Below are 54341 nucleotides of genomic sequence, written 5' to 3'. Positions count from 1 at the left end.
AAATGGCAGTGACAGACCACACCCCGCCGCAGGTTTCCAGGATGTCGGGCGCCCGGGCGCTCGGCGCCATCGCCGCCGCGTCGCCGCTCCGCTTGCGGTTCGAGGCGAACTGGAAGCTCCGGGTGGTGGTGCTGCGGCTCCTGGGGGCCGCGATGATCCTCAGCGCCACCGGCCTGTGGCTGGTGCAGGGCGCCGGCGCCGATGCGGAGATGAACCTGATCCGGTTCGGCATCTCGGTCGCCTTCCTTTTGACCGGCCTGGTGCTGATGACCGCGCATGAGCCCGAAGGCCAGCCCGAGGCCTGCTTTGATCCGGTGCGCCGCGAGCTGCGGGTGCTGAAGCGAGACGCCCAGGGCCGCCCGCGCACCGTCCTGCGCCGCAGCTACGACACGCTGGGCGGTGCCCGGCTGAGCGCGGCCACCGTGCAACTGTTCGAAGGCGACGGCAGCCTGCTGATCGAGCTGCCGCTGGGCTCCGCCGCCATCCGCAGCCAGCTGCGCGACCAGCTCAGCGGTGCGGTGCGGATCCTGACATAACACGCCATCACATTCGCGCGAGTCTCCGCCCGGCTGCCTGCAGCCGGGTTTTGTGTTCAGGCGCTCACAGATACTGTTGGTTTTTGCGGTCTTCCATTCGGGACCCGAACCGCCACATCCTTTGCCACATGAATTCTTCAGACGGAGCCTTTGAAATGAAAAAGACCCTGCTTGCCGCCGCCCTGGCTGCCGCCGCTGCAACCGGCGCTGCTGCCGCACCGGAGAAATACGTTCTGGATCCCGGCCACAGCCAGATCCTGTTCGACTACAACCACCTCGGCTATTCGACCACCTACGGGCTGTTCTCCGGCTTCGAAGGCGAAATCATGTTCGACCAGGAAAACCCGGCGAACTCCTCGGTCTCCGTGACCATGCCGCTCAGCATGATGTTCACCGGCTGGCAAGCCCGCTTCGACCACTTCATGACCAAGGATTTCTTCGACGCCACCGAGGATGAGACCGTCAGCTTCACCTCCACCGGCATCGAAGTGACCGGCGACAATACCGCCAAGATCACCGGCGACCTGACCCTGAACGGGGTGACCAAACCGGTGGTGCTGGACGCCAAGCTGAACCAGGCGGGCGAGCATCCGATGGCCAAGAAACCCTGGGCCGGCTTTGACGCCACCACCCAGATCCTGCGCACCGATTACAATCTGGGCCAATTCGCGCCTTTCGTCAGCGATGAAGTCAACATCAAGATTTCCATCGAAGCGATGAAAGCCGACAGCTGATCCTTCAGCGTCCCAAGCCGCCTTTCAGCCGCCGGCCCCTGACGGGCCGGCGGTTTTCCTTTGCGCCGCCGGCGCAGGCCTCCCCAAGCGGATCTGGGCCGGCAGGCCTCCCCAAACTGTGACCGGGGTGCACTGGCCTTTCCGGCGCTACCGGCGCAGACTGAAGGCGGCCCCTCCGGCCACTTCGGAAAGGAGGCTTCATGTTCCGCTTCGGCTTTTTGACCTCAGCCGCCGCGGCCCTGGCCCTTGCAGCAAACCTGGCCGCCGCGCCGCCTGCTGCCGCCCATGGTTCTGACGCAGATGCAGCCCGTGCCCTTGCAGGCATCGTCGCGCTCGGCATCATCCTCAAGAGCCTGGATAACGACCGGGACCGCCACCGCGGCCGCGTCTACTACCACCAGCCCAGACAGTATTATGGCAACCACGGCGCCCGCCGCCACCACCACGCGGGCCGCGACCGGCACCATTTCCGCCGCCACGGCGGCCACCGGCACCGGTCGCGCCATGGCGGGTACTACTATCACCGGCACTGAGCGGCCGCGGGCCCCGGCCGGGCACTGAAACGAAAAGCGCCGCGCGTCAGCGCGGCGCCAGGCCCAGGGCTGTCAGGATAAGCCGGCGGTGCCGGCGTATCCGCAGGCGCGGGAGGGCTCGCCTTCCGCTGCCTGGGATCACTCCGTCCGCACCGCTTCCAGCTCCACCGCGACATCCACGGCGAACCCCAAGGAGCTTTCGTCCGGAAGGCTCTTGCCGATGCCGAAATCCAGCCGGTTCAGTGTCAGGCCGCCGGTCATCCTCGCGGTATTCCCCTCCAGCTCCAGATCGAAGGGCAGGGTAACCGGCACTGTCTGGTCCTTGATGGTCAGCATGCCTACGGCCTCATAGCCCTCCGCCAGCTTCTCGATTTCCGCCTGGAACAGCGCGGTGGGGAAGTTCGCGCTGTCGAAGTAATCCGCGCCCATCGCCTGGCTGGCGACCGAACCCAGTTCCAGCGAGGGGATCGCGATGGTCACTTCGACCGCGCCTGCCGGGCCGGGCGCCTCGGGCTCTTCAAAAGTGATGACCGCGGCCCACTCGCCGAAGCTGCCGGACACCGCACTGCCCATCTGGGTGACGGTAAGGCCCAGCGTGCCCGACTGAACCGCCCAGCCGCCGGGCGCGGCGGCGGCGGAGGGCGCGGCGGCAACAACAGGGGCCGCCGTGCCGGTCCCGGCGGCCTGCTTGCCGCCGACCAGGCCCAGCGCCGCGCCGCCGCCGAGGATGCCGCCCCAGACCAGCAGTGCTGCCAGCAGCGGCAGCAGGCTGTGCGCCTGGGCCGGCGGCCTGGGCAGGGTGCCGCTGCCCGGCAGCATCCGGCGCAGGGTGGCGTCGCGGTCGACCGCATGGTGCTTCAGGGCGCCGGCAATATGCAGGCCCAGCGCTGCCGCCAGGGTCCAGACCAGCAGCCAGTGCAGGCTGCCGAAGATCCCCGCCACCGCGTCGGATTTCGGCACAAACGGCAGGCTTTGCCCGAACGGCCACCAGATCGGCGCGAAGCCGGTGGTCGCCGCATGGTGGATCCAGCCAGTGAGCGGCACCGCCACCAGCGAGCCGTACAGCAGCCAATGCACCACTTCCGCCGCCAGCGCCTCCGCCTTGCGGTCCGGGTGCAGCAGGCCCGGTTTCGGCTGGCTCAGCGCCCACAGGATCCGCAGCAGCGCGGTGAAGAACACCGCCACCCCGATGGTCTTGTGCAGGGAAAACAGCAGCGTCGCGCGTTCGATCACCGCCGGGCTGCCGTCAAATCCGGCGCTTTGGATGTCATGCGCCATCTCATTGGCGAAATAGCCCAGCGGAAAGGCCGTGAAGATCAGCAGCGCGGTCAGCCAGTGAAAGCTCTTGGCGATGCTGCCATAGGAGGAAAACGTGTTGGTGCGGGACATGGGGCGCAGTTCCTGGTCGGCGTCGGGTTGACCTTAACCTAGCCATGGCTACCCCGGATGCAACGCACGGGGCTGTCCGCCCATGCACAGGTTTCGTGCGTCAGGTGCGGCTTTGCTTGTACGCGGGGGAAAGGGCGGGTACATCAGGCAAAACGCTGAAACAGACGAGGTCATCAATGACGATCGCATTTGTGTTCCCCGGGCAGGGCGCCCAGACCATCGGCATGGGCAAGGCGCTGGCCGAGGCATACCCCGCCGCCAAGGCCATCTTTGACGAGGTGGATGATGCGCTGGGGGAAAGCCTGAGCCGGCTGATCTGGGAGGGAGAGATCGAAACCCTGACCCTGACCCAGAACGCCCAGCCCGCGCTGATGGCCACCTCTATGGCCGCCATGCGCGCGCTGGAGGCCGAAGGCGTCACCATCGGCAAGGCCGCCTTCGTGGCCGGCCACTCTTTGGGCGAATACTCCGCGCTGGCCGCGGCCGGCGCCATCTCGGTGGCCGACACCGCCCGCCTGCTGCGCACCCGCGGCCTCGCGATGCAAAGCGCGGTGCCGGTGGGCGAGGGCGCCATGGCCGCGATCCTGGGCCTCGATCTGGATGCCGTGCGCGCGGTGGCCGAGGAAGCTGCCCAGGGCGAGGTCTGCCAGGCCGCCAACGACAACGACCCCACCCAGGTGGTGGTCTCCGGCGCCAAGGCGGCGGTCGAACGCGCCGCAGAAATCGCCAAGGAGAAGGGCGCCAAGCGCGCGGTGATGCTGCCGGTGTCCGCCCCCTTCCACTGCGCCCTGATGCAGCCCGCCGCTGACGCCATGGCCGAGGCGCTGCGTGGCGTCGATATCAAATCGCCGGCAGTGCCGCTGATCGCCAACGTGCGCGCCGACGCTGTCACCAGCCCGGACGAAATCCGCCAGCTGCTGGTCGAGCAGGTGACCGGCTCCGTGCGCTGGCGCGAAAGCGTGCAGGCGATGGCGGCCAAGGGCGTCACCGAGTTCTGGGAAATCGGCGCGGGCAAGGCGCTGTCGGGCATGATCCGCAAGATCGACCGCAGCCTGGCCTGCCGCCAGGTCGGCACCCCAGAGGACGCCGCGGCCGCCGCCGGGGCCTGATCCATGCAGCGCCGCCTCGCGTTCCTGGGTTTCAGCCTTGCCATTGCCGCAGCCGTGGCCGGCGGGCTGATGCTCAAACAGGCGCAGGCGGCCAGCTTCGAACTCCGCGGGCAGGACATTCTGGTCAACGGAACCGTCAACGGCAAATCGCTGCGCCGGTTCCGGGACTTCATGGCAAAGCACCCGGACGCGCAGCGGCTGGTGCTGATGGACATGCCCGGATCCGACGATGATGAGACCAACCTGAAAATCGGCCATCTGGTGCGCGATCTGGGTCTCGACACCCATGTCACCGCCCGCAGTGAAATCTTCTCCGGCGCCGTGGAGCTGTTCCTGGCCGGCTCCGAGCGCACCATGGAGGCAGGGGCGGTTCTGGGCGTGCACGCCTGGGAGGGCGACAGAGCCGCCGACGAATACCCGCGCTGGCATCCGGAGCACGCCCCCTATGTGGCCTATACAACCCGGATGCTGGGCAGTGCGCAATTCTACTGGTTCACCGTCCATGCCGCACCTGCCGACGGAATGCATATAATGACCGAGGCGGAGATAGAACGCTACGGTCTTCTGACACAACCGGTCCTGCGGGACTAAGAAGCCAAGAGGGCAAGAAAACATGTTTGATCTTACAGGAAAGAACGCGCTGATCACCGGCGCTTCGGGCGGCATCGGCGGCGACATCGCCCGCGCCCTGCACGCCGCAGGCGCCACCGTGGCGCTGTCGGGCACCCGCGAGGAACCGCTCAAGGCGCTGGCCGAAGAACTGGGCGAGCGCGCCCATGTGCTGCCCTGCAACCTCTCCGACGCCGAGGCCGTCGAGGCGCTGCCGAAACAGGCCGCCGAGGCAATGGGCTCGGTTGATATCCTGGTGAACAACGCGGGCATCACCCGCGACAACCTGTTCATGCGGATGAAGGACGAGGAATGGCAGAGCGTGCTGGACGTGAACCTCACCTCCACCATGCGGCTGTGCCGCGGCGTTCTGCGCGGCATGATGAAGGCGCGCTGGGGCCGCATCATCAACATCTCTTCCGTTGTCGGCGCCACCGGCAACCCGGGCCAGGGCAATTATGCCGCCTCCAAGGCCGGCATGGTCGGCATGTCCAAGTCGCTGGCCTATGAGGTCGCCAACCGCGGCATCACCGTCAACGCGGTGGCGCCGGGCTTCATCGCCACCGCCATGACCGACAAGCTGAACGACAATCAGAAAGACGCGATCCTGACCCAGATCCCGGCCGGCCGGATGGGAGATTCGAAGGAAATCGCCTCTGCGGTGCTGTATCTGGCCAGCCAGGAAGCGGGCTATGTCACCGGCACCACCCTGCATGTGAACGGCGGCATGGCAATGATCTGAACGCCCCGCCGCGCTGCATGTTCCGAAAGCCCCGCAGCCAGCCTGCGGGGCTTTTTCCCGCCCGCCCGCCGGAACCGGGGCCGCAGTCCGGGCCAGCTTCCGCCGCCAACTGGTTGAAATCCGGTGAAAAAGCAAAAAAGATGCAGCACAGGTCTTGCAACCACTTGATTACAAGGCCATCTGCACGCTTCATAGCGGCCACAGGCAAGCCGCGCTGCCGCTTCGTGACCGCGCGAAACCGTTTGCCTTGGCTGCGGTCTATGCTATAGGCGGCCCATATCCGCCGGTATTTCCTAACGGAAACGCCGCACTGTCCCCGTACCTCGGGGATCACACCGCCCGCTCCGGGCAAAAACCACGCCGCCCGACCGGGCAGGGCAGAACCGGGCAGAGTGCCCTGTAAAACGAGGAAGAGACATGAGCGACGTCGCAGATCGCGTTAAAAAGATCGTTGTTGAGCACCTGGGTGTTGAAGAGGACAAGGTCACCGAAAACGCCTCCTTCATCGACGATCTGGGCGCAGACAGCCTGGACACCGTTGAGCTGGTGATGGCGTTTGAAGAAGAGTTCGGCATCGAGATCCCGGACGACGCAGCCGAGACCATCCAGACCTTCGGCGACGCGGTCAAGTTCATCTCCGAAGCGTCCTGATCCACGCTTCCGGATGACCGGAATTAAGCGGCGTCCTCCCCAGCGGAGGGCGCCGTTTTCATTTGCCGGGGGGCTGCGCGATTCCGGTTCCGCGGCGATCCGTGCGCTGCGGTGTTTGCGCTACCGCCCGGGGCCGGAGCCGGCGCCGCAATTGATCGCTAAATCGCTGCGATACGGCGTATCGCCGGGCGGAATCCGTGCTACTCTGAGCGCATGAGGCATAACAGAGGAGACTGGCACTATGATGATCTACCCGACGATGGAAATTCAGAACGGCCGCTGCGTGACCCTCGAAAAAGGCCGCCTGGATGAGCCGCAGATCTGGCATGTGGATCCGGTCGAAACCGCCAAGGGATTTGCCGCGGCAGGGGCGGAATGGATGCACCTGACCGACTTCAACGCGCTGGAAGGCGATAACAGCAACGAGGAGCTGGTCACCAGAATCATCCGCGGCGCCGGTATCCCGGTGCAGCTGGGCGGCGGCATGCGCTCGCGCGAGCAGGTCGAGCACTGGATCGACAAGGGAGCGGGGCGCATTGTGATCGGCACCCTGGCCGCCCGCGATCCGCATCTGGTGCGCGAACTGGCGGAACACCACCCGGACCAGATCGTGCTGGCGGTGGATATCTGGCAGGACCAGGTGATGACGGACGGCTGGCGCAAATCCGGCGCCTTTTCCCCGGAAGCCTATCTGGAGGCTTTCAAGGACACGCCGTTTGCCGGCATCATCATCACCGACATCGACGCGGATGTTGCCGATACAGAAGCGCAGATGGGGCTAATCTCGCATCTGGCCACGCTGGTGAAACAGCCGGTGATCGCCAGCGGCGTGGTGCGCAATGCCGACGACATCTCGCGGCTGAAGTACATCCACAACATTGCCGGCACCTTGGTCGGCCGGGCACTGTTCCGCAAGACCCTCTCGGTCGAGGAGGCGCTGGCGGTGGCCCGCCCCGAACCGGAGCCGGTCGCCGAGTTCCAGTAAAAGACAGCGTCAGGGCGCCTGCGTGCGGGCGCCCTTTCTCCGGCTGCCGCCGGGGCCGGCCGAACGGGCGGCAGGCCGCAGCGGCGGGCGGACCGGGCTCCACGGCCCGCACCGCGGTCAGGCGGGGTTGGCTTCTGCCGCTGGCGCCCCGGTCTCGGTGCGTTTCGACCAGCTGCGCAGGGTCCGCAGATTCTCTCCCGTTATCTGCCTGCTGAACTTCAGTCCGACGTAATCGGCGCTTTGCCAGGTCACCTGGGCGCGGATGTCCCCCAGTTCGGGGAACGTGACCGTGACCTCGCATTTGCTGGCCGGCAACGGGGTTCCGGGCAAGTGCCAGACCCTTATCTTTGCCCCCATCCGGCTGATGTCGACCAACTTCGCCCGCAGCAGAAGGCTCCCCGATTTCAGGCTGCAGGGCAGCGAGCAGGGAAAGCGCCGCCGCCGCCGCCGGTGGCGGCGGGCCAGCCGCTCGGCCAGAAGCAGGCCGCCGCTGGCAAGAAGCAGCGCCGAAAGCGAGCTGACGACGGCGGTTTCCTGCGAAATTCCCCGGACCGGACCCATGCCGCTGGCACTGTCTGCGGTCTGCGCCCGCTCCGGCGAGAAATCGCAGGGCAGCGGAATGATCCTGGCGGCGAACTCCTCCAAGAGCGCCGCGGTCCCCAGCCGCTTCGCGCTGGTCTCCGCCTTGGCCTGGCCCTGCCGCCGGTACACCTCCAATAGACCTTTCTGCTGGGTGATCAGCCGCGTCGCAAGCGGTTCGTACATCTCCATCCCGGCCCGCCGCATGCTCATGCGCAGCGACACCACCGGATGATCCTCCAGCCAATGCTGCAGCTGCCGGGCCTTGCCGGGGTCATTGCCGGTTCGCAGGTGCTCAAGGAACCCGCGCGCCTCATGCTGGAACATCACGAGATCGGATTGCAGCATGCAGGTGGCCCGGGATGCCGCAGCGGCGCCTGCATCGGTCAGCAGTGCAGCAGGTGCAGCAAGTAAAGCCAGAAGGATGGGCCAGTGCTTCATGTTCGGCTCGCTCTGAAGGTCAGCTCGCGTTTGCGGGCGGTTGTCTTCCCTTCAATCTACCAAAGGTGGCATCAGCAGTTGTTAACGCTGACTTTTGCGGGCGTTAATTCCCCGCAAAAGCGGGGCCCGGCCGCGGGCCTGGAAACGGCAGGAAGCCGTCCTGCCGCAAAAGCGCAGGAAGCGTCGCAAAATGACAGGGGGGAAGCCGGGGGCGGGCCGCGGTCAAACAAGCCTGAGGAAAGCGGCCGCGCTGCGCGCAGCGCCTGAGACCCATTGGGCCGGGTTACAGGCCCAGCCTGACTTCCTCGCGCAGGCCGCCTTCCTGCATCGGGAATTCTTCCAGCAGCCGGTGAAGCTGCATGAAGTTGAATTCCTTGGTGAACTGCACGCCGATGTAATCCGCGGTCTTCCAGCGCACCTGCGCGTCCACCGTGTAGCCGCCAAAGGTCAGCCGCACCCGGCCGGATGCGTCGAACTGTGCGTCCGGATGAACCTTGGCGCCGGCCCGGCTCAGGTCGACGAGATGGGCGCGCACGGTTCTGCCCCCGGCCTGCAGCACGCAAGGGACCGCGCAGGGATAGCGTTTGGTGCGGCGGATCTTGCGGATGCCGATCCGGTCCAGGAAATACAGAACGCTGCCGCCCAGCACCAGAAACGAAATCCAGGCAATCGCGGCGTTGATGATCTGCTGGCGCTGCCGCGCATCATTGGCGTTGATCGCCACCAGCTTGCTGCCAAAGCCGTCTTCCTTGATCTGATCGCAGGGCAGGGCCTCGACCAGAGCGCCGTATTCCGCCCGCAGCTCGTACAGCCCCATGTGCCGGGCGCTTTCCAGCGCGGCCGGACGGCCCTGGCTGTACAGCATTTTCAGCAGCACCGAGGACTGCTGGATCAGCCTGACGGCGCCCGGTTCAACCTGCTGGATGCCGACGGCCCGCATCCGCTGCCGCAGCGGGGCAGGCGGGTTGGTGCTGATCCAGCTGTTCAGCTGCTGGACGTAGAACGATCCTTGGCCGGTCTCCAGGTAGGACAGAAACCCGGCCGATGCCCGGTTCAGGTCGGAGAGATCCTGGTGCACAGGGCACGAGGCGGCGGCGCGCCCGGCCATCAGGGACAGGGTCAGCAGAACAGCAGCTGTCGGAAGCCATTTGCGCATGGCGGGGTATTCCTCACGTATCTCCGGAGGAGATGCTGACTCAGAGATGCGAATTTGAGGTTAACGCGGCCCGGCTGCGGCGGGAAAATTCGCGCGGCCCGGGACAAAGCCGGGCCGCACGCAAAAAGGCGGGCTGGAGACAAATTGGCCCAGAGCTCCAGCCCGCATTGGCAATCCACGAGGACGGATGCCGAGTTTCGCTACTTGATAATCTCATCCTAAAGGAGAGTGGTTAACCAAACGTTCCCGTCTTTTGCAAATGGCAGCGCGGCGCATTTTCCGTCACGTCACACCGGCGGCCAGCCCGCTCTTGCACCCGGTTGCCATTCCAAGCTATTTGAACGGACGGATTGCCGAGGCATAGGAGAGCAAGGAATGCGCCGAGTAGTAGTCACCGGACTGGGCCTGGTCACCCCGCTGGCCAGCGGAGTCGAAGAAACCTGGTCCCGGTTGCTGGATGGACAGTCGGGTGCCGGCCCCATCACCCTGTTTGATGCCGAGGCAAGCGGCGTCGCCACGACCTATGCCTGCGAAGTTCCGCGCGGCGACGGCTCCGAGGGCACGTTCAACCCGGATGACTGGGTCATCAAGAAAGAGCAGAAGAAGATCGACGACTTCATCCTCTACGGCATCGCAGCCGCCGACATGGCCGTGCGCGACTCCGGCTGGACGCCCGAGGATGAGGAAAGCCGCCTGCGCACCGGCGTGATGATCGGCTCCGGCATCGGCGGCCTCAGCTCGATCGCCGACACCGCGGTGATGATCAAGGAAAAAGGCCCCCGCCGGGTGTCGCCCTTCTTTATCCCCGGTGCGCTGATCAACCTGATCTCCGGCCAGGTCTCGATCCGCTTCGGCTTCAAGGGTCCGAACCATTCTGTCGTGACCGCCTGCTCGACCGGCGCCCACGCCATCGGCGACGCGGCCCGGCTGATCAAATCCGGCGACGCCGACGTGATGATCGCGGGCGGTGCCGAGGCGGCGATCTGCGAGATCGGCATCGCCGGCTTCAACGCCTGCAAGGCGCTGTCCACCAAACGCGCCGACGACCCCAAGGCGGCCTCGCGCCCCTATGACGCCGACCGTGACGGCTTTGTCATGGGCGAGGGCGCCGGCATCGTGGTGCTGGAGGATTACGAGCACGCCAAGGCCCGCGGCGCCAAGATCTATGCCGAGGTGCTGGGCTACGGCCTGTCCGGCGACGCCTACCACATCACCGCCCCGTCTGAAGACGGCGAAGGCGGAGAGCGCTCGATGAAGGCGGCCCTGGCAAACGCGGGCCTGGAGCCTTCGGCCATCGACTACATCAACGCCCACGGCACCTCGACCATGGCCGACACCATCGAACTGGGCGCGGTGGAACGGCTGCTGGGCAACCACGCCGCCAATGTCACCATGTCCTCGACCAAATCCGCAACCGGCCACCTGCTGGGCGCGGCCGGCGCGATCGAGGCGATCTTCTCGATCCTGGCGATCCGCGACCAGGTGGCGCCGCCGACCATCAACCTCGACAACCCGGCGGTCGAAACCCCGGTTGACCTGGCGCCCAACGCCAAGCGCGAGCGCAAGATCGACGTGGCGCTGTCGAACTCCTTCGGCTTCGGCGGCACCAACGCTTCGGTGATCTTCGGGAAACCCAAGTGATGTGGCGCAGCCTCGCCTCCAATATGCTGACAATCCTGATCGCCGCCCTGTTCCTGCTGGGCGGCCTCATCCTGTGGGGCAAATCGGAGTACACCTCCGAGGGGCCGCTGGACACCGCCATCTGCCTCAGGGTGGAACGCGGCTCCAACATGGCGCGCGTCAGCCGCGATCTGCAGGCGCAAGGCGCGGTGTCCTCCGGCACCATCTTCCGCCTCGGCGCCAGATACAGCGAGAAGACCGGCCAGCTGAAGGCCGGCAGCTTCCTGGTGGAACCGGGCGCCTCGATGGAGCGCATCGTTGACGAGATCACCCATTCCGGCGCCTCCACCTGCGGCACCGAGATCGTCTACCGCGTCGGCGTGACCCGCACCCAGACCCTGGTGCGCGAACTGGATCCGTCGACCAACAAATTCGAGGAAATCGCCGACTTCACCCTCGGCGAGGACGAGGTTCCGGCGGAGTACACCGAGACCCGCCAGGACGCCGACACCCGCTACCGCATTGCGCTGGCCGAAGGCGTGACCAGCTGGCAGGTGGTCGAGGCGCTCAAGGCGATCGACGTGCTGGACGGCGACCCGGGCGCGCGCCCGGCCGAGGGCCTTCTGGCGCCCGACAGCTACGAGGTCACCCCCGGCACCGAACGTGCCGCCGTCCTTGCGGAAATGCAGGAGCGCCAGCAGCTGCGCATCAACGCCGCCTGGGAAGGCCGCTCCGAAGATGCTGCCGTCAACAGCCCCGAGGAAATGCTGATCCTCGCCTCGATCATCGAGAAGGAAACCGGCGTCGCCGAGGAGCGCGGCCTGGTCGCCTCGGTCTTCACCAACCGCCTCAACCGCGGCATGCGGCTGCAGACCGACCCGACGGTGATCTACGGCGTCACCAAGGGCGAAGGCGTGCTGGGCCGGGGCCTGCGCCAGAGCGAGCTGCGCAGGGCAACCCCCTGGAACACCTATGTGATCGAAGGCCTGCCGCCAACGCCCATCGCCAACCCAGGCATGGCGAGCCTCGAGGCTGCGGTGAACCCGGAGAGCACCGATTACGTGTTCTTCGTCGCCGACGGCACCGGCGGCCATGCGTTTGCCGAGACGCTGGACGAGCACAACCGGAACGTCGCCAAATGGCGCGAGATCGAAGCCGAGCAGCAGCAGAGCAACTGAGGCTGCAAAGGCAGGGCAGAAACAGGGAAGGGCGCCGGCTGGCGCCCTGTCCTTTTTAAGGGGGCGCAACAAGGCCTGCAGATCATGCGCCGTTCCGTTCCAGAATTCCCTCCACGGCTTCCAGCACGTCCGCTGCCAGGGCGGTCGGTGCCGGGTTATATCGGGTCTCATCCCCGTCGCGGTACTTTCCGGTCCGCACCAGATAGCCCGCCGCCAGCCCGGCTGCCAAGGCGCCTGCAACATCGCTTTCCGCATCGTCGCCGATCATTGCCGCCTGCTGCGGCGGGCAGCCGGCGCTAGCCGCAGCGGCGCGGAAAAACTCCGGGTCCGGCTTGCCGCACAGCCTGGGCTCGGCGCCGCTGGCAAACGTCAGCGCCTTGACGAAGGACCCGGCATCAAGGCTCAGCTCCCCGTCGTCATTCAGGAAAATGCGGTTGTTTGCCAGGGCCAGCAGCGGCGCGCCGCCGTTCAGCAGCCGGAAAGCGCGGTTCATGTTTTCATAGGTGAAGGCCTGTCCTGCATCCCCGACCACAACCGCGGGCGGACCGCCTGTCTTGCAGTCCCGGAACTCTTCCTCAAGCGCCGGGTGGACCAGCAGATGCGGGCTGTGGCCGGTGCGGTCCAGCCAGGCCAGCGCGGCAGCAACGGGGGTGAACACTTCCTCCGGCCGGAGGCTGAACCCCATATCCTGAAGCTTGCCCACGATACGCCGCTTCGGCTGCCTGGTTGAGTTGGTGACGCAGCGCACCTGCCATCCCGCAGAACGGAGCTTCGACAGGGCGTCTATGGCCCCGGGGATGACCGTGCTGCCCTGGTACAGGACGCCGGACACATCAAGCAGAACGGTTTGTGCCATAATTGAACTCTGCCTGAGGGGCAGCAGCGCGTCAAACCGGACCGCGCCGGCAGATGCCGCGCAAAGCAGGGGCATGGCCCGCGCCGGCCACACCGGCACTGGCATCTGAAGCTGCCCCGTTGCGCACCCACCGTACGCAGCCCTCTCCATAACCCTTGACTTTCACGCTTAACTCACGTATAGGTTGTGATGCAGCTGGAAGAAACATGGGCGGCCCCGGACCCCTCCACCGGTGGCCGTCGTGTCTTTCTCTCGTGCGGACAAAAACGCATGAGGCAGAGCAATCCATGACAGATCAGACACCAGACCAGGACGGTGCCGCCGTCCTGCAGCGGCAGGTGCATCTCACCGCCGATCTCCTGCGCTCGCTGCAGGAAAGCATGCACCGCCTGCGCAACGCGGCGGAGGAGCTCCGGGAGCAGCTTGAAACCACCGGCGGCGGCGAGGCCACCGGCGCCAAGGCCCAAATCGGCAGGCTCGAAGGCCTGATCCGGGATTGCCAGAAAGTGGAGAAAGTCATTGCAGAACAAAGCACCGAATTCGCCCGCATGCTCAAATCCGGGCACGAGCTCGATCTCCACGCGGCGCGCGCAGCTGTCGAGCGCGGGCTTTCTCGCCTGCGTGCCGCCCTCGCTCCTGAGCTTCTTCTTGGATGAGCTGGACCGCAAAACCCTCTGCGCGCTGCCGCATCTCTTTGACATCTGGGCGCTGGACCACCAGCGCCCGCCGGATGGGGACTGGCGCGCCTGGGTGATCCTGGGCGGCAGGGGGGCCGGCAAGACGCGGGCAGGGGCCGAATGGGTCCGCTCGCTGGCCGAGGGGCCGCGCCCGCAGGATCCCGGCACCGCCCGCCGCATTGCGCTGGTGGCCGAAACCTATGACCAGGTGCGCGACGTGATGATCCACGGCGACAGCGGCATCCTGGCCTGCTCGCCGCCCGACCGGCGGCCCAAGTGGAAAGCGTCGGAGCGCAAGCTGATCTGGCCCAACGGCGCCGAGGCGCAGGCCTTCTCCGCCCACGACCCCGAGGCCCTGCGCGGCCCCCAGTTCGATACCGCCTGGGCGGATGAACTGGCCAAGTGGAAGAAGGGGCAGGAGAGCTGGGACATGCTGCAGTTTGCGCTCAGGCTTGGGCAGGCCCCCCGTGCCTGCGTCACCACCACTCCGCGCAATGCGCCCGTGCTGAAGCGTCTGCTGGCCGCGCCCAGCACCGTCACCACCCACGCCGCGACAGAGGCCAACCGCGCCAACCTCGCCGCCTCCTTCCTGGCAGAGGTGCGGGCGCGCTATGCCGGCACCCGGCTGGGCCGCCAGGAGCTGGACGGGGTGATGCTGTCGGACATTCAGGGCGCGCTCTGGACCACCGCGGCTCTGGTCGAGGCGCAGGTTGCAGAGGCGCCGCCGCTGGACCGGGTGGTGGTGGCCGTCGACCCGGCGGTCAGTGCAGGCAAGAACTCTGATGCCTGCGGCATCGTGGTGGCGGGCGCCGTCACCCACGGCCCGCCGCAGGACTGGCAGGCCTATGTGCTGGCGGATTGCACCGTGCAAGGCGCTGGCCCGCTCGCCTGGGCACAGGCGGTGATCGCCGCCCGCGACCGCTTTGGCGCCGAACGCGTGGTGGCAGAGGTCAACCAGGGCGGCGCGCTGGTCGAAAGCGTGCTTCGCCAGGCCGACCCGCTGGTGCCGTTCCGCGCGCTCCATGCAAGGAAGGGCAAATCCGCCCGCGCCGAGCCGGTGGCCGCCCTCTACGAACAGGGCCGGGTGCGCCACCTTGCGGGGCTGGGAGAGCTGGAGGACCAGATGTGCCAGATGACCCCGCAGGGCTACCGCGGCAGCGGCTCGCCCGACCGGGTGGATGCGCTGGTCTGGGCCTTGCATGAGCTGATCATCCAGCCGGCTGCAAACCTGCGCCGGCCGCAGGTGCGGGTGCTGTAACCCGCCAGCAAACACCCCCCGGCGGCACGCCGGGCAGCGCCCGTCCCGCCCTCCGTCATGCCGGAGGCGTGCTTTCAGCACGATGGGGCGGGCGCTTCGCTTTCACCCCGCCGGGACCGGCGCTGCCCTTAGCATGATGCAACACGCCTCGGATGCGTCATAAATCAAGTTGTTTCAGTGTCTTATGGGAAGGTGTTGCGCACCCTGCGCACGCACCGCTTGCCAAATCTTCAGGCCTTTCTGTCCCTAATGATCCTCAGCAAAGGCGCACCAGCCCCACGGGCCGCCAGCGCCGGACACAAGCAATTGAGGAGCGGACCATGGTCTTTGACCTGCTGCGGCGCAAATCGCCCGATCCCCGGAAACCGGGCCTGGAACAGAAGGCCAGGCAGACCGCCCGCGTGGTCTCCTGGCAGGGTGCAGGCCGCATCGCCTGGAGCCCGCGCGACACCGTCTCCCTGACCCGCAGCGGCTTTGCCGGCAATCCGGTCACCCACCGGGTGATCCGCCTGATCGCCGAGGCTGCCGCCGCGGTGCCGCTGGTGCTGCAGGACAGCCGCCAGCGCTACGGCGCCCACCCCTGGCTGGCGCTGCTGGCGCGGCCCAACCCGGCCCAGACCCAGGCCGAACTGCTGGAGGCGCTCTACGGCCACCTGCTCCTCTCCGGCAACGCCTATGTCGAGATGGTCGCGGCGGAGGACGGCACCCCGGCGGAACTGCATGTGCTGCGCTCGGACCGGATGAACGTCATTCCCGGCCCGGACGGCTGGCCCGCCGGCTTCGACTATGCGGTCGGCGGGCGCAAGCACCGCTTCGCCGCCGAACCGGTCAGATCCCCGGTCTGCCATATCAAAAGCTTCCACCCGCAGGACGACCACTATGGTCTCTCAGCCCTGCAGTCGGCGGCAATGGCGATCGACGTGCACAACGCCGCCTCCCGCTGGTCCAAGGCGCTCCTGGACAATGCCGCCCGGCCCTCCGGCGCGCTGGTCTGGACCGGCTCCGACGGCCAGGGCCAGATGTCTGACGATCAGTTCCGCCACCTAAGTGAAGAGATTCAAACAAATTTCCAGGGTGCGCAGAACGCCGGCCGCCCGATGGTGCTGGAGGGCGGGCTGGACTGGAAGCCGATGGGCTTCTCGCCCTCCGACATGGAGTTCCAGAAGACCAAGGACACCGCCGCCCGCGAAATCGCGCTGGCCTTCGGGGTGCCGCCGATGCTGCTCGGCATCCCGGGCGATGCGACCTATGCCAACTATCAGGAGGCCCACCGCGCCTTCTACCGGCTGACCGTGCTGCCGCTGGTCTCAAAAGTCACCGCCGCGCTGGGGGACTGGCTGGCAGGCTGGACCGGCGAAGAACTGTGCCTGAAGCCCGATCTCGACCAGCTGCCCGCCCTGGCGGCGGAGCGCGAGGCGCAGTGGCGGCGGATCGCCTCGGCGGATTTCCTCACCACCGCGGAAAAGCGGCAGATGCTGGGCTTGCCCGAACAGGCCCCGGCCGCGACCCGGGCGGAGGGCGGACAGGATGACTGAGCACCCGATGCACGCCTTCGACTGTTCACCGGGATTGCGCCTGTCCGCGCACGAGCGGGTGGCCCAGATCCAGCACGAGGCCGTGAACCGCCGCCTCGACCGGATCGAGCAGATGATGGAACGGCTGGAAAAACGCCTTTGGCTCACTGTTTACGGCGTCGCCGCGGTGATCCTGGCGCAGGCCTTCCAATCCTTCCTGGCGGTGCAATTGCCGTAACACCGATGATTTGCGAGGCAAAGACGATGCAGGGAACACCCCGTCTGGAACATAAATTCGCACGCTTCGGCGAGGATCTCTCGCTGAAGGACGCAACAGAGATCAAGGGCTACGCCAGCCTCTTCGGCCAGACTGATCAGGGCGGCGACGTGGTCGAGCGCGGCGCCTATGCCGCCTCGCTCAAGGCGCTGAAGGATCAGGGCCGCACGGTCAAGATGCTGTGGCAGCACGACCCGGCGCAGCCGATCGGCGTCTGGGATGAGGTGCGCGAGGACAAGCGCGGTCTGTACGTCCAGGGCCGCATCCTCACCGCCACGCCGAAGGGCGCCGAAGCCGCGGCGCTGATCGGGGCCGGCGCCATTGACGGCCTCTCGATCGGCTACCGCACTTTGAAGGCCACCCGCGCCCCGGACGGCACCCGCCATCTCACGCAGGTGGAGCTGTGGGAGGTGTCGCTGGTCACCTTCCCGATGCTGCCCGCGGCGCGGGTGGCGGCCAAATCCTCCGGCGCTGAGGCAGGCGCCGGGGCGCTGCGCGCATTGGCCGCCGGCCTGCGCCAGATCACCCGCGATCTCAAAACAGGACACCGATCATGAGCAATCAAGACCTCCCGGCCGGAACCGGGGACGCAGCGCCCCTGGCGCATGAAGTGAAACAGGCCATCACAGGCTTTATTCATGAATTCAAGGGGTTTCAGGACGACGTGCAATCAAGGCTGAAACAGGCAGAAGAGCGAGTGACCATGCTGGACCGTAAGACAATCTCTCAGAACCGCCCCCATCTGGCCGCCAGCCAGGACGCCGGCGCGCCGCACCAGAAGGCGTTCAACGCCTACCTGCGCAGCGGCGACGACGACGGCCTGCGCGGCCTCGAACTGGAAGGCAAGGCGATGTCCTCCGCCGTGGGCAGCGACGGCGGCTACCTGGTCGACCCGCAGACCTCGGAAACCGTCAAGGCGGTGCTGAACGCCTCCGCTTCGATCCGCGCCGTGGCCTCCGTGGTGCATGTGGAGGCCGCGTCCTATGACGTGCTGATCGACCACAGCGAAATGGGCGCCGGCTGGGCCAATGAAACCGGTCCGTCGACGGAAACCTCCACCGGCTCCATCGACCGCATTTCGATCCCGCTGCACGAGCTGAGCGCGCTGCCCAAGGCGTCGCAGCGGCTGCTGGATGACAGCGCCTTTGATATCGAGGGCTGGCTGGCCGCCCGCATCGCTGACAAGTTCGCGCGCTCCGAAGCCGATGCCTTCATCAACGGCGATGGCGCCGACAAGCCACGCGGCTTCCTCGACTACACCGTGGCCGAGAACGGCAGCTGGACCTGGGGCAACCTCGGTTACATCGCCTCCGGCACCGATGCCGAGGTCGGCAACGGCGACGCCATCATCGACCTGGTCTATGCGCTGGGGGCGGAATACCGCGCCAACGCCACATTCATCCTGAACTCCAAAACCGCGGGAATGCTGCGGAAACTGAAGGACGCCGACGGCCGCTTCCTGTGGACCGACGGGCTGGCCGCGGGCGAACCCGCCCGGCTGATGGGCTACCGGGTGCTGATCGCCGAGGACATGCCGGACCCGGCCTCCAACAGCTTTTCCATCGCCTTCGGCGATTTCCGGGCCGGCTACACCATTGCCGAACGCCCCGACCTGCGGGTGCTGCGCGATCCCTTCAGCGCCAAGCCGCATGTGCTGTTCTACGCGACCAAGCGGGTCGGCGGCGACGTCAGCGACTTTGCCGCGATCAAGCTGATGAAATTCGGCGTGAGCTGACCGCTCACCGCTGATGGCGGACCGGCAGCCCGGTCCGCCGGCCGGCACGCACCGCCATAGTTCCTTGCCGTCTAGCTGCTCCCCCTCCGTCCGAGCGGCAGGGAACGGTGCGTGCCGGCCGAACCTTCCTACGGACAGCAGATCCGGGCCGGCTCAGGGGGTGGCCCGCAGGAGTGAGATGATGATGCTGAGCGAAGTGACCACCGTGCCCGAGGCCGCCCTGCCGCTGGCCCCCTTCAAGGCGCACCTGCGCCTGGGCACCGGCTTTGGCGAGGGCAGCCTGCAGGACGAGGTGCTGTTTGGCTTCCTGCGCGCCGCCCTGGCAGCGGTGGAAGGAAGGACCGGCAAGGCACTGATTATCCGGAATTTTGAACTGGAGCTAATGCATTGGCGCGACCGCGCCCGGATGGTGCTTCCGATTGCCCCGGTGCAGGACGTGACAGCGGTTGCCGTCCGCGATGCCGACGGCGCGGAGACGGTTCTGGATGCCTCCGCCTACCGGCTGGAGCGCGACAGCCAGCGCCCCAGCCTGATCCCGGCCGCCGGCCTGCTGCCCGCGGTTCCGGCCGGCGGCCTGGTGCGCATCACCCTGCAGGCCGGCATGGCCGCGGACTGGGGCGGATTGCCCGCCGATCTGGCCCAGGCGGTGATGCTGCTGGCGGCGCATTACTACGAATACCGGGCCGACACCGGCCTGCACGGCGGCTGCATGCCCTTTGGCGTCACCAGCCTGATCGAACGCTACCGCAGCCTGCGGCTGACCCTGGGAGGCCTGGCATGAAACAGCCCCCGAAGCTGACCCGGAAACTGGTGCTGGAAGACCCCCAGCGCGCCCCCGACGGCGCCGGCGGCTATACGGAGACCTGGGTGGCGCTTGGCACACTCTGGGCTGAGGTGAAATCGCTCAGCGGACGTCTGAACAGTGACAGCTTGTCCTTGCAGAAATACCGCATCACCTTGCGCGCGAGCCCGGATGGTTTTGCGTCCCGCCCGCGTCCCGATCAGCGGCTCCGCGACGGGAACCGGCTCTACCGTATTGATGCGGTTGCGGAAAACGGCCCGGATGACCGCTACCTCACCTGTTTCGCGGTTGAGGAGGTGAGCAGATGACCTATGCCATCGCAGGCGGGCTGCAATCCGCTGTCTATACCCATCTGATCGGCGACGCGGCGTTGGCTGCGCTGGTTGGCAGCGCCATCTATGACGCGATCCCCGCAGGCCCCTTGCCGCAGACCTACGTGGCGCTTGGGAGCGAGGAGGTGCTGGACCGTTCCGACAAGACCGCAGGCGGCGCCGAGCACCGGTTCTTTGTCACCGTCACCACCGACACCGCCGGATTTGCAGGTGCCAAGGCCGCCGCCGCGGCGGTCTGCGATGCATTGGAGGGCGCTTCGGTGCCGCTGCCGCGCGGGCAGTTGACCGGCCTGTGGTTCGACCGGGCCAAGGCGGAGCGTCTCAGCTCCGGCGGACGCCAGATCACCCTGCGCTTCCGGGCCCGGGTGGATGATGCCTGACCCTCTGAAACTTCTCGAAACCAATTGAAATACATGGAGAATCCCCATGACCGTTCAAAACGGCAAGGACCTTCTGGTCAAAGTGGACATGAACGGCGCCGGCCTGTTCGAGACGATCGCCGGCCTGCGCGCCACAAGGATCAGCTTCAATGCTGAAAGCGTCGATGTGACCAGCCTCGAAAGCCAGGGCGGCTGGCGCGAGCTGCTGGCCGGTGCCGGGGTGCGCTCGGCCAGCATTTCCGGCTCCGGCATCTTCCGGGACGAGGCCACCGACGAACGCGCCCGGCAGCTGTTCTTCGACGGTCTCACGCCGGAGTTCCAGGTCATCATTCCCGACTTCGGCATCGTGCAGGGACCGTTTCAGGTGACCGCGCTGGAATACGCCGGCAGCCACAACGGCGAGGCGACCTATGAACTGTCGCTCGCCAGCGCCGGCCAGCTCAGCTTTGCGGCGGTGTGACGATGCTGAACCCCCACGCAGGCGAGGCGGAATTGCTGGTGAACGGAAGGCCTTACGCGCTGAAGCTGACACTCGGCGCGCTGGCGGGGCTTGAGGCCGCGCTGGAGGAAGGCACGCTGGTGGATCTGGTGCAGCGGTTCGAACAGGGCCGGTTCTCCGCCCGCGACGTGCTGGCGCTGCTGGCGGCCGGCCTGCAGGGCGGCGGCCATGACCTCAGCCGCGAGGAGCTGGCCTCCGCCACCATCACTGGCGGCCCTATGCAGGCCGCACGGGTGGCGGCGGAACTGCTGGTGCGCAGCTTTGCCATGCCCGAGAGTCCATGACGGCCCTCGACTGGCCCGCCCTGATGCGCGCCGGAATGGCGGGGCTGAAACTGCTGCCGCGCGATTTCTGGCAGCTGACCCCGGCGGAGCTGCGGCTGATGCTGGGCGATGCCGCCGCACCGCAGCCGATGGCCCGGGACCGGCTGGCGGCCCTGATGGCGGCCTTCCCGGACGCCGCCGCCCCGAAGAACAAGGAGACAACAGATGACTGACTCATCCTCGATGGCGGAACTGGAATTGCAGGGCGAGGCTTTGGGGGAAGCGCTCGACGGAGCCTCCGGTATGGCCGCAGCCTTTGCAGATGTGCTGGGGCGGGTGAAGGAGGGTTTCTCCGAGACCGGCCGCGATGCCCAGATCCTGGACCGCAGTCTTTCCAAGGGCTTGCGCCGCGCTTTTGACGATCTGCTGTTCGACGGCGCCAATCTGTCGGAGGCAATGGACACCCTGGCGCGCTCGATGATCCGCACCACCTACAACGCCGCGATGAAGCCGGTGACGAACCACGCGGGCGGGCTGATTACCGACGGGCTGACCTCGCTGATCGGAAACATTCTGCCCTTTGCCAATGGCGCCGCCTTCAGCCAGGGCAAGGTGATGCCGTTTGCCAAGGGCGGCATCGTGACCGGCCCCACAGCCTTCCCGATGCGCGGCGCCACCGGACTGATGGGCGAAGCGGGGCCGGAGGCGATCCTGCCCTTGACCCGCGGCGCCGATGGCTCGCTGGGCGTGCGCAGCCAGGGCAGCGGCGCCGTGAATGTGGTGATGAATGTCAGCACGCCGGACGTCAAAGGCTTTGAACGCAGCCGCAGCCAGATCGCCGCGCAGCTCTCCCGTGCGCTGTCGCGCGGCGGCCGCAACCGTTAAGGAAGGATGGTAACACCATGAATTTCCATGAAGTCCGCTTTCCCGCATCGCTCAGCTTCGGCTCCGTCGGCGGCCCGGAGCGGCGTACCGATGTGGTGACGCTCGCCAACGGGTTCGAGGAGCGCAACACCCCCTGGGCGCACTCCCGCCGCCGCTATGACGCGGGCCTCGGCCTGCGCGCGCTGGAGGATATCGAGGTGCTGATCGCCTTCTTCGAGGCCCGCCAGGGCCAGCTTTACGGTTTCCGCTGGAAGGACTGGAGCGATTACAAATCCGCCCGGCCCAGCGCGGAAGTGGCGTTTGACGATCAGGTGATTGCGGCCGGTGACGGAAGCACCGTGACCTTCCAGCTGACCAAGACCTACCGGTCCGGCGCGTTCACCTATCAGCGCCCCATCGCCAAGCCCGTGGCGGGGACCGTGCGGGTGGGTGTCGAGCAGGATGAACTGCGCGAAGGCGTCGACTACGGCCTCGACACCGCCACCGGGCTGATCACCCTCGCGCATCCGCCGGAGCAGGGCCTGAGCATCAATGCGGGCTTCGAATTCGACGTGCCCGTGCGCTTTGATACCGCCAGCATCCAGACCAGCGTGGCGTCTTTCCAGGCCGGTGAAGCACCTGCCGTTCCGGTGGTGGAGGTGCGGGTATGACGCGCTTTTCCAATGAGTTGCAGGCCCATCTTCAGTCCGGCATCACCACCGTCTGCCGGTGCTGGGCGGTGGACCGGCGCGACGGCGCAGTGCTGGGGTTCACCGATCATGACTGCGTGCTGTCGTTCGAGGGCGTCGATTTCCGGCCCGGCAGCGGGCTGACCGCGCGGGCGGTGCAACAGGCCACCGGCCTCTCGGTCGACAATACCGAGGCGCTGGGGGTGCTGAGCGACGCCGCGGTGCGCGAGGAGGACATCGAGGCGGGCCGGTTCGACGGCGCCGGGGTGCGTTGCTGGCTGGTCAACTGGCAGGATGTCTCGATGCGCTGGCTGCAGTTCCGCGGCTCCATCGGCGAGATCCGCCGCGCGGGCGGTGCTTTTGAAGCGGAGTTGCGCGGGCTCACTGAGGCGCTAAACCAGCCGCTGGGGCGGATCTATCAGTCGCCCTGCACAGCGGTTCTGGGCGACGGGGTTTGCGGATTTGAAATGAACACACCTGGCTATGCATCTGAAACTGTTGTGGAAAAATCGAATCGCAGTGAGGAGTTTCTCTGGGGCGCGCTGCCGGGGTTCGAGCCGGGCTGGTTTACCGGCGGGCGCCTGACGGTGCTGAGCGGCGGCGCCGAGGGTCTCTGGGCGGCCATCAAGGCGGATCAGAGCGATGCCGCCGGGCGCAGGATCACTTTGTGGGAGCCGGTCCGCGCAGATGTACAGCCGGGGGATTTGGTCCTGCTGCAGGCCGGCTGCGACAAGCGCATGGAGACCTGCCGGCTGAAATTCAACAACCTTGTGAACTACCAGGGGTTCCCGGACATACCCGGCGAGGACTGGATCATGGCTGTGCCGCGGCAGTCCGGCATGAACACCGGCGGCAGCCGCCGGTGAGCCGGGTCGCCGAGGCCGCGCGGGGCTGGATCGGCACGCCCTATGTGCATCAGGCGTCCTGCAAGGGCGCGGGCTGCGACTGCCTGGGGCTGATCCGGGGCCTGTGGCGCGAGCTTTACGGCGCCGAGCCCGAGGCGCCGCCCGCCTATACGATGGACTGGTCCGAACCGCAGGGGGCCGAGGCGCTGTGGCAGGCCGCGGCACGGCATCTGCTGGCGAAACCTTTGGCCGAGGCTGCGCCCGGCGATGTGATCCTGTTCCGGATGCGCCCGGGATCGGTGGCGAAGCATCTGGGAGTGCAATCGGCGGTAACAGGCTTGAGGGCAGCGCCCGGCCCGGCGGAAGGCCCAGCGTTCATCCACGCCTATGCCGGCCACGGGGTTGTCGAAAGCCCGCTGAGCCCGCCCTGGCAGCGCCGCATCGTGGCGCGCTTTCTATTCCCGAAGGAGCTGATCTGATGGCAACCATACTTCTCTCTGCCGCCGGCGCGGCGGTTGGCGGCGCAATCGGCGGCACCGTGGCGGGGCTGTCCTCGGCGGTGATCGGCCGCGCGGTGGGCGCCACCCTGGGCCGGATGATCGACGAACGGCTGCTGGGGTCCGGCGCCGATCCGGTGGAGACCGGCAAGGTGGACCGCTTCCACCTGACCCAGGCCAGCGAGGGCGCGCCCATGGCACAGGTCTTTGGCCGGATGCGGCTGGGCGGGCAGGTGATCTGGTCCTCGCGCTTTCTGGAAACCTCCCAAACCAGCGGCGGCGGCAAGGGGCGACCAAGCCAGCCGCAGGTGACCAGCTACAGCTATACGGTGTCGCTGGCGATTGCGCTGTGCGAGGGCGAGATCGCCAGTGTTTCGCGGGTCTGGGCCGATGGCGAGGAAGTGGCGCCGAAGGATTTGAACATGACCGTCTACCGCGGCACGGCGGATCAGCTGCCGGACCCGGTGATGGAAGCGATCGAGGGGCCGGGGCTGGTGCCGGCCTACCGCGGCACGGCTTATGTGGTGATGGAGAATCTGGAGCTTGGACGGTTCGGCAACCGGGTGCCGCAGTTCTCCTTTGATGTGCTGCGGCCGGAGCAGCCCGCCAGCAGCACCTTTGCGCAGGACCTGGGCCAGCTGGTGCAGGGGGTGGCGCTGATGCCCGGCACCGGAGAATACGCGCTGGCCGCCGATACCGTGCAGTATTCCGGCGGGCCGGGCGATGCCAAACCGGCCAATGAGCATACGTCCTCGGGGCTGAGCGACCTCAAGACCTCGCTGAACGCGCTGGAGGCGGAGCTGCCGTCTTGCGGCGCGGCCTCGCTGATCGTGTCGTGGTTCGGGGATGACCTGCGCTGCGGCAGCTGCACGCTGAGGCCCAAGGTGGAGCATAAGGACGCCGAGGGAACCTTGGCCTGGACCGTCAGCGGCGTCACCCGCGCGGCGGCAGAGGAAGTGCTGAATGCGGACGGCGAGCCGCTTTATGGCGGCACGCCCGCCGATGCCTCGGTGATCCAGTCGATCCGCGAAATGCAGGGGCGGGGCCTCAGAGTGATGTTCTACCCGTTTATCCTGATGGACCAGGCCGAAGGCAACGCGCTGGCTGATCCCTGGACCGGAGGCGCCAGCCAGCCGCATCTGCCCTGGCGCGGGCGGATCACCTTGTCGGTGGCACCCGGTCAGCACGGTTCACCCGATGGCACAGCGGCGGCGGATGCGGAAGTGGCGGCGTTCTTTGGCACCGTGACAGCGGCGGATTTCACTGTTGGGGACGGCACCGTCACCTACAGTGGGCCTGATGAGTGGAGCCTCAGCCGGTTCATCCTGCACAATGCGGCGCTCTGTGCGGCGGCGGGCGGGGTGAAGGCGTTTTGCATCAGTTCAGAGATGCGCGCCTTGACGCAGATCCGTGGCGCCAGCGGGTTCCCGGCTGTGCAGGCATTGAAGGCGCTGGCGGCAGAGGTGCGCAGCCTTCTGGGTGCGGAGACCAAAATCGGCTATGCCGCCGACTGGTCGGAATACTGGGGCTACCAGTCGCCGGAGGACGACAGGTACTTTCACCTGGACCCGCTGTGGGCGGATGAAAACATCGATTTCATCGGGATCGACAACTACATGCCGCTGAGCGACTGGCGCGAGGGGGAGGATCACTTGGACGCGCAGGCGGGTGTGCCGTCGATCTATGACCTCGATTACCTGCGCGGCAATGTGGAGGGCGGCGAGGGGTTCGACTGGTATTACCATTCGCCCGAGGCGCGCGAGGCGCAGATCAGGACGCCGATCACCGACGGCGCGCATGATGAACCCTGGGTGTGGCGCTATAAGGATATCCGCAGCTGGTGGATGCATCAGCACCACGAGCGCATCGGCGGGGTCAGGCAGGCGGTGCCGACAGACTGGGTGCCGCAATCGAAGCCCGTCTGGTTCACCGAACTGGGCTGCGCCGCGATCGACAAGGGCACCAATCAGCCGAACAAGTTCCTGGATCCGAAAAGCTCTGAATCAAAACTGCCGCGCTATTCCAACGGGTTGCGGGACGATCTGATGCAAATCGCCTATCTGCGCGCGTTTCTGGGGCATTGGGGCGAGGCTGCCAACAACCCCGTTTCCGAGGAATACGCGGGGCGGATGCTGGACATGTCCAACGCCTATGTCTGGGCCTGGGACGCACGGCCGTTTCCGGCCTTCCCGAGCCGGGCGGAGATCTGGAACGATGGCGAGAACTACCTGCGGGGCCATTGGCTGAACGGGCGGGCCGGGCAGCGGACGCTGGCCTCCGTGGTGGAGGAAATATGTCACCGCACCGGGCTTTATGACATTGATGTCTCCGGCCTTTACGGCGTGGTGCATGGATTTGTGAACCCGGATGTCACGGACGCCCGCGCGGTGCTGCAGCCGCTGATGCTGCGGCACGGGTTTGATGCGGTGGAGCGCGGCGGGATTCTGATCTTTCGGATGCGCAAGGGCAGCGGGGCCGAGGCGCTGACACCGGAGCACCTGGTTGATAGCGGCGAGATGGACGGCAGCCTGGAATTGTCCCGCGCCAGCGAAGCGGAGCTGGCGGGACGGGTGCGGCTGCGGTTCACCGAATGGGGCGGCGACCATGCCGCGGCCTCGGTGGAGGCGGTGCTGCCGGATGAAGCAACGCATAGCGTCAGCCAGAACGATCTGCCGCTGGCGCTGACCCGGGCCGAGGCGCGCCAGACCGTCAGCCGCTGGCTGGCGGAGGCGCGGATCTCCCGCGATACGGCGCGGTTCGTGCTGCCGCCCTCGCTGCTGCAGCTGGGCGCAGGCGATGTTGTCGCCCTGCCGGTGGCGGGCAAGGACCAGCTTTACCGCATCGACCGGGTGGAGCAGGCCGAGGCGCAAATGGTGGAAGCAGTGCGGATCGAGCCCGGCACCTATGACCTTGCCGCGGTGGCGGAGGAGCTGCCGGGGGGTAATGCCTTTGCCGCGCCGGGGCCGGTGCTGCCGCTGTTCCTGGACCTGCCCTTGATGCGCGGCGATGAGGTGCCGCATGCGCCGCATCTGGCGTTGACTGCGCAAGCCTGGCCGGGAAGCGTGGCGGTCTACGGCTCCGAAGCGGATGAGAATTACCTCCTGGAGCAGGTTGTTGCGGCGCGGCAGGTGGTAGGCGTCACGGAAACGCCGCTGTTTGCCGCAGGCGCCGGGCGCTGGGACCTGGGGGCGGACCTGCAGGTGAAGCTGATCTCCGGTTCGCTGGAGAGCCGCACGGCGGAGGCGGTGCTGAACGGCGCCAATGCCGCGGCCATCGGGGACGGCACGCCGGGCAATTGGGAATTGCTCCAGTTCCGCGAGGCGGAACTGATCGCGCCGCGGACCTATCTTCTGCGCGGCCGGTTGCGCGGCCAGCAAGGCACGGATGCGGTGATGCCGGATGTCTGGCCTGCCGGTTCCTACGTGGTGCTGCTGGACGGCACGCCGGTGCAGCTGGACCTGGCGCCCGAGCAGCGCCGCAGGTTGCGCCACTACCGGATCGGGCCTGCCCGGCGGGCGCTGGAGGATCCGTCCTACCTGCATCTGCAGGAAGCCTTTGAGGGTATTGGCCTGCGCCCCTATGGGCCGGTGCATCTGCGGCTCGACGGGGGCTTGGGCGCGGACATCACTGCCGGCTGGGTGCGGCGCACCCGGATCGAGGGAGACAGCTGGGAGCTGGACGAGGTGCCGCTGGGCGAGGAATTGGAATCCTACCGCATCCGGGTGATGCGCGGCCCCGCTGTGCTGCGGGAGGAGACTTCCGCAATGCCGTCCTGGAGCTATCCGGCGGCGGTGCAGGCCGCGGACGGGGTGCAGGCGGGGGATGTGCTGGAAGTGGCGCAGCGGTCGGCCCGGTTCGGCGCCGGGCCTGCGGCGCGGCGGGTGCTGGGATGAGGCGGCCGGTGCTGCCCGGCGATGTGTCCGCGGTGGCGCGGGCTTTGCTGGCGGTGCCGCAGGACTGCCGCCTGTCCTTATGCCGCCGGATTTTTGGCGGCGCCGCAGAGGCGGCGGCGCATTGCGGGGTGCTGGGCCGCCTGCATCCGGTCTGGGGCGACGGCAGCCTGAGCGCGGCGGCGCGGCGCTATGATCTGTCCTGCGAGCCGTTTCTGGATGATCCGGACTACCTGAGCTGCACCCGGCTGGTGCTGCGGGAACTGGCGTCGGCGGCAGGGGGCCGGCTGGAGGCTCCGGCCCCCTGATCCGCGCAGGCAGCGCGGCCGCCGCACGGGCCGCCGGTTTCGCCCCCGGGTGCTGCCGGCCCGGGCCATTCATAACGAAAATGTACCCCATCACGGGTTTGCGTTTGCCGAAAAAGACCTTAGATGGCTATCTTGAGCGGAGAAAGGATGCATCGCCATGTTCAAAACGCAGCAAGCCGTCGCCTCTCTGGATCCCGTCTGGGACCGGATTACCAAGGAAGCGCAGGAGGCTGTCGACTCGCAGCCGCTGATGGGCGGGCTGATCCATGCCTGTATCCTGCACCACAAGTCGCTGCAGAAGGCGCTGTCCTACCGGATCTCGGCCAAGCTGTGCTCGAACGAGATGTCGATGACCATCCTGCGGGAGATTGTCGACGCGGCCTATGAGGCCGACCCCGGCATCGTCGAGGCCTCGCGCGCCGACCTGATGGCGGTTTATGAGCGCGACCCGGCCTGCCACCGGCTGCTGCAGCCGATCCTCTACTTCAAGGGGTACCAGGCGGTGCAGGCCTACCGGATCGGCCATTGGCTGTGGCAGCAGGGCGATTGGGATCTGGCGTATTTCTTCCAGATGCGGATTTCCGAGATCTTCGGCGTTGATATCCATCCGGCGGCGGAAATCGGCAAGGGGATCATGATCGACCATGCCCATTCCATCGTCATCGGCGAGACCGCGGTGGTGGGCGATAACGTGTCGATGCTGCACTCGGTGACGCTGGGCGGCACCGGCAAGGAGGAAGAAGACCGGCATCCGAAAATCGGCAACGGGGTGCTGATCGGCGCCGGCGCCAAGGTGCTGGGCAACATCAAGGTCGGCCATTGCAGCCGGATCGCCGCGGGATCGGTGGTGCTGGCGGAGGTGCCGCCGTGCAAGACTGTGGCGGGCATCCCGGCGCGCATCGTCGGCGAAGCGGGCTGCGATCAGCCGTCAGTCAGCATGGACCAGCGGTTTCCCAACGGATCGGAGTGAGGCTCAGGGCCGCGGGCCTTGGGATTCTGAGCATTTCTGCAAAGAAGTAGGGGGCGGCAGCGCCCCCTTTTTTGATGCGTGGCCGCTTGATGTTCTGCGGAAGCCTCAGGCAGCGCGCGGCGGGGCCTGGGGCGGCGTGTCCGCGCCGCTTTCGGGCAGCTGGAAGGCAGCGGCCAGGGTCCGGAGCTCGCCGGCATCGCCGCGCAGCTCGCCGACGGACTGGACGGTCTGCGCAACGATGCCGGTGTTGTCCCGGGTGGTTGCACCCAGCGAGCTGAGGTTGCGGGACAGACCTTCCAGCGCCTGCGAGTCGCGGGTGAAACGCTCGGCGGAGGTGGCGACGCGGGCGGAGATCCCGTCTATCCGGGCGATGATCCGGGTCAGCACCTCGCCGGTGTTGTTGACCTCCGAGACGCCTTTCTGGATGTGGCGGGTGGCGCTGGTGATCAGCTCCTTGATCTCTGTCGCGGCGTGCGAGCTGCGCTGCGCCAGGGCGCGCACCTCGCTGGCGACCACGGCAAAGCCCTTGCCCGCCTCTCCGGCACGGGCGGCCTCGACGCCGGCATTCAGCGCGAGCAGGTTGGTCTGAAAGGCGATGTCGTCGATCACCCCGGTGATGGTTTCGATCCGGCCCGCGCTCTGCTCGATACCGGTCATCGCCGCAACGGCGTTTTTCACCACGCTGCCGCTGGCGCCGGCCTCCTGCACCGCGCCGGAGGCCAGCCCGTTCACCTCGCGCACGCCATCGGCGGCGCTGGACAGGGACACCGTCAGGGTGCTGAGCGCCCGGGACAGGCTTTCCAGCTCCTGCGACTGGCTGCTGATGCGGCGCGAGAGGCCGTCCGACCCGGCCTCGATCCGCTCGCTGCGGGCCAGCACCGCGGAGGCGGTGCCCAGCACCTGCGCCAGCAGCCCGGCCAGGCTGGAGACCGCGGAGTTGAAGTCGCGGCGCAGCGGCTCGTAGGTTCCGGCAAGCGGCTGATCCATGCGGCAGGACAGATCGCGCCGGGCCAGCGCACCCAGGCCCGCGCGCAGCTGGTCCACCGCCTTGGCCTGGGCCTTGCGGTCAGCCTCGCGGGCTTCGGCCGCGGCACGGCCCTCGGCCAGGGTGTCCTGCAGCATGGCGATGCGGCGGGCAATGCGGCCCAGCTCGTCCTGGCGGGATGCCGCCTGCAGCGCGGTGCTGTAGTCGCCGCCGGTGATCCGTTCCAGCGCCGCCGCCAGCTCCTGCATCGGCCAGCCCAGCAGGCGTTTCAGGATCAGCAGGCAGCTGGCCATCGCAGCGGCCAGGATCAGCGCGCCCAGGGCTGCGTCGCGGCGCAGCCCGGCATTGACGGCGGCGAGGACCGGGGCCGGGTCCCAGGACATGATCAGGGCACCGCGCAGGGAGCCCTTTTTTGACAGCACCGGGTAAATCAGCGTGTAGCCGTCCGCAGATCGCCAGGGACTGCCGGTTTCTATGACCTGCAGCGCGGCGTCCGTCAGCGCGGCGGCGCGGTCCTGCGGCAGGCGGCCGGCCTCCGCCATCACCACGCCGTCGGATTTCATCGCCTTGGCATAGGCAAAGCTGGAAGCGGCGCGTTCGATCACATGCTGGATCTGGTTTTCGACGGTGCCGGAAAAGCCCAGCTTCATCGGCTGCTCGATCTCCTTGGCGGCCATGGTGGTGAGCTCGTGCTGCAGCACCCGCAGGGCATCCAGCGCCTGGGTCTGCAGCCGCTGCCCGGCGAGGAAGGCCAGCGGCAGCGCGGTGAGCAGCGCGAAGAGGGTGACAAGCAGCGCTATCCGCAGGTTCAGCGAACGGAACGGGCGGCGGCGGGGGGAAGGATCGGGCTGGGCCATATTTCTGCATCCGCAAGTGATCGTTGCCGTTGCGGTAATCCCGCGGGAATAAACGGAGCGTAAACCGGTGCCGGACGGCGGCGGAATGTCACCAAAACTTCATCCGGGCGTTACATTCGGCCGGTCCGGGCAAAGAATTTCCTTCCGTTCGGGGAGGCGGCAGAGGCCGGAGCGTCCGGGATCGCCGCCGCCGCGCAAGCCGCGGTTCCTGTTGCGGGCGGGCTGGGCCAACGGCGGTCCTGGCCGCTGGACAGCGGCGGCCGGGCCGTCTTGATTGATCGCGGTCCAGGGCGCATATGCTACTGGAAACGCGATCGGATTTACCGGCTCAAGAACGGGGGCAAAACTATGATTTACACGACCGAAGGCCGCGGGCGGCTCTATGGCTCGATCCTGGAAACGGTGGGGAACACGCCTGCGGTCCGGCTGAACCGGATCGCGCCCGGGCATGTCACCATGTATGTGAAATTCGAGGCGTTCAATCCGGCGGGGTCGGTGAAGGACCGTCTGGCGCTGAACATCATCGAGGCCGCCGAGCGCGAGGGCCGGCTGAAGCCCGGCCAGACCGTGGTGGAGGCGACCAGCGGCAATACCGGCATTGGCCTGGCGATGGTCTGCGCCGCCAAGGGATATCCGCTGGTCATCACCATGCACGACGGGTTCTCGGTCGAGCGGCGGCGGCTGATGCGGATGCTGGGCGCCAAGGTGGTGCTGACCCGCAAGGAAGACAAGGCAGTCGGGATGGTCAAGAAGGCCCGCGAGCTTGCCGAGCAGAACGGCTGGTTCCTGGCGCATCAGTTCGAGACCAAGGACAACGCCGACATCCACGAGGCCACCACCGCGCGGGAGATCCTGGGCGATTTCGAGGGCGCGCGGCTGGATCATGTGGTTCTGGGCTACGGCACCGGCGGCACCGTGTCGGGCCTCGGCCGGGTGCTGAAGGGCGCGCGGCCGGATCTGAAGATCACTCTCAGCGAGCCGTCCAACGCAGCGCTGGTGCAGTCCGGCGAAGCGCAGGCGCGCAACAGCGCGGGCGAGCCTGCGGCGACGCACCCGGCCTTCAACCCGCACCCGATCCAGGGCTGGACCCCGGATTTCATCCCGCTTGTTCTGCAGGAAGCGCTGGACCAGGGCTATTTCGATGCGCTGGAGCCGGTGAGCGGCGAAGAGAGCATCAGGTGGTCCCGGCGGCTGGCGGCGGAGGAGGGCATCCTCGCCGGGATTTCCAGCGGCGCCAGCCTGGCAGCGGCGATGAAGGTCGCCGAGACCGCGCCGGAGGGATCGGTGCTGCTGGCGGTGCTGCCGGACACCGGCGAGCGCTATTTGTCGACGCCGCTGTTTGAGGACATTGCAGCGGAGATGGACGCCGAAGAGGCGGCGCTGTCGGCCTCTACCCCTGGGTTTCAGTACTGAGCGGCGCGGCGCGGCTGGCCGGGTTCCGGCGGCGGCTGCTGCGGTTGAGTATTCAGGCAAAGAAGAAGGGGGCGGGACCGCCCCTTTTTTTCCGGCGCCGCGTCGGTCCGGCAAAGAAAAAGCCCCGGTTTTCGCCGGGGCTTTCTGTGTTTCTGGGGCGGCCAATCAGGCCAGCATCACCATCGGGTTTTCCAGGTTGTCCTTGATCGCGTTCAGGAGCTCTGCCCCGAGCGCACCGTCGATCACCCGGTGGTCGACCGAGAGGGTGACGGACATCACGGTGGCCACCGCCAGTTCGCCGTCCTTGCCCACCACCGGCTTTTTCACGCCGGCGCCGACCGCCAGGATCGCGCCGTGCGGCGGGTTGATCACTGCGTCGAAGTTTTCGATGCCGAACATGCCGAGGTTGGAGATTGCGAAGCTGCCGCCCTGGTATTCATGCGGCGCCAGCTTGCGGTCGCGGGCGCGGGCGGCGAGGTCCTTCATTTCCGCTGACAGCGCCGAGAGCGATTTGCTGTCGCTGTCCTGCAGAACCGGGGTGAACAGCCCGCCCTCAATGGCGACGGCAACCGCCACGTCGGAGGCTTTCATCTTCAAGACCCGGTCGCCTGCCCAGACCGCGTTGGCGTCCGGCACCGACTGCAGCGCCAGGGCGCAGGCCTTGATGATGAAGTCGTTGACCGACAGCTTGACGCCGCGGGCCTCGAGCTGCTTGTTCAGCTCGCCGCGGAACTTCAGCAGCGCATCCAGCTGAATGTCGCGGCGCAGGTAGAAATGCGGCACCTGCTGCTTGGCCTCGGTGAGGCGGGCGGCGATGGTCTTGCGCATGCCGTCCAGCTTGACTTCCTCGTAGTCGCGGCCCTCGTACATGCGGGCCACCTGATCGGCGGACGGGCCGGCCGGGGCGGCAGCGGCTGCGGCGGGCGATGCCCCGGCGGCTTCCGCCTTGGGCGCGGCGGCGGCCTGCGGTTTGGCGTCGATCACGTCAGCCTTGACGATGCGGCCCTTGGGGCCGGAGCCGGTGATTTGCGCGAGGTCCAGCCCCTTATCGGCGGCGATGCGCCGCGCCAGCGGCGAGGCGAAGATGCGGCTGCCGTCAGCGCCCTGCGGTGCGGCGGGAGCGGCTTTGGCTTCGGCTTTGGGGGCGTCATCCTTGGGCGCTTCGCTTTTGGCGGCAGCCGCGTCCTTGGCCGGTTCTGCGGCCGGTGCGGGTGTGCCGTTGGCGGCGGAGGACTGGATGTCATCGGCGCTTTCGCCGTCTTCCAGCAACACCGCGATGGGGGTGTTGACCTTCACGCCCTCGGAGCCTTCGGCGACCAGGATCTTGCCGACCACGCCTTCGTCCACGGCTTCAAATTCCATGGTGGCCTTGTCGGTTTCGATCTCGGCGATCAGGTCGCCGGAGGACACGGTGTCGCCCTCCTTGACCAGCCATTTGGCAAGGGTGCCTTCCTCCATGGTGGGAGAAAGCGCGGGCATCAGGATTTCGGTGGGCATGTCAGCGCTCCTCAATCAGAACAATTTGGTCATAGGGCGCCCTGGGGCGCCTGGTGCCGCGGGCAAGCAGGGTGATCGCGGCTTCGATCTTGTCTTTGTATTCGGCCATCCAGACGTAGGCCTCCTGATGGGAGGGCCGCGAACCGATCAGCCGTGTGTCCGCTGCCAGCCGTTCGGGCACCAGTGCGGTGACTGTGCGCCCGTCGACGGTCAGCGTGACGCGGTAGCATTCGGTTTCGGGATCGCGGCCCCTGATTTCCATCTTCGTCCTTAGCGGTAGGTGACTTGCTTCACCGCTTCGACCACCTCATCCGTGGTGATCAGCGCGTGGCGCTCGAGGTTGGCGGCATAGGGCATCGGGACGTCCTTGCCGGTGCAGGTGACAACCGGCGCGTCGAGATAGTCGAACGCCTGCTGCATCACCTCGGAGGCGATGTAGCTGCCGACGGAGCCCTGCGGCCAGCCTTCTTCGACGGTGACCAGGCGGTTGGTCTTCTTGACCGACTCGATCACCGTGGGCAGGTCCATCGGGCGCAGGGTGCGCAGGTCGATGACCTCGGCGCTGATGCCGTCCTGGGCCAGCTTGTCGGCGGCTTCCAGCGCGTATTGCATGCCGATGCCGAAGGAGACGATGGTGACGTCAGAGCCTTCGCGCCAGATCCGGGCCTTGCCGAAGGGGATGGTGAAATCATCCAGTTTCGGCACGTCGAAGGCGCGGCCGTAGAGGATTTCGTTCTCCAGGAAGATCACCGGGTTGTTGTCGCGGATCGCGGTCTTCATCAGGCCCTTGGCGTCGGCGGCGGAGTAGGGCATTGCCACCTTGAGGCCGGGGATCTGCATGTACCAGGCGGCGTAGTCCTGCGAGTGCTGGGCAGCCACGCGGGCGGCGGCGCCGTTGGGGCCGCGGAACACCATCGGAGCGCCAAGCTGGCCGCCGGACATGTACAGCGTCTTGGCTGCCGAGTTGATGATGTGGTCAATCGCCTGCATGGCGAAGTTGAAGGTCATGAACTCGACAATCGGGCGCAGGCCGCCGAAGGCCGCGCCGGTGGCGATGCCGGCAAAGCCGTGCTCGGTGATCGGGGTGTCGATCACCCGCTTGGAGCCGAATTCGTCCAGCAGCCCTTGCGAGACCTTGTAGGCGCCCTGATACTCGGCGACTTCCTCGCCCATCAGGAACACGTCCTCGTCGCGGCGCATTTCCTCGGCCATGGCGTCACGCAGCGCTTCGCGGACGGTGGTCTGCACCATCTCGGTGCCTTCCGGGTAGTCCGGCTCCAGCACCTTGGCGGGCATCGCCGGGGCCTTTTCCGGGGCGGCGGCGGCGGGTTTGTCGGTGGGCGCCTTCTCGGCGGGGGCCTCGCCGGAGGGGGCCTCTTCCCTGGCGCTGGACGCCTCATAGTCATCGGCGCTTTCGCCGTCCTCGACCAGCACCGCGATCGGGGTGTTGACCTTGACGCCTTCGGTGCCTTCACCGATCAGGATCTTGCCGACGGTGCCTTCGTCGACGGCTTCGAATTCCATCGTTGCCTTGTCGGTTTCGATCTCGGCGAGGATGTCGCCGGAATTCACGGTATCGCCTTCCTTGACCAGCCATTTGGCCAGGGTGCCTTCCTCCATGGTCGGCGACAGGGCGGGCATCAGAATTTCAGTTGCCATGTCTTGTTCTTCCCTTTCAGGTCAGCAGCTTACGCGTAGATGTCGGTCCAGAGCTCGTCCAGGGCCGGCTCCGGGCTTTCCTTGGCGAATTCTGCGGATTTGCTGACGATCTCCTTGATTTCCTTGTCGATCGCCTTGAGGTCCTCTTCGCTGGCGTGGCCGCCGGTCAGCAGCATCTCGCGGACCTGCTCGATGGGGTCGCGCTCTTCGCGCATCTTCTGGACCTCTTCGCGGGTGCGGTACTTGGCCGGGTCCGACATCGAGTGGCCGCGGTAGCGGTAGGTCTTGACCTCGAGGATGTAGGGGCCGTCGCCGCTGCGGCAGTGGGCCACGGCGCGCTCGCCGGCTTCCTTCACTGACAGCACGTTCATGCCGTCCACCGCTTCGCCCGGGATGCCGAAGGCCTTGCCGCGTTCCCAGATCTCGGCGCTGGAGGTGGAGCGCTGCTGCGCGGTGCCCATGGCGTACTGGTTGTTCTCGATCACGAAGACCACCGGCAGTTTCCACAGGGCGGCCATGTTGAAGGTCTCGTAGACCTGGCCCTGGTTGGCGGCGCCGTCGCCGAAATAGGTGAAGGTGACGCGGCCGTTGCCCTTGTACTTGTCGGCAAAGGCGAGGCCGGCGCCGATCGGCACCTGGGCACCGACAATGCCGTGGCCGCCGTAGAAATGCTTCTCTTTCGAGAACATGTGCATCGAGCCGCCCTTGCCCTTGGAGTAGCCGCCCTCGCGGCCGGTGAGCTCGGCCATGACGCCGTCCGGGTCCATGCCGCAGGCCAGCATGTGGCCGTGGTCGCGGTAGGAGGTGACGCGCTTGTCGCCTTCCTCAGCCGCCGCTTCGAGGCCGACAACCACCGCTTCCTGGCCGATGTAGAGGTGGCAGAAGCCCCCGATCAGGCCCATGCCATAAAGCTGGCCCGATTTTTCCTCGAATCGGCGGATCAGCAGCATCTCGCGGTAGTGTTTGGTCAGTTCTTCGGCAGAAACGTTTGGTTTCTTTACGCTTTTTCTAGCGGCCATGGTGGTCAGCTCCCCCTGAAGGCTAGATAGTTTAGTGTTAAACAAATTCATAGCGGGTTTTGGCCCGGCTGAATAGTGCTATTCTGACGCGGGGCGGACGCCGGGTAAAGATCTGCCGACGGCGCAGGAAAATCTCCGCGCGGATGGCAAGGCGGATGGAATGGCGGCGGGGCAGGGCAGGCCACGGCTTGCGGTGCTCCGCCGGCCCGGATCTTGCGCTTTTTTTCCGGGCTGCGCCTCAACCGCAAGAAACGGGTCGCCCGGTTCGGGTTTTCCTTCTTTGCTGATGGGCATGCAAAAACTGAAGGGCATGACCATGGAACTGAAGAACAAGACAATCATCATCAGCGGGGCGAGCAGCGGAATAGGCGCGGCCGCGGCGCTGCTGTTTGCCTCCGAGGGCGCGAATGTGGTGCTGGGCGCGCGCCGGGAGGCGCGGCTGCAGTCGCTTGCCGGGCAGATCGAGCAAAGCAACGGACGCGCCGTGTACCTTGCCGGCGACGTGCGGGACGAGTCTTATGCGATGGGCCTTGTCGATCTGGCGGAGCAGCGGTTCGGCGGCCTTGACGGCGCGTTCAACAATGCGGGCATCATGGGCGATCTTGGGCCCGTTGCGGAGATGGAGCCGGGCAATTGGCACTCCGTCCTTGCAACCAATCTCACCAGCGCGTTCTTCGCCGCCAGGGCGCAGATCCCCGCGCTGCAAAGATGTGGCGGCGGATCGGTTGTGTTCACGGGGACGTTTGTTGGGTTCAGCAATGGCGGCATGCCGGGGATGGCGGCCTATGCCGCGTCGAAAGCCGGGCTGTTGGGATTGACGCAGTCACTGGCTTCGGAGCACGCGGCAGAAGGTATTCGGGTGAATGCGGTCCTGCCGGGCGGCACCAAGACGGAGATGGCGGGCGACGATCCCGCGACGCATGAGTTCATCGCCGGTTTGCACCCGCTCAAGCGTATGGCGGACCCCAGGGAGATTGCCCAGTCAGCCCTGTTCCTGCTGTCGGACCGGGCAAGTTTCGTGACAGGCGCTCCGGTTTCGGTTGATGGCGGTATTGCGGCCCGCTTGCTTTGAAAACCCCGCCGCTGGCTGCTTTGCGGCCGGCGGCGATTGCAAAGATCCCGGCTGCCGTGCGGGCCGGTTGACAACCTGTTTCATTCTGCGGGAACCCGATGCACCGCGCCGGCCCGGAAGGAGGGCCGGTCAGCGGATCACGATCTCGTCCGCGCGGACGAGACCGAGAACCGTGCGTGCCTGTTCGTCGAGGAGGTCGAGGTCGAGGTAGTCGTCGGACAGGCGGCGTGTCAGATTCTCCATCTCGCTGATGCGGGATTGAAGACGGTCGAGATCCTGCTGAAGTTCTTCCGCCTCAGCTTGGATTTCAACCCGTCTGAACAGCCCGAAATCGCCCTGCACCGCCGCAAAGGTAAAATACGCGCTAAGCGCGAAGGCGATGGCAAAGAAGGCGATGGCGCCAAAAGACGGCCGCGTGCTTCGGGTCACTGTGAAGGTGCCTGTATGTTACTGCTCATATTGTATTTTGCGCCGTTTGCCGGCGTCTGAAGAAACCATGCCACAACCGAATCGGCTTGTGAATCCCAAATCTGTCTGCAGGGGAAAGTTTTTTGGCTCTTCATCCGGGGGCGGCAAATGGCAGGCCGGGCCGCAGGCGCCCGCGGGTGGAGACCCGCCCGGCGCGCCGGGCGGGGATACCGGGTCTTACTGGTCCAGCGCCGCGACGCCGGGCAGGGTCTTGCCTTCCATCCATTCCAGGAAGGCGCCGCCGGCGGTGGAGATGTAGCTGAAATCGCCGGCCGCGCCGGAAGCGTTCAGCGCCGCCACGGTGTCGCCGCCGCCGGCAACCGAGATCAGCTGGCCGGAGCGGGTCAGCGCCGCGGCCTTGAGCGCGGCGGCATTGGTGGCGGCATCGAACGGCTCCAGTTCGAAGGCGCCGAGGGGGCCGTTCCAGATCAGCGTCTTGCTGTTTGCAAACACTTCGGTGATGCGGGCGAGACTGTCGGGGCCGGCGTCCAGGATCATGCCGTCCTCGGGGCACTGGTCGGCGGGCAGGATGTCATGCGGGGCGTTGGATTCGAACTTCTTGGCGACCACGATGTCGGAAGGCAGGATGATCTCGCAGCCCGCTTTTTCGGCCTTGGCGAGGATCTCGGCTGCGGTGTCCTTCATGATGCGCTCGGCCAGCGAGATGCCGACCGGCAGGCCCTTGGCGACCAGAAAGGTGTTCGCCATGCCGCCGCCGATCACCAGGTGGTCGACCTTCTCGATCAGGTTGCCCAGAAGCTCCAGCTTGGTGGAGACCTTGGCACCGCCGACAACAGCCGTCACCGGGCGCTGCGGCTGGCCCAGGGCGCTTTCCAGCGCTTCCAGCTCGGCCTGCATCAGGCGGCCGGCACAGGCGGGCAGCAGGCGGGCGATGGCTTCGGTGGAGCTGTGCGCGCGGTGCGCGGCGGAGAAGGCGTCGTTGCAGTAGACCTCGCCCAGGCGGGCCATGCCTGCGGCCAGTTCCGGGTCGTTCTTGGTCTCTGCGGCGTGGAAGCGGGTGTTTTCCAGCAGCAGAACCTCGCCGGGCTGCAGCGCGTCTGCGGCGGCCTCGGCGCCGGCGCCGACGCAATCGGCGGCAAACAGCACCTTGGTTTCAAAGGCGCGCTCCAGCGTCGGCACCAGCTGATTGAGAGACAGGTTTTCGCGGCGTTCGCCGCCGGGGCGGCCGAAGTGCGCCAGCAGGATCGGTTTGCCGCCCGCCGCCAGAATATCGCGCACGGTGGGGGCGATGCGGCGGATGCGGGTGGAGTCGGTTACCACGCCGTCGACGATTGGCACGTTGATGTCCACGCGCACCAGCACGCGCTTGCCGTTCAGATCCATGTCGTCGAGAGTTTTCCAGCCCATCTGCGAGACCCCTTGTATGGTGAAAATGCCGATAAATCCGGGCGCTGTTTCGGGGGTTTTTGCGCATCAGTCAATGCTCCCTTGGCATTTGGTAGCGCTGCGCGTAGGTATCTGTGCAAATTTCGACGACAGGAGAGCCAGATGGCCGAGATTAAAGATCCCGAAAACACCGTCATCATCGAACTGAAGGATGGCAATGTTGTTATCGAGCTGCTGCCCGACGTGGCGCCGAAGCATGCTGAGCGGATGAAAGAGCTGGCCCGCGCCGGCGAATATGACAACGTCTGCTTCCACCGGGTGATCGACGGCTTCATGGCACAGACCGGCGATGTGGCCAACGGCGACATGGAAGACGGCTTCAACATCCGCATGGCGGGCACCGGCGGCTCCAGCCTGCCGAACCTGCCGGCCGAGTTCTCCAAGCTGCCGCATGACCGCGGCACCCTGGGCGCGGCGCGGTCCGCCAACCCGGATTCTGCAAACTCGCAGTTCTTCATCAACTTCAAGGACAACCACTTCCTGAACGGCCAGTACACCGTTTACGGCCGCGTCATCGAAGGCATGGAGCATGTCGACGCGATCACCCGCGGCGAGCCGCCTGCGAACCCGGACCGGATGATCTCGGTCAAGGTGGCTGCGGATGCGTAAGACGCTGACCGCGCTGGCCCTGCTGGCGGCGGGGCCTGCCTTGGCCACCGGCCTGGAGATCCAGGTCGAGGGCGAGGCCAACGGAACCATCCAGATCGACCTGTTTGAGGACGTGGCGCCCAAGCACGTGGAGCAGATCACCGCGCTGGCGGCCGAAGGCCAGTATGACGGAGTGGTGTTCCACCGGGTGATCGAGGGCTTCATGGCGCAGACAGGCGATGTCGAATTCGGCAAGGCCGGCGGCGACATGAGCATGGCCGGCCGCGGCGGCTCCGCTCGCCCCGACCTGCCGGCCGAATTCTCGGACCTGCCGTTTGACCGCGGCGTGGTCGGCATGGCGCGGTCGCAAAGCCCGAACAGCGCCAACTCGCAGTTCTTCATCATGTTCGATGCCGGCCATTTCCTGAACGGCCAGTACACGGTTGTCGGCAAGGTGACCGGGGGCATGGACGTGGTCGACGCGATCAAGCGCGGCGCGGGGCAGAACGGGTCGGTGATCGGCCAGCCCGATGCGATGACCAAGGTGACCGTGACCGAGTAAGCCGGACCGGATTACCGGAAGGAGACGGCCCGCGCCCGGTGTTTCGGGGGCGGGCCTTTGCTGTTGCGGGGATGACAAGCGGTAACAAGACCGTGCCGGCCCCTGTTCCGTGCTTGCCTGCTGCCGTTTACTGGGGCCGGGAGGCGCTGGTCATGTTCAAGGGGGTTCTGTTGTGTCTGGGGCTGCTGCTGCCATGGAGCGCGCAGGCAGACCCGCAGGCCTGGCAGCGGGAATGGCCGCAGACCGATTTCAGCCGCACCACTGTGCCGGAATGGCGGCAGATCCGTTCCGGCGGCGTGCCCAAGGACGGCATTCCGGCGCTGGACGCGCCGCAGTTCGTAGCGGCCGCCAAAGCGCGGCGGCTGAAGCCTCGGGAGCCGGTGGTCACGCTGGAGATGGCGGGCGTCCGGCCGCGGGCTTATCCGCTGCGCTACCTGACCTGGCATGAAATCGTGAACGATGTGGTGGCAGGGGTGCCGGTGGCGGTGACCTATTGCCCCTTATGCAACTCGGCGGTGACCTTCGACCGGCGCACCGCGGCCGGCACCCTGAGCTTTGGCGTCAGCGGCAAGCTGCGCCATTCCGACATGGTGATGTATGACCGCGAGACCCAGAGCTGGTGGCAGCAGGCAACCGGCACCGGCATTGTCGGGCGGATGGCCGGCATGGAACTGCGGACGCTGCCAAGCTGGGTTGAAAGCTGGCAGGAGTTCACCGCCCGCAATCCGGACGGCCTGGTGATGGCGGAGCCGGGCTGGAACCGGGATTACGGACGCAACCCTTACCGCGGCTATGACACCGCGAAATGGCCGTTCCTTTATGATGGCAGCCCGCCGCCGCACGGGGTGGCGCCGATGGCACGGGTGGTGCGCGCCGGACATCGCGCCTGGCCGCTGGAGCGGCTGGCAGCGGCGGGCGAGATCCGCGAGGCGGGGCTGGTGCTGAGCTGGCGGGCAGGCCAAGCTTCGGCGCTGGACACCGGCAGGCTGGCGCAGGGGCGCGACATCGGCAGCGTCCGGGTGCGCGACGCGCAGGGGCGGGACGTGGCCCATGACGTCATGTTCGCCTTTGCCTTTCATGCCTTCTGGCCGGACGGCACCTGGATGCTCAAGTAACGAAAGGCGCGCCGGGAAGGGCGTGCCTTGGCATGAAGTGCCGCTGTAATTTCCATCAGAACAGGAAGTTGTCCGCGTCCCGCAGTTCAGCCAGGGTAATGTCTTCGACAAGGATGGTCACATTGTCAAAGGAGACCAGCACGTCGTCGCCCTGGCGCTGGAAGCCGAGGTCGCTCATGCTGGAAGCGCCGTTGCCGATACGGATCAGGTCCTGCCCCGCGTTGAAATCCGCGATGGTGTCGTTTCCATGGCCTCGGTTGAACAGGAAGGTGTCGGCATGATTGCCTCCGGTCAAGAGATCGTCTCCCCCTTGGCCGATCAAGGTGTCGCGGCCGGCCCCGCCATTGAGCGTATCGTTGGCCGAGCCGCCGGTCAGCAGGTCAGCGCCAGTGCCGCCAAAGATCTGGTCAAGGCCCCCTCCGCCATGAAGATAGTCGTTACCATCGCCGCCCAGAAGGGTATCGCGGTAAGCGCCTCCGGTCAGCCGGTCATTTCCTTCACCGCCGCTCAGATGGTCGTAGCCTCCGTTGCCATTCAGTGTGTCATTGCCGCTCCAGCCGGTCAGTGTGTCATGGCCGTCGCCGCCGTGCAGCTGGTCGTCACCGCCGTCGCCGAACAGGCGGTCTGAATCCTGACCGCCTTGAAGCGTGTCATTGCCGCTGCCTCCTCGCAGCGTGTCATTGCCCCGGTGGCCGACGATCCGGTCATTGCCGGATTCCCCCAGGAGCAGATCGCGGCCCGAATAGCCGTTAAGGCTGTCGTTGCCGCCGCCGCCGAGCAGAACGTCGTTGCGCACGCCTGAAACTTCGTCGCCGTTTAGCGTCTCGGAATAAGACCCGCCGTCATTGAGAGCGACCGTGCGGTCGCTGAATTGCACGATCTCGATAGAGCTGAGGGTATCGCGGCCGTCGGGGCCGTTCAAGATCGTCCGGCCGTAGCTGGAGGTGAAGCTGGCGCGGTTGTAGCTGCCGTCGACAATCAGCCGGTCGGTGCCGCTCTCGCCATAGATGTAGTCATTGCCGCTGCCGGAATTGATGGTGTCATTGCCGGTACCGAGCTGCCACGTGCTGCCGCGGGTTGAGTTGATGGTGAACAGGTCGTGGCCTTCTGTTGCGTCATCAACGAAGGAACTCGTGTAGCCGTAGGAGTAAGTGTAGGCGGAAGCATCCATACCGCTTACCGAAACGACGGTCGCTCCGCCAACCTGGACGGTCATCCCGCTTATGGTTCCATAGAGTGTTCCGCCATAGTTATTGAAGCTGCCGGTGTAGGTCACTGTGAGCGACTGGCCGGCATAGTTTGTGCCATTAACAACAATGAGGCTGTTTGTGACGGTGCCCGCCGAGGAATTATAGATCCGGTAGGTTTTCAAATCGGCCACATCCCAGCTGTAGCTGGAGTCGTTTACGGTAAAAGTCGCCATGGAGACAGCCTCTTGGTCTGAACTATGCCTGGGTTGTAACCCGGAAAGAAAATGCAATTCAGAGGCCTGATGCCGGAGCGCCAGCCGGATTTCAAGGCAGGGAGTTTCTTGCCGTTAGGTAAACGTGATCTTTTTGCAGCTTTTACGGGTGCGGCTGGCCGAAACAGAAAACGCCGCGGGTTTTCCCGCGGCGTTTCAAGGGTCCCTGTCAGACCCGGCCGTTCAGAGGGCCTGCCGGATGTCGGCTCAGCCCTCTGCCTTGTGCGCCTTGGTGGCGGCCTGGACCGCGGCGGACGGCGCCGGGGCCGGGGCTGCGGCGGGCGCTGCTGCCGCCGTCGGGGCGGACTTGCGGCCGCCCGGGTTCAGCGGGTCGTCCTGGCGCTGCACGGAGCCTTCGAAATGGGCGCCGCTTTCGATCGCGATGGTCTTGTGGATGATGTCGCCCTCGACCCGCGCGGTGGAGGTCAGGCGCACCTTGAGACCGCGCACGCGGCCGACGATGCGGCCGTTGATGACCACGTCATCGGCGGTGATTTCGCCCTTGATGGTGGCGGTTTCGCCGACGGTCAGCAGATGCGCGCGGATGTCGCCCTCAACTGTGCCTTCGACCTGGATGTCGCCGGTGGTTTTGACGTTGCCGGTGATGTGCAGGTCCGAGCTCAGCAGCGATGCGGCGGGCTTGGCCTTGGGCATGCTGGAGGTGTAGTCGCTGGCCGCAGGTGCAGCTGCCGGTGCTGCCGCGGGTGCCGGGGTTGCGTCGGCCTGCTTCGGCCCGGGCTCGTTGATTTTGCTCTTAGAAAACATTTCTCGCAGCCTTGATGTAGATCATGGGGTTTACAGGTTGCCCGTTGACCCTGACCTCGTAATGGAGGTGGGTCCCGGTGGACCGTCCGGTGTTACCCATATCAGCAATGTGATCGCCGCGCGAGACCCTTTGGCCCTTTGTCACGCGGAGTTTCGAGTTATGGGCGTATCTGGTTTCGATGCCGAAAGCATGGCGGATGGTGACCATCTTGCCGTAGCCCGACTGCCAGCCGGCGTGGGTGACGACGCCGTCAGCGGTGGCAAAGATATCGGTGCCGGTGCTGCCTGCGAAATCAGACCCTTTGTGCAGGCGGCGGCCGCCGGTCTTGGGATCGCGGCGGTAGCCGAAACCGGAGGTCTGGCGCACACGGCCGAGGTTGACCGGCGTGGCGAAGGGCGCCTGCTGGGCGGCCAGCCGGTAGAGGTTCAGCTGGTCGAGCTTGGCCAGGATCGCATTGGCGCGCAGCGCTTCGGGGCTGGGTTCCTCGCCGCGGGTGGACATCGCCAGCGGCTCGAGCGGGCCGCCCTGGCCGTTGTAGCCGCGGCGCACTTGTTCGAGAATGCGGTCGGGCGGCATGCCGGCGCTGCGGAACATCTTGTCGAGCGGGGTGACGGAGACCGCCACTGCCTCTTCCAGTTGCCGGAAGATCTGGCTGTTGCGTTCGTTCATCAGCTGCAGTTCCAGCTCCAGCTCGTCGCGCTGCTGCAGCGCGCCCTGGGCGTCGGCCAGGATCCGGTCGCGTTCGGTTGCAGTGTCGGCCAGCACATCGGCCAGCAGGTCCATTTGCGCCTCGGCGCTGGCCATGGCGGCCTGCGGGCTGGCGCCGCCCTCGGTATCCTGCTTGAGCTGCGCCAGCGCCTTTTTGGCGCCGTCGCGCTGGGTCATGGTGTCGCGCAGGGTGGTCTGGATCACCTCGATGCCGGTTTCCAGCTCGCGGCGGCGGGTTTCCGAGGCCAGCAGTTCCGACTGCATCACCGAGATCTGCGCCAGTGCGGCGTTGAAACGCTCCTGTGCGGCTAGCGCCTCTTCGGCGCGGGCGTCGCGCTCATCGGAAATGGCGTTGAGACGGGCGCGGTAGGTCTGCTGGTCGCGCTTGGCCAGCTCGCGGAAATTGCCGGAGCCGATGCTGTCCATCAGCACAATGGCGGTGGCGACAATGGACCAGGCCACGAACAGGGTGATGCCGGCCACGGCGATCAGCTGGGTTTCGGAGCGCAGCCGGATGAAGCGGGTGTCGGTGTCTGATTTCAGGAACACCCGCCGCTCCGGAAAGCGGCGTTCGAGAAAACTGTGGATTCTGATCGCGAGCCGTGTGCGCAATGTGCCGTCCCTGTGCAGTCCTGCCGTCTGGTCCTGTGCGGCGCCGCCGGGCGGGTCCGGGACCATGGGCGAAGTCAATAGACAGGGAGGCGCGATTGGGCAAGCCTGTTGACCCATCGGCTCCGGAACGCGCTTGTCCGGGCCGGAGATGGGCGGAAACCTGCCGAAGCAGGGCGGCGGGTGCGGCGCGGCGGCTGCCAGTCAGCCCTGCCGCTCCTCCTGCGCCTCGCTCCAGCCGCGTTCCCAGGCCTGATGGTCGGCGTTGTCGAACGCATAGGGGTTGGCGGTGAACGGCTGGCCATTCATGCAGGCGCGGAACCCCTCGTCGAAATGCGCGCCGCGCGGGTCCATGCCGCAGGGCTGGTGAGCGGTGTCGCGCAGGTGGGCGGCAAATTCCGGGTAGCGGGCCAGATCGGTCTGGTCGAGGCCCTCGGGGTGCTGCTGCAGCGCCCTGCGGCCGCGCGGCGTCAGCTGCCAGCCGCCGCCCTGCACCGGTTCGAGAATAACGGCGGTCTCCAGGTCCGCCAGATGGCCCGCGAGCCGCTCGCGCAGGTCCTCCGGAGGCAGGCCGGGAACCTCATTGGCCTGCCGGAACAGGGCGGCAAGGGCGGCTTCGCAGCTGTGCAGCGTGACCGGCCCGGTGCCGGCCTTGTGCAGGATCAGCGCGACAAGGCTGGCGGTGCTCAGCAGTGGGAAGTCGTTTTCGAACATGGGTTCAGCCGGGGTTCCGGGTCCGGTCAGTCTACGCCTCCGCGGCCGTCAGGTAAAGGCTGGCACCGGACGAAAGGCCGCCGGGTTCACCAGCCAGGCAGCGGTTTCACCTGATCCGCCAGCGGCCAGTAGAAATCCGGCGGCAGGCCGGCATCGGCGCGCTTTTCCTCGTTGAAGGGCGGCTTCAGACCGCCGCGGAAATACTTGCGCACCAGCGCGTGGAACGCCTCCTTGGGGTCCAGGTTGTCCCGGCCGCACAGGAAGTTGAACCATTTGGAGCCATAGGCGACATGGCTGACTTCCTCGGCATAGATCACCTCCAGCGCCGCAACCGCCTGCGGCAGCTGCGCCTTGCGGAAGACGTCGATCATGCCGGGGGTCACGTCGAGGCCGCGGGCCTCCAGCACCATCGGCACCACGGCGAGGCGGCCCATCAGGTCGTCCGCCGTGTCCTCGGCGGCGCGCCACATGCCGGCATGGGCCGGCAGGGCGCCGTAATGGCTGCCGAGCGCTTCAAGACAGTCGCACATCAGGTTGAAATGCTTGGATTCCTCATCCGCGGCCTTGACCCAGTCGTCGAAGAATCCGAGCGGCATCGGCACATGGGAAAACCGCGCAATGATATCCCAGTGCAGGTCGACGGCGTTGAGCTCGATATGGGCAACCGCGTGCAAGAGCGCGATGCGGCCTGCCTCCGAGCCCGGTTTGCGCTTGGGCACGTCGCGCGGGTTCAGCAGATCAGGTTTTTCGGGCCGCGCGGGATGCATCGGCGGGCTGGCGGTGCCGATGGCGATCTCCGGCGCCTCGCCCGTGCGGCTGGCGAACCATTCCGCGGCATGGCGGCGCGACAGCGCGGTCTTGGCGCGCCCGTCGGCAGTGGTCAGCACCTCGGCGGCGCGTTCGGCAAGCGAAAGGGGCTGATCGGTCATGCGGGTCTCCTGAAGCGGCGTGGTACGACGGGTTCATCTGATTTGAGCGGCGGAGTCCAGAGCGGAAACCGGTATGCTCCCGCGCCTGCGGGCGATCAGCAGGCTGATCGCACTGGCGACGCCGGAGCCAACAGGGAATCCTGCGCCCGTCAGGGCGCGGGCGGAACCAGCGGGAGGACCGCAGGGCGGCCTCAGAGGGCGCGGACCGCCTCCAGCACTTCCTCGGCGTGGCCGTCGACCTTCACCTTGCGCCAGACGCGGGCGATCCTGCCGTCAGCATCGATCAGGAATGTGGAGCGCTCAATGCCCCAATGTTTCCTGCCGTACATGCTCTTTTCCTTCCAGACTCCGTAATCCTCGCAGACGGTGCTGTCCGCGTCCGACAGAAGCGGCGTAGTCAGCCCGTGTTTCGCGGTGAAATTCTCATGCTTCTTGAGGCTGTCCCTGGAAATCCCGAAAACGTGAGCGCCGGCATCGGCGAAGGCCTGCAAAGCCTCTGAAAAGGCGATGGATTCTTTGGTGCAGCCGGGGGTATTATCGCGGGGATAGAAGAACAGCACCACGGGCGCGCCCTTGAGGCTGGACAAAGTGACCTCTCCGCCGCCGCCGCGGGGCAGGGTAAAGGAAGGGGCGGGATCTGAAACGTCGAGCATTGGCCTGTCTCCTGTCTTTTGCGCATTTCACTGCGCGGCGAACATAACCCATGAGCAGCAAAGGGAAAGCTGAGATCAAACCCGCCGGCGAGAATAACCGCGCCGCCGCAGAGGCGGTGCCTGTTCCCGGACCGGCGCCGGGCGCGCAGGCGGAGGCGCAGGCCGTCCCGCGCCGGCTGCTGCGGCGCCGGTGGCGGCTGCTGCGCGGGCTGGTCCGGGTGCTGGTGCTGCTGTCCTTCCTGGGCGCGGGCGCGGTTTATTTCGGGGTCGGCACCCGGCTGGACGCGCCAGACTGGGTGCGCAGCCGGGTGGAGACCCGGATCGAACGGCATCTGAACGGGCTGCAGATCGAATTCGGCGCCATTCATGTGGTGGTGAACAAGGGCTGGCGGCCGCGGGTGAGCCTGCAGGACGTGGTTCTGCGCCACCCCGACGGCAGCGTGTTCGCGCAGCTGGCCGACGCCCAGGCAAGCCTGGCGATGCGGCCGCTGCTGCGCGGCCGGATTCAGCCCAAGCGGATTTCCCTGAACGGTCTTTATGCGGCGCTCAGGCGCAATGAGGACGGCTCCTTTGCGCTGAGTTTTGCCAGCAGCGGCCTGCCGTACCGGCGGGCGGGGAATCTGGCCGAACTGATCGAGCAATGGGACAGCCAGCTGCAGAAGCCGGTTCTGGCGGCGCTGACGGAAGTGGAAACCAGCGCCCTGACCCTGTCCTACACCGACGACCGGCTGGGCCGCGGCTGGACGCTGGACGGCGGGAATATCGGCCTGCAGCGGGCCGGGGACACGGTGTCCCTGTCGGCGGTGTTCTCGGTTCTGAGCGGGCGCGGCGAGGTCGGCACGGTCGAAGCCAGCTACACCTCCGAGATTGGCAGCCCGGAAGCGGATGTCGGGGTGCTGGTGTCGGACATCGCCAGCGAGGACATCGCGCTGCAGACGCCGGCGCTTGGCTGGCTGGGGGTGCTGCGGGCGCCGATTTCCGGCTCTCTGCGCGGCGGGATCGACGCGGCCGGCGCGCTGCAGCCGCTGCAGGCCAGCCTGCGCATCGGCGAGGGCGTGATCCAGCCGGCGGCGCAGACCCGGCCGGTGCCGATCCAGGGCGCGCGCAGCTATTTTTCCTATGATCCGGCGCGGGAGCTGCTGGAGTTCTCCGAGCTCAGGGTCGAGACCGGCTGGGGGGCCGGGGTGATGCAGGGGCAGGCCAGCCTCGCGGGCATCGAGAACGGCCAGCTCACCGGTCTGGTGGGGCAACTGCGGTTTTCCGATCTGGAGCTGAACCCGCGGCGGCTGTTCGAAAACCCGGTCAAGTTCCCCGCGCTGGATGCCGATTTCGATCTGCGGCTGAGGCCCTTCCGGCTGCGCCTGGGCGAAATGCTGGTGCGCGACGGCAGCAGCCGCATACATTTTGACGGCACCGTCGGAGCAGGGCCCGAAGGCTGGGACTATGATCTCAACGGCAGCGTTGACCGGGTGCGCGCGGCGCGGGTCAAGGAGCTGTGGCCTGCGGTGCTGGCGCCGAAGCCGCGGGAGTGGGTGCGCGACAACCTGCGGGCCGGGCTGGTGCGCGATGTCGGGTTCCACATGCGCGGGCGCGGCAGCGGCAAGCCGTTTGTCAGCCTGGACCTGGCGTTCGAGGGCGCTGAGGTGCTGTTTCAGAAATTCATGCCGCCGGTGCGCGGCGCCGCCGGGCAGCTGAGCCTGTACGGGCAGCGCTTTGTCGTGACCGCATCCGGCGGCACTGTGACCGCGGATCAGGGCGGCGAGGTCGAGGTTGCCGGAACCTCCTTCATCATTCCGGATGTTTCCGCCAAGGACGGAACCCCCGGCATTGCCAGGATCAAGGCGCGCGGCTCCGTGACAGCGGCGCTGTCGCTGCTGAACCGGGAGCCCTTGCGGGTGATGGACAAGGCCGGTTTGCCGGTGGATCTGGCCGAGGGGCAGGTGGAGGCTGAAGGCACCCTGGCGCTGCCCCTGCAGAAGGAAGTTCCGGCGGAGCAGATCCGCTATCACTACCGCGGCACAGTGCGGGAAGTGGAAAGCGCCGCGCTGGTGCCGGGCCATTCCGCAGCAGCACCGCTGCTGCAGGTCGAAGGCGACCAGGGGCAGGTGCGGATCAGCGGCAATGGCAGCCTGTCCGGCGTGCCGCTGAGCGCCAGCTGGCAGCAGCAGATCGGCAAGGACGCCGCGCCGGACAGCCGCGTCGAGGGCCGGATCGAACTGTCCGCGGCGGCGGTGGAGGCCTTCAGCATCGGCCTGCCGCGCGGGTCCGTCTCCGGGGCCGCTCAGGGGCGCTATGCGGTGGACCTGAAACCGGGGGAACCGCCGCGTCTGGAGCTGGAGTCGGATTTGAAGGGCGCCGGACTCAGGATCCCGGAGATCGGCTGGCGCAAGGCGGAAAGCGCAACCGGCAAGCTGGCGCTGACCGCAACCCTGGGCGAGAGCGCCACGGTGGACCGGCTGGAGCTGCAGGCGCCGGGTTTGTCGGCCACGGGCCGGGTGAGCACGCGCAAGGGCGGCGGCCTGGATCAGGCGGTGTTTTCCTCTGCCCGGGCCGGAAACTGGTTTCAGGGCGCCGTGACGTTCCAGGGCCGCGGCGGCGCGGCGCCGGCGATTGAGGTGACCTCCGGCCGGCTGGATCTGAACCGGTCGCCGTTCTCGGACAGCGCAAGCGGCGCAGGCGGCAGTCGAGGCGGCGGCGGTGATGTTCCGATCTCCCTGCGCCTGCAGAACCTGCAAGTGACCGAAAGCATCGGGCTGCAGGATTTCCGGGGGCGGTTCTCCACCCGCGGCGGCATGAACGGGGAATTCACGGCCCGGTTGAACGGCCAGACGCCGGTGGCCGGAACGGTGGTGCCGCAGAACGGCGGCACCGCCTCGCGCATCCGGTCCAACGACGCCGGCGGCGTGTTCCGTTCGGCCGGGGTGTTCGAGCACGGGCGCGGCGGCAGTTTCGACATGACCCTGGTTCCGGCCGGCACCCCGGGCGAATACGACGGCAAGGTCAACGTGCGCAACATCCGGGTGAAAAACGCGCCTTCGATGGCGGCGATCCTGAACGCGATCAGCCTGGTCGGGCTGCTGGACGAGATGACGGGCCAGGGCATCCTGTTCACCAGCATGGACGGGCGGTTCCGGCTGGGGAACTCGCATCTCATCCTGCACCAGAGCAGCGCGGTGGGCCCGTCAATGGGGCTGTCGCTGGACGGGAACTATGACCTGACCAGCAACCGCCTGAACATGCGCGGGGTGATCTCGCCGGTGTACCTGCTGAATGCCATCGGGCGGGTGCTGTCGCCGCGGGACGGCGAGGGGCTGTTCGGCTTCACATTCACCCTGCGCGGCACCGCCGGCGATCCCTCGGTTGCCGTCAATCCGCTGGCCGGGCTGGCGCCCGGGTTCCTGCGCGAAATCTTCCGCGGGCCGGCGCCGAAGGTGCCCGGTGACAACCGGGCTTTCAGCGCCGACGGCCAGGAGCTGGAGGAGGGCGAAGAGCAGGTCCGGACCCCGCGGGGCGCCAACAAGTAAACTGGCTGCCGGCAAAAATCGCCATAGATTTTCCCTTCAGCACATCCTATAGCGCGCGCCATGAAACTCAGCGATTTCGACTTTGACCTGCCCGACGATCTGATTGCCACCCGGCCCGCCAATCCGCGCAGCTCAGCGCGGCTGCTGGTGGCCGATGGCAACGCCCTGCATGACGGCCGGGTGACCGACCTGGTGCATTGGCTGCAGCCCGGCGACCGGCTGGTGCTGAACGACACGAAGGTGATCCCGGCGCGGCTCAGCGGGCAGCGCCACCGCGACAGCGCGCAAGGCCCCGTGGCGGCCAGGATCGAGGCGACGCTGCTGGAGCCGCGCGCCGACGGGACCTGGGCGGCGCTGCTGAAACCGCTGAAGAAAATCAGGACCGGCGAGGAGATTGTCTTCTCCGGGGATCTGAGCGCCCGGCTGGAGGCGGTCGAGGACGGCCAGGGGCAGCTGCGCTTCAACCTGAGCGGCACGGATTTCGACGCCGCGCTGGCAGAGGCCGGCGCGATGCCGCTGCCGCCCTATATCGCCGCCAAGCGGGCGGCGGATGAGCGCGACAAGACCGATTACCAGACCGTCTGGGCGAGGAATTCCGGCGCGGTTGCGGCCCCGACGGCGTCGCTGCATTTCGACGCGCCGCTGCTGGCCGCGCTGCAGAACCGCGGGGTGGAGATTTCCTATGTCACCCTGCACGTGGGCGCGGGCACCTTCCTGCCGGTCAAGGTGGAGGATGTGACCACCCACCGGATGCACGCGGAATGGGGCAAGGTCAGCGAAGAGGCGGCGGCGCAGATCGCCGCCACCAAAGCGGCAGGCGGGCGGGTGATTCCCGTCGGGACCACCGCGCTGCGGCTGATCGAGAGCGCCGCCAGGGACGGGCAGATCCACGCCTGGGAAGGCGACACCGACATCTTTATCTACCCGGGATTCGTGTTCCAGGTGGCGGACGCGCTGATGACCAATTTCCACCTGCCGAAATCGACTCTGATGATGCTGGTCTCCGCCTTGATGGGGCAGGAGGAGATCCGCCGCATCTATGCGCATGCGGTTGAAAACCGCTACCGGTTCTTCTCTTATGGCGATGCGTCGCTTTTGATCCCGGCTGAGGCGAATACATCTCAGAAATGCGGCGGAAAATGATAGACAAGCGGCGCAGCTGCGGACCCTGACTGCGCAAGCCGGGTTCACGAAACTGAAAACGGAATCGGCGATACCGGGCCCGCGGGCTTGATCGCCCGGACATAACAATCAAATGTGTTGGCAGCCCGTCCCCTGTGGAGGGCTGCTTTGCTTTCGAAGGAGGCATGAGAATGCTGCAGGTGCTGTCGAGCGCATGGGCGCTGCTGCTGGGGGTTTGCTTGCTGATGGTGGGCAACGGCCTGCAGGGCACCATGCTGGGTGTGCGCGGCGAGCTAGAGGGTTTCTCCACCTTCCAGATGTCGATTGTGATGGCGGCCTATTTCGTGGGCTTCCTTGGCGGTTCCCGGCTGGCGCCGGAAATGATCCGCCGGGTCGGCCACGTGCGGGTGTTCGCAGCGCTGGCCTCCTTCATCTCTGCCGTGATGATCCTGTATCCGTTGCTGCCCAATACCGTGGCCTGGGCGCTGGGGCGGATCATCATCGGCTTCTGCTTCTCGGGCGTGTATGTCACCGCCGAAAGCTGGCTGAACAATGCCGCCGACAACACCAACCGCGGCAAGGCGCTGTCGCTCTACATGATCGTGCAGACCATCGGCATCATCGCCGCGCAGATGATGATCCAGATCGGCGACCCCGCGGGCTATGAGGCCTTCATCATCGCGTCGATCCTGGTTTCGGTGTCCTTCGGGCCGATTCTGCTGTCGATCTCGCCGACCCCGGCCTTTGACACCACCAAGCCGATGACGCTGCGCAAGCTGTTCGAAACCTCGCCGCTGGGCTGCGTCGGCATGTTCCTTCTGGGCGGCGTGTTTTCCGCGCAGTTCGGCATGAGCGCGGTGTACGGCTCCGCCGCCGGGCTGACGCTGTGGCAGCTGTCGGTGTTTGTTTCCACCTTCTATATCGGTGCGATGATCCTGCAGTACCCGCTGGGCTGGCTGTCGGACCGCATGGACCGCCGCTTCCTGATCCTGGTGGCGGCGCTGGCCGGCGGTGCCGGCGCCGTGACCGGCTTCCTGTTCGGCATGGAGTTCAGGATGCTGCTGGTTGCGGCCTTCTTCATCGGCGGCCTGTCGAACCCGCTGTATTCGCTGCTGATCGCCTATACCAACGACTACCTGGAGCATGACGACATGGCGGCGGCCTCCGGCGGGCTGATCTTCATCAACGGCCTGGGCGCCATTGCCGGGCCGCTGATCACCGGCTGGCTGATGGAGGACGCGGTGTTCGGCCCGGCTGGCTTCTTCACCTTCATCGGGGCGCTGATGTTTGCCATGGCTGCCTATGCCGCCTACCGCGCGACGCAGCGGGCCTCGGTTCCGGTGGAGGAAACCGGCAGCTATGCGGTGATGTCGCCGGCGGTGTCGCCGGTGGCGGTGGAGTTCGCACAGGAATATGCCATCGAGTCCGAACTGGAAGAGCAGGAAACCGCCCAAGAAACAGGCTGATTGCGCTAACCAGCCGGAATTGTGAGGATTATTTCACACAGAGGGCTTGTCTGACGTAATTTGTGACCCAAGGTTACTTGTAAAGAGTATGCAAAATGGCCTGAAATCAGGGTCAGGAGAAACTTGGAGTTACGACCGATGGCAGGTCCCGAAGAGATACTAGCATTCTGGCTCGACAAAGTCGGGGAGAAGGGATGGTATCTGCAGGATGAGGCGCTGGATCAGGAGATCCGCGAGACGTTTCAGGCAACCTGGGAGGCCGCCTGCGAGGGCAGGTTCTCCTTCTGGCTCACCTATCCGAGCGGCACGCTGGCTTACATCATTCTGATGGACCAGTTCCCGCGCAACATGTTCCGCGGCGATGCCCGGGCCTTTGCCTCCGACCGCGCTGCGCTGTCGGCGGCGAAGATCGCGATCAACAAGAACTGGGATCTGAAGATCAACGAGCCGGCCCGGCAGTTCTTTTATCTGCCGCTGATGCATTCGGAAAACCTGTGCGACCAGGAACGCTGCATCCGGCTGATGATGGAGCGGATGCCCGAGACCGGCGGCGGCAACCTGCTGCATGCCCGCGCCCACCGCGAAGTGATCCGCCAGTTCGGCCGCTTCCCCTACCGAAACGAGGCGCTGCACCGCGCCAGCACGACCCCCGAACTGGACTACGTCCAGGCGGGCGGCTACGGCGAAACCGTTCGGCAGATGCAAGCGGCCGGCTGACGCCGCAGCCGCCAGGAAATCAGGACGCCGCGCCCCGGACACGGGCGCGGCGTTTTTCGTCGGAGCGGCCTTGTGCCGGAGGCGGCTGTGCGCCAGGAATGCGGTCCATTG

55 protein-coding genes are annotated in these 54341 nt (G+C 66.6%); 38 read left to right on the top strand and 17 right to left on the bottom strand.

What is annotated here, in order from left to right; all coding sequences use genetic code 11:
* Positions 1 to 2 precede the first annotated feature (2 nt).
* From KUV26_RS03510 to KUV26_RS03500, 3 genes are all read left to right on the top strand, one after another.
* Positions 3 to 536, top strand: a complete 534-nt coding sequence (locus KUV26_RS03510; protein WP_222507316.1) for a hypothetical protein — start codon at positions 3 to 5, stop codon at positions 534 to 536.
* A 155-nt stretch (positions 537 to 691) separates the two neighbouring features.
* The gene (locus tag KUV26_RS03505) at positions 692 to 1270 is read left to right on the top strand and encodes a YceI family protein (protein ID WP_222507315.1); all 579 of its coding nucleotides are present in this window, start codon (positions 692 to 694) and stop codon (positions 1268 to 1270) included.
* Positions 1271 to 1470: 200 nt separating this feature from the next.
* On the top strand, positions 1471 to 1803 hold the full coding sequence (locus KUV26_RS03500; protein WP_222503087.1) for a hypothetical protein: 333 nt from the start codon (positions 1471 to 1473) through the stop codon (positions 1801 to 1803).
* Positions 1804 to 1941: 138 nt separating this feature from the next.
* On the opposite strand, the gene KUV26_RS03495 is transcribed toward KUV26_RS03500, so the two are convergent.
* A complete protein-coding gene (locus KUV26_RS03495; RefSeq protein WP_222507314.1) occupies positions 1942 to 3192 on the bottom strand; it encodes a cytochrome b/b6 domain-containing protein in 1251 nt (416 codons plus the stop codon).
* Positions 3193 to 3368: 176 nt separating this feature from the next.
* Between KUV26_RS03495 and fabD the strand changes: the two genes are divergently transcribed.
* The 5 genes from fabD (at position 3369) to KUV26_RS03470 (ending at position 7288) form a co-directional block, all read left to right on the top strand.
* Positions 3369 to 4301 (top strand): ACP S-malonyltransferase, encoded by a 933-nt coding sequence (fabD, locus tag KUV26_RS03490; RefSeq protein ID WP_222507313.1) that lies wholly within the window; start codon positions 3369 to 3371, stop codon positions 4299 to 4301.
* A 3-nt stretch (positions 4302 to 4304) separates the two neighbouring features.
* Complete coding sequence (locus KUV26_RS03485) at positions 4305 to 4892, top strand: alpha/beta hydrolase (RefSeq protein WP_222503090.1); 588 nt, start codon at positions 4305 to 4307, stop codon at positions 4890 to 4892.
* A 22-nt stretch (positions 4893 to 4914) separates the two neighbouring features.
* Positions 4915 to 5652 carry a 3-oxoacyl-ACP reductase FabG gene (fabG, locus tag KUV26_RS03480; RefSeq protein WP_222507312.1) on the top strand — a complete coding sequence of 246 codons (738 nt, stop codon included), beginning with the start codon at positions 4915 to 4917 and terminating at the stop codon, positions 5650 to 5652.
* Between the two features lie 417 nt (positions 5653 to 6069).
* Positions 6070 to 6303, top strand: coding sequence for an acyl carrier protein (locus tag KUV26_RS03475; RefSeq protein WP_005982462.1), 234 nt, complete (start codon positions 6070 to 6072; stop codon positions 6301 to 6303).
* A 241-nt stretch (positions 6304 to 6544) separates the two neighbouring features.
* Positions 6545 to 7288, top strand: coding sequence for a HisA/HisF-related TIM barrel protein (locus KUV26_RS03470; RefSeq protein WP_222503092.1), 744 nt, complete (start codon positions 6545 to 6547; stop codon positions 7286 to 7288).
* A gap of 117 nt (positions 7289 to 7405) precedes the next feature.
* Here the strand turns inward: KUV26_RS03470 and KUV26_RS03465 are convergent, their stop codons facing one another.
* The gene (locus tag KUV26_RS03465; RefSeq protein ID WP_222503093.1) at positions 7406 to 8308 is read right to left on the bottom strand and encodes a PilZ domain-containing protein; all 903 of its coding nucleotides are present in this window, start codon (positions 8306 to 8308) and stop codon (positions 7406 to 7408) included.
* Positions 8309 to 8591: 283 nt separating this feature from the next.
* The gene (locus tag KUV26_RS03460; RefSeq protein WP_222507311.1) at positions 8592 to 9464 is read right to left on the bottom strand and encodes a PilZ domain-containing protein; all 873 of its coding nucleotides are present in this window, start codon (positions 9462 to 9464) and stop codon (positions 8592 to 8594) included.
* A 375-nt stretch (positions 9465 to 9839) separates the two neighbouring features.
* Here KUV26_RS03460 and fabF point away from each other — a divergent pair, with 375 nt between their 5' ends.
* Positions 9840 to 11105 (top strand): beta-ketoacyl-ACP synthase II, encoded by a 1266-nt coding sequence (fabF, locus tag KUV26_RS03455; protein WP_222503095.1) that lies wholly within the window; start codon positions 9840 to 9842, stop codon positions 11103 to 11105.
* Positions 11105 to 12262: an endolytic transglycosylase MltG gene (gene mltG, locus KUV26_RS03450; RefSeq protein ID WP_222507517.1), complete on the top strand. Its 1158-nt coding sequence runs from the start codon at positions 11105 to 11107 to the stop codon at positions 12260 to 12262. The genes fabF and mltG overlap by 1 nt, the downstream gene beginning before the upstream one ends.
* Before the next feature lie 82 nt (positions 12263 to 12344).
* Here the strand turns inward: mltG and KUV26_RS03445 are convergent, their stop codons facing one another.
* Positions 12345 to 13118 carry a TIGR01458 family HAD-type hydrolase gene (locus tag KUV26_RS03445; protein ID WP_222507310.1) on the bottom strand — a complete coding sequence of 258 codons (774 nt, stop codon included), beginning with the start codon at positions 13116 to 13118 and terminating at the stop codon, positions 12345 to 12347.
* A 287-nt stretch (positions 13119 to 13405) separates the two neighbouring features.
* Between KUV26_RS03445 and KUV26_RS03440 the strand changes: the two genes are divergently transcribed.
* The 19 genes from KUV26_RS03440 to cysE all read left to right on the top strand — a co-directional run bounded on the left by KUV26_RS03440 (position 13406) and on the right by cysE (position 28918).
* The gene (locus KUV26_RS03440) at positions 13406 to 13774 is read left to right on the top strand and encodes a hypothetical protein (protein ID WP_222507309.1); all 369 of its coding nucleotides are present in this window, start codon (positions 13406 to 13408) and stop codon (positions 13772 to 13774) included.
* On the top strand, positions 13767 to 15053 hold the full coding sequence (locus KUV26_RS03435) for a DNA-packaging protein (RefSeq protein ID WP_222507308.1): 1287 nt from the start codon (positions 13767 to 13769) through the stop codon (positions 15051 to 15053). The genes KUV26_RS03440 and KUV26_RS03435 overlap by 8 nt, the downstream gene beginning before the upstream one ends.
* A gap of 320 nt (positions 15054 to 15373) precedes the next feature.
* The gene (locus KUV26_RS03430) at positions 15374 to 16588 is read left to right on the top strand and encodes a phage portal protein (protein WP_222507307.1); all 1215 of its coding nucleotides are present in this window, start codon (positions 15374 to 15376) and stop codon (positions 16586 to 16588) included.
* Positions 16581 to 16805 (top strand): hypothetical protein, encoded by a 225-nt coding sequence (locus KUV26_RS03425; protein ID WP_222453187.1) that lies wholly within the window; start codon positions 16581 to 16583, stop codon positions 16803 to 16805. The genes KUV26_RS03430 and KUV26_RS03425 overlap by 8 nt, the downstream gene beginning before the upstream one ends.
* Positions 16806 to 16831: 26 nt before the next feature.
* Positions 16832 to 17401 carry an HK97 family phage prohead protease gene (locus KUV26_RS03420; protein WP_222507306.1) on the top strand — a complete coding sequence of 190 codons (570 nt, stop codon included), beginning with the start codon at positions 16832 to 16834 and terminating at the stop codon, positions 17399 to 17401.
* A complete protein-coding gene (locus tag KUV26_RS03415; RefSeq protein WP_222507305.1) occupies positions 17398 to 18579 on the top strand; it encodes a phage major capsid protein in 1182 nt (393 codons plus the stop codon). The genes KUV26_RS03420 and KUV26_RS03415 overlap by 4 nt, the downstream gene beginning before the upstream one ends.
* Before the next feature lie 181 nt (positions 18580 to 18760).
* Entirely contained in the window at positions 18761 to 19360 is a 600-nt protein-coding gene (locus KUV26_RS03410) for a head-tail connector protein (RefSeq protein WP_222507304.1), read from the top strand.
* Entirely contained in the window at positions 19357 to 19689 is a 333-nt protein-coding gene (locus KUV26_RS03405) for a head-tail adaptor protein (protein ID WP_222507303.1), read from the top strand. The genes KUV26_RS03410 and KUV26_RS03405 overlap by 4 nt, the downstream gene beginning before the upstream one ends.
* Positions 19686 to 20093, top strand: a complete 408-nt coding sequence (locus KUV26_RS03400) for a DUF3168 domain-containing protein (protein ID WP_222507302.1) — start codon at positions 19686 to 19688, stop codon at positions 20091 to 20093. Before KUV26_RS03405 ends, KUV26_RS03400 begins: the two co-directional genes overlap by 4 nt.
* A gap of 46 nt (positions 20094 to 20139) precedes the next feature.
* Positions 20140 to 20553: a phage major tail protein, TP901-1 family gene (locus KUV26_RS03395; protein WP_039170035.1), complete on the top strand. Its 414-nt coding sequence runs from the start codon at positions 20140 to 20142 to the stop codon at positions 20551 to 20553.
* Between the two features lie 2 nt (positions 20554 to 20555).
* Positions 20556 to 20876: a gene transfer agent family protein gene (locus KUV26_RS03390; protein WP_222507301.1), complete on the top strand. Its 321-nt coding sequence runs from the start codon at positions 20556 to 20558 to the stop codon at positions 20874 to 20876.
* On the top strand, positions 20873 to 21088 hold the full coding sequence (locus tag KUV26_RS03385; protein WP_222503106.1) for a rcc01693 family protein: 216 nt from the start codon (positions 20873 to 20875) through the stop codon (positions 21086 to 21088). The genes KUV26_RS03390 and KUV26_RS03385 overlap by 4 nt, the downstream gene beginning before the upstream one ends.
* Positions 21081 to 21740, top strand: coding sequence for a phage tail tape measure protein (locus KUV26_RS03380; protein WP_222503107.1), 660 nt, complete (start codon positions 21081 to 21083; stop codon positions 21738 to 21740). Before KUV26_RS03385 ends, KUV26_RS03380 begins: the two co-directional genes overlap by 8 nt.
* 17 nt (positions 21741 to 21757) lie before the next feature.
* A complete protein-coding gene (locus KUV26_RS03375; protein WP_222503108.1) occupies positions 21758 to 22390 on the top strand; it encodes a DUF2460 domain-containing protein in 633 nt (210 codons plus the stop codon).
* A complete protein-coding gene (locus KUV26_RS03370; RefSeq protein ID WP_222507300.1) occupies positions 22387 to 23274 on the top strand; it encodes a DUF2163 domain-containing protein in 888 nt (295 codons plus the stop codon). Before KUV26_RS03375 ends, KUV26_RS03370 begins: the two co-directional genes overlap by 4 nt.
* Positions 23271 to 23732: an NlpC/P60 family protein gene (locus KUV26_RS03365; protein ID WP_222507299.1), complete on the top strand. Its 462-nt coding sequence runs from the start codon at positions 23271 to 23273 to the stop codon at positions 23730 to 23732. The genes KUV26_RS03370 and KUV26_RS03365 overlap by 4 nt, the downstream gene beginning before the upstream one ends.
* Positions 23732 to 27643 carry a glycoside hydrolase/phage tail family protein gene (locus tag KUV26_RS03360; RefSeq protein WP_222507298.1) on the top strand — a complete coding sequence of 1304 codons (3912 nt, stop codon included), beginning with the start codon at positions 23732 to 23734 and terminating at the stop codon, positions 27641 to 27643. The genes KUV26_RS03365 and KUV26_RS03360 overlap by 1 nt, the downstream gene beginning before the upstream one ends.
* The gene (locus KUV26_RS03355) at positions 27640 to 27948 is read left to right on the top strand and encodes a hypothetical protein (RefSeq protein ID WP_222507297.1); all 309 of its coding nucleotides are present in this window, start codon (positions 27640 to 27642) and stop codon (positions 27946 to 27948) included. The genes KUV26_RS03360 and KUV26_RS03355 overlap by 4 nt, the downstream gene beginning before the upstream one ends.
* Before the next feature lie 157 nt (positions 27949 to 28105).
* The gene (gene cysE / locus KUV26_RS03350) at positions 28106 to 28918 is read left to right on the top strand and encodes a serine O-acetyltransferase (RefSeq protein ID WP_222503113.1); all 813 of its coding nucleotides are present in this window, start codon (positions 28106 to 28108) and stop codon (positions 28916 to 28918) included.
* Positions 28919 to 29023: 105 nt separating this feature from the next.
* Here cysE and KUV26_RS03345 read toward each other — a convergent pair whose 3' ends face one another.
* Positions 29024 to 30760 (bottom strand): methyl-accepting chemotaxis protein, encoded by a 1737-nt coding sequence (locus KUV26_RS03345; protein WP_222507296.1) that lies wholly within the window; start codon positions 30758 to 30760, stop codon positions 29024 to 29026.
* Positions 30761 to 31108: 348 nt separating this feature from the next.
* Between KUV26_RS03345 and cysK the strand changes: the two genes are divergently transcribed.
* Positions 31109 to 32173 carry a cysteine synthase A gene (cysK, locus tag KUV26_RS03340; RefSeq protein WP_222507295.1) on the top strand — a complete coding sequence of 355 codons (1065 nt, stop codon included), beginning with the start codon at positions 31109 to 31111 and terminating at the stop codon, positions 32171 to 32173.
* Positions 32174 to 32338: 165 nt separating this feature from the next.
* On the opposite strand, the gene KUV26_RS03335 is transcribed toward cysK, so the two are convergent.
* The 4 genes from KUV26_RS03335 to pdhA are packed head-to-tail and all read right to left on the bottom strand — an operon-like array spanning position 32339 to position 36348.
* Positions 32339 to 33670, bottom strand: coding sequence for a pyruvate dehydrogenase complex dihydrolipoamide acetyltransferase (locus KUV26_RS03335; RefSeq protein ID WP_222507294.1), 1332 nt, complete (start codon positions 33668 to 33670; stop codon positions 32339 to 32341).
* A 1-nt stretch (position 33671) separates the two neighbouring features.
* On the bottom strand, positions 33672 to 33932 hold the full coding sequence (locus KUV26_RS03330; RefSeq protein WP_222507293.1) for a hypothetical protein: 261 nt from the start codon (positions 33930 to 33932) through the stop codon (positions 33672 to 33674).
* An 8-nt stretch (positions 33933 to 33940) separates the two neighbouring features.
* Complete coding sequence (locus KUV26_RS03325; protein WP_222507292.1) at positions 33941 to 35329, bottom strand: pyruvate dehydrogenase complex E1 component subunit beta; 1389 nt, start codon at positions 35327 to 35329, stop codon at positions 33941 to 33943.
* Between the two features lie 29 nt (positions 35330 to 35358).
* Complete coding sequence (gene pdhA, locus KUV26_RS03320; protein ID WP_222507291.1) at positions 35359 to 36348, bottom strand: pyruvate dehydrogenase (acetyl-transferring) E1 component subunit alpha; 990 nt, start codon at positions 36346 to 36348, stop codon at positions 35359 to 35361.
* Between the two features lie 316 nt (positions 36349 to 36664).
* On the opposite strand from pdhA, the gene KUV26_RS03315 reads away from it, so the two are divergent.
* Positions 36665 to 37420, top strand: coding sequence for an SDR family oxidoreductase (locus KUV26_RS03315; protein ID WP_222507516.1), 756 nt, complete (start codon positions 36665 to 36667; stop codon positions 37418 to 37420).
* Between the two features lie 129 nt (positions 37421 to 37549).
* Here KUV26_RS03315 and KUV26_RS03310 read toward each other — a convergent pair whose 3' ends face one another.
* A complete protein-coding gene (locus KUV26_RS03310) occupies positions 37550 to 37849 on the bottom strand; it encodes an FtsB family cell division protein (protein ID WP_222503120.1) in 300 nt (99 codons plus the stop codon).
* A gap of 216 nt (positions 37850 to 38065) precedes the next feature.
* Positions 38066 to 39256: a phosphoglycerate kinase gene (locus tag KUV26_RS03305; RefSeq protein ID WP_222507290.1), complete on the bottom strand. Its 1191-nt coding sequence runs from the start codon at positions 39254 to 39256 to the stop codon at positions 38066 to 38068.
* Between the two features lie 141 nt (positions 39257 to 39397).
* Here KUV26_RS03305 and KUV26_RS03300 point away from each other — a divergent pair, with 141 nt between their 5' ends.
* The 3 genes from KUV26_RS03300 (at position 39398) to KUV26_RS03290 (ending at position 41560) form a co-directional block, all read left to right on the top strand.
* Positions 39398 to 39904 carry a peptidylprolyl isomerase gene (locus KUV26_RS03300; protein ID WP_222503122.1) on the top strand — a complete coding sequence of 169 codons (507 nt, stop codon included), beginning with the start codon at positions 39398 to 39400 and terminating at the stop codon, positions 39902 to 39904.
* A complete protein-coding gene (locus KUV26_RS03295) occupies positions 39897 to 40445 on the top strand; it encodes a peptidylprolyl isomerase (RefSeq protein WP_222507289.1) in 549 nt (182 codons plus the stop codon). Before KUV26_RS03300 ends, KUV26_RS03295 begins: the two co-directional genes overlap by 8 nt.
* 152 nt (positions 40446 to 40597) lie before the next feature.
* Positions 40598 to 41560: a DUF3179 domain-containing protein gene (locus KUV26_RS03290; RefSeq protein WP_222507288.1), complete on the top strand. Its 963-nt coding sequence runs from the start codon at positions 40598 to 40600 to the stop codon at positions 41558 to 41560.
* Between the two features lie 55 nt (positions 41561 to 41615).
* On the opposite strand, the gene KUV26_RS03285 is transcribed toward KUV26_RS03290, so the two are convergent.
* The 6 genes from KUV26_RS03285 to KUV26_RS03260 all read right to left on the bottom strand — a co-directional run bounded on the left by KUV26_RS03285 (position 41616) and on the right by KUV26_RS03260 (position 47401).
* The gene (locus tag KUV26_RS03285; protein WP_222507287.1) at positions 41616 to 42983 is read right to left on the bottom strand and encodes a calcium-binding protein; all 1368 of its coding nucleotides are present in this window, start codon (positions 42981 to 42983) and stop codon (positions 41616 to 41618) included.
* A 246-nt stretch (positions 42984 to 43229) separates the two neighbouring features.
* Positions 43230 to 43787, bottom strand: a complete 558-nt coding sequence (locus KUV26_RS03280; protein WP_222507286.1) for a polymer-forming cytoskeletal protein — start codon at positions 43785 to 43787, stop codon at positions 43230 to 43232.
* Positions 43777 to 45108 (bottom strand): M23 family metallopeptidase, encoded by a 1332-nt coding sequence (locus KUV26_RS03275; protein ID WP_222503208.1) that lies wholly within the window; start codon positions 45106 to 45108, stop codon positions 43777 to 43779. The genes KUV26_RS03280 and KUV26_RS03275 overlap by 11 nt, the downstream gene beginning before the upstream one ends.
* 201 nt (positions 45109 to 45309) lie before the next feature.
* Positions 45310 to 45819, bottom strand: coding sequence for a hypothetical protein (locus KUV26_RS03270; RefSeq protein WP_222503127.1), 510 nt, complete (start codon positions 45817 to 45819; stop codon positions 45310 to 45312).
* A gap of 86 nt (positions 45820 to 45905) precedes the next feature.
* Positions 45906 to 46748, bottom strand: coding sequence for a ferritin-like domain-containing protein (locus tag KUV26_RS03265; RefSeq protein WP_222507285.1), 843 nt, complete (start codon positions 46746 to 46748; stop codon positions 45906 to 45908).
* 191 nt (positions 46749 to 46939) lie between these two features.
* Entirely contained in the window at positions 46940 to 47401 is a 462-nt protein-coding gene (locus KUV26_RS03260; protein ID WP_222503129.1) for a peroxiredoxin, read from the bottom strand.
* Positions 47402 to 47451: 50 nt separating this feature from the next.
* On the opposite strand from KUV26_RS03260, the gene KUV26_RS03255 reads away from it, so the two are divergent.
* The 4 genes from KUV26_RS03255 to KUV26_RS03240 all read left to right on the top strand — a co-directional run bounded on the left by KUV26_RS03255 (position 47452) and on the right by KUV26_RS03240 (position 54230).
* Entirely contained in the window at positions 47452 to 50925 is a 3474-nt protein-coding gene (locus KUV26_RS03255; protein WP_222507284.1) for a DUF3971 domain-containing protein, read from the top strand.
* 60 nt (positions 50926 to 50985) lie between these two features.
* Positions 50986 to 52068 carry a tRNA preQ1(34) S-adenosylmethionine ribosyltransferase-isomerase QueA gene (queA, locus tag KUV26_RS03250; protein WP_222507283.1) on the top strand — a complete coding sequence of 361 codons (1083 nt, stop codon included), beginning with the start codon at positions 50986 to 50988 and terminating at the stop codon, positions 52066 to 52068.
* A gap of 170 nt (positions 52069 to 52238) precedes the next feature.
* The gene (locus KUV26_RS03245; RefSeq protein WP_222503209.1) at positions 52239 to 53513 is read left to right on the top strand and encodes an MFS transporter; all 1275 of its coding nucleotides are present in this window, start codon (positions 52239 to 52241) and stop codon (positions 53511 to 53513) included.
* Positions 53514 to 53651: 138 nt separating this feature from the next.
* Entirely contained in the window at positions 53652 to 54230 is a 579-nt protein-coding gene (locus tag KUV26_RS03240; RefSeq protein ID WP_222503132.1) for a DUF924 family protein, read from the top strand.
* The last annotated feature ends 111 nt before the right edge of the window (positions 54231 to 54341 follow it).

The sequence above is a fragment of the Leisingera daeponensis genome (genome assembly GCF_019801465.1).
GTDB lineage: Bacteria > Pseudomonadota > Alphaproteobacteria > Rhodobacterales > Rhodobacteraceae > Leisingera > Leisingera daeponensis_A.
This window is presented reverse-complemented; position numbering and strand designations above follow the sequence as displayed.

Excerpts from the sequence above, each read along its gene's own strand:
- KUV26_RS03510 (WP_222507316.1), top strand. The coding sequence starts at position 3 with ATGGCAGTGACAGACCACACCCCGCCGCAGGTTTCCAGGATGTCGGGC.
- KUV26_RS03505 (WP_222507315.1), top strand. The coding sequence starts at position 692 with ATGAAAAAGACCCTGCTTGCCGCCGCCCTGGCTGCCGCCGCTGCAACC.
- KUV26_RS03500 (WP_222503087.1), top strand. The coding sequence starts at position 1,471 with ATGTTCCGCTTCGGCTTTTTGACCTCAGCCGCCGCGGCCCTGGCCCTT.
- KUV26_RS03495 (WP_222507314.1), bottom strand. The coding sequence starts at position 3,192 with ATGTCCCGCACCAACACGTTTTCCTCCTATGGCAGCATCGCCAAGAGC.
- fabD (WP_222507313.1), top strand. The coding sequence starts at position 3,369 with ATGACGATCGCATTTGTGTTCCCCGGGCAGGGCGCCCAGACCATCGGC.
- KUV26_RS03485 (WP_222503090.1), top strand. The coding sequence starts at position 4,305 with ATGCAGCGCCGCCTCGCGTTCCTGGGTTTCAGCCTTGCCATTGCCGCA.
- fabG (WP_222507312.1), top strand. The coding sequence starts at position 4,915 with ATGTTTGATCTTACAGGAAAGAACGCGCTGATCACCGGCGCTTCGGGC.
- KUV26_RS03475 (WP_005982462.1), top strand. The coding sequence starts at position 6,070 with ATGAGCGACGTCGCAGATCGCGTTAAAAAGATCGTTGTTGAGCACCTG.
- KUV26_RS03470 (WP_222503092.1), top strand. The coding sequence starts at position 6,545 with ATGATGATCTACCCGACGATGGAAATTCAGAACGGCCGCTGCGTGACC.
- KUV26_RS03465 (WP_222503093.1), bottom strand. The coding sequence starts at position 8,308 with ATGAAGCACTGGCCCATCCTTCTGGCTTTACTTGCTGCACCTGCTGCA.
- KUV26_RS03460 (WP_222507311.1), bottom strand. The coding sequence starts at position 9,464 with ATGCGCAAATGGCTTCCGACAGCTGCTGTTCTGCTGACCCTGTCCCTG.
- fabF (WP_222503095.1), top strand. The coding sequence starts at position 9,840 with ATGCGCCGAGTAGTAGTCACCGGACTGGGCCTGGTCACCCCGCTGGCC.
- mltG (WP_222507517.1), top strand. The coding sequence starts at position 11,105 with ATGTGGCGCAGCCTCGCCTCCAATATGCTGACAATCCTGATCGCCGCC.
- KUV26_RS03445 (WP_222507310.1), bottom strand. The coding sequence starts at position 13,118 with ATGGCACAAACCGTTCTGCTTGATGTGTCCGGCGTCCTGTACCAGGGC.
- KUV26_RS03440 (WP_222507309.1), top strand. The coding sequence starts at position 13,406 with ATGACAGATCAGACACCAGACCAGGACGGTGCCGCCGTCCTGCAGCGG.
- KUV26_RS03430 (WP_222507307.1), top strand. The coding sequence starts at position 15,374 with ATGGTCTTTGACCTGCTGCGGCGCAAATCGCCCGATCCCCGGAAACCG.
- KUV26_RS03425 (WP_222453187.1), top strand. The coding sequence starts at position 16,581 with ATGACTGAGCACCCGATGCACGCCTTCGACTGTTCACCGGGATTGCGC.
- KUV26_RS03420 (WP_222507306.1), top strand. The coding sequence starts at position 16,832 with ATGCAGGGAACACCCCGTCTGGAACATAAATTCGCACGCTTCGGCGAG.
- KUV26_RS03415 (WP_222507305.1), top strand. The coding sequence starts at position 17,398 with ATGAGCAATCAAGACCTCCCGGCCGGAACCGGGGACGCAGCGCCCCTG.
- KUV26_RS03410 (WP_222507304.1), top strand. The coding sequence starts at position 18,761 with ATGATGCTGAGCGAAGTGACCACCGTGCCCGAGGCCGCCCTGCCGCTG.
- KUV26_RS03405 (WP_222507303.1), top strand. The coding sequence starts at position 19,357 with ATGAAACAGCCCCCGAAGCTGACCCGGAAACTGGTGCTGGAAGACCCC.
- KUV26_RS03400 (WP_222507302.1), top strand. The coding sequence starts at position 19,686 with ATGACCTATGCCATCGCAGGCGGGCTGCAATCCGCTGTCTATACCCAT.
- KUV26_RS03395 (WP_039170035.1), top strand. The coding sequence starts at position 20,140 with ATGACCGTTCAAAACGGCAAGGACCTTCTGGTCAAAGTGGACATGAAC.
- KUV26_RS03390 (WP_222507301.1), top strand. The coding sequence starts at position 20,556 with ATGCTGAACCCCCACGCAGGCGAGGCGGAATTGCTGGTGAACGGAAGG.
- KUV26_RS03385 (WP_222503106.1), top strand. The coding sequence starts at position 20,873 with ATGACGGCCCTCGACTGGCCCGCCCTGATGCGCGCCGGAATGGCGGGG.
- KUV26_RS03380 (WP_222503107.1), top strand. The coding sequence starts at position 21,081 with ATGACTGACTCATCCTCGATGGCGGAACTGGAATTGCAGGGCGAGGCT.
- KUV26_RS03375 (WP_222503108.1), top strand. The coding sequence starts at position 21,758 with ATGAATTTCCATGAAGTCCGCTTTCCCGCATCGCTCAGCTTCGGCTCC.
- KUV26_RS03370 (WP_222507300.1), top strand. The coding sequence starts at position 22,387 with ATGACGCGCTTTTCCAATGAGTTGCAGGCCCATCTTCAGTCCGGCATC.
- KUV26_RS03360 (WP_222507298.1), top strand. The coding sequence starts at position 23,732 with ATGGCAACCATACTTCTCTCTGCCGCCGGCGCGGCGGTTGGCGGCGCA.
- KUV26_RS03355 (WP_222507297.1), top strand. The coding sequence starts at position 27,640 with ATGAGGCGGCCGGTGCTGCCCGGCGATGTGTCCGCGGTGGCGCGGGCT.
- cysE (WP_222503113.1), top strand. The coding sequence starts at position 28,106 with ATGTTCAAAACGCAGCAAGCCGTCGCCTCTCTGGATCCCGTCTGGGAC.
- KUV26_RS03345 (WP_222507296.1), bottom strand. The coding sequence starts at position 30,760 with ATGGCCCAGCCCGATCCTTCCCCCCGCCGCCGCCCGTTCCGTTCGCTG.
- cysK (WP_222507295.1), top strand. The coding sequence starts at position 31,109 with ATGATTTACACGACCGAAGGCCGCGGGCGGCTCTATGGCTCGATCCTG.
- KUV26_RS03335 (WP_222507294.1), bottom strand. The coding sequence starts at position 33,670 with ATGCCCACCGAAATCCTGATGCCCGCGCTTTCTCCCACCATGGAGGAA.
- KUV26_RS03330 (WP_222507293.1), bottom strand. The coding sequence starts at position 33,932 with ATGGAAATCAGGGGCCGCGATCCCGAAACCGAATGCTACCGCGTCACG.
- KUV26_RS03325 (WP_222507292.1), bottom strand. The coding sequence starts at position 35,329 with ATGGCAACTGAAATTCTGATGCCCGCCCTGTCGCCGACCATGGAGGAA.
- pdhA (WP_222507291.1), bottom strand. The coding sequence starts at position 36,348 with ATGGCCGCTAGAAAAAGCGTAAAGAAACCAAACGTTTCTGCCGAAGAA.
- KUV26_RS03315 (WP_222507516.1), top strand. The coding sequence starts at position 36,665 with ATGGAACTGAAGAACAAGACAATCATCATCAGCGGGGCGAGCAGCGGA.
- KUV26_RS03305 (WP_222507290.1), bottom strand. The coding sequence starts at position 39,256 with ATGGGCTGGAAAACTCTCGACGACATGGATCTGAACGGCAAGCGCGTG.
- KUV26_RS03300 (WP_222503122.1), top strand. The coding sequence starts at position 39,398 with ATGGCCGAGATTAAAGATCCCGAAAACACCGTCATCATCGAACTGAAG.
- KUV26_RS03295 (WP_222507289.1), top strand. The coding sequence starts at position 39,897 with ATGCGTAAGACGCTGACCGCGCTGGCCCTGCTGGCGGCGGGGCCTGCC.
- KUV26_RS03290 (WP_222507288.1), top strand. The coding sequence starts at position 40,598 with ATGTTCAAGGGGGTTCTGTTGTGTCTGGGGCTGCTGCTGCCATGGAGC.
- KUV26_RS03285 (WP_222507287.1), bottom strand. The coding sequence starts at position 42,983 with ATGGCGACTTTTACCGTAAACGACTCCAGCTACAGCTGGGATGTGGCC.
- KUV26_RS03280 (WP_222507286.1), bottom strand. The coding sequence starts at position 43,787 with ATGTTTTCTAAGAGCAAAATCAACGAGCCCGGGCCGAAGCAGGCCGAC.
- KUV26_RS03270 (WP_222503127.1), bottom strand. The coding sequence starts at position 45,819 with ATGTTCGAAAACGACTTCCCACTGCTGAGCACCGCCAGCCTTGTCGCG.
- KUV26_RS03265 (WP_222507285.1), bottom strand. The coding sequence starts at position 46,748 with ATGACCGATCAGCCCCTTTCGCTTGCCGAACGCGCCGCCGAGGTGCTG.
- KUV26_RS03260 (WP_222503129.1), bottom strand. The coding sequence starts at position 47,401 with ATGCTCGACGTTTCAGATCCCGCCCCTTCCTTTACCCTGCCCCGCGGC.
- KUV26_RS03255 (WP_222507284.1), top strand. The coding sequence starts at position 47,452 with ATGAGCAGCAAAGGGAAAGCTGAGATCAAACCCGCCGGCGAGAATAAC.
- queA (WP_222507283.1), top strand. The coding sequence starts at position 50,986 with ATGAAACTCAGCGATTTCGACTTTGACCTGCCCGACGATCTGATTGCC.
- KUV26_RS03245 (WP_222503209.1), top strand. The coding sequence starts at position 52,239 with ATGCTGCAGGTGCTGTCGAGCGCATGGGCGCTGCTGCTGGGGGTTTGC.
- KUV26_RS03240 (WP_222503132.1), top strand. The coding sequence starts at position 53,652 with ATGGCAGGTCCCGAAGAGATACTAGCATTCTGGCTCGACAAAGTCGGG.